General features: G+C 60.4%; 53 protein-coding genes, 2 pseudogenes and 1 riboswitch (2 of these 56 only partly in view). Of the genes and pseudogenes, 30 read left to right on the top strand and 25 right to left on the bottom strand.

Annotated elements, in window-relative coordinates:
• Positions 1–9, top strand: partial view of an LLM class flavin-dependent oxidoreductase gene (locus tag FHX08_RS18710; protein WP_132654940.1) — the final stretch only. Its footprint begins 1353 nt before the window's first position; only the last 9 of its 1362 coding nucleotides appear in the window; its start codon lies off the left edge, out of view; the stop codon is at positions 7–9.
• On the opposite strand, the gene FHX08_RS18705 is transcribed toward FHX08_RS18710, so the two are convergent.
• The 5 genes and pseudogenes from FHX08_RS18705 to FHX08_RS18685 form a co-directional block, all read right to left on the bottom strand.
• Positions 6–659: a methionine ABC transporter permease gene (locus FHX08_RS18705; protein ID WP_132654938.1), complete on the bottom strand. Its 654-nt coding sequence runs from the start codon at positions 657–659 to the stop codon at positions 6–8. The two genes, FHX08_RS18710 and FHX08_RS18705, sit on opposite strands and share 4 nt — an antisense overlap.
• Positions 640–1721: pseudogene (locus FHX08_RS18700) on the bottom strand (methionine ABC transporter ATP-binding protein). Before FHX08_RS18700 ends, FHX08_RS18705 begins: the two are co-directional and overlap by 20 nt.
• Before the next feature lie 83 nt (positions 1722–1804).
• Positions 1805–2641, bottom strand: coding sequence for a MetQ/NlpA family lipoprotein (locus FHX08_RS18695; protein ID WP_132654934.1), 837 nt, complete (start codon positions 2639–2641; stop codon positions 1805–1807).
• A gap of 238 nt (positions 2642–2879) precedes the next feature.
• Positions 2880–3440 (bottom strand): FMN reductase, encoded by a 561-nt coding sequence (gene msuE / locus FHX08_RS18690; RefSeq protein WP_132654932.1) that lies wholly within the window; start codon positions 3438–3440, stop codon positions 2880–2882.
• Between the two features lie 204 nt (positions 3441–3644).
• The gene (locus tag FHX08_RS18685) at positions 3645–4847 is read right to left on the bottom strand and encodes an MFS transporter (RefSeq protein ID WP_184327547.1); all 1203 of its coding nucleotides are present in this window, start codon (positions 4845–4847) and stop codon (positions 3645–3647) included.
• Between the two features lie 369 nt (positions 4848–5216).
• Between FHX08_RS18685 and FHX08_RS18680 the strand changes: the two genes are divergently transcribed.
• Positions 5217–5675, top strand: a complete 459-nt coding sequence (locus FHX08_RS18680) for a helix-turn-helix domain-containing protein (protein ID WP_132654928.1) — start codon at positions 5217–5219, stop codon at positions 5673–5675.
• Between the two features lie 94 nt (positions 5676–5769).
• Here the strand turns inward: FHX08_RS18680 and FHX08_RS18675 are convergent, their stop codons facing one another.
• From FHX08_RS18675 to FHX08_RS18650, 6 genes are read right to left on the bottom strand one after another with little or no spacing between them, the layout of a single operon-like run.
• Positions 5770–6777, bottom strand: a complete 1008-nt coding sequence (locus tag FHX08_RS18675; RefSeq protein WP_132654926.1) for an ABC transporter ATP-binding protein — start codon at positions 6775–6777, stop codon at positions 5770–5772.
• On the bottom strand, positions 6774–7766 hold the full coding sequence (locus FHX08_RS18670; protein WP_132654924.1) for an ABC transporter ATP-binding protein: 993 nt from the start codon (positions 7764–7766) through the stop codon (positions 6774–6776). The genes FHX08_RS18675 and FHX08_RS18670 overlap by 4 nt, the downstream gene beginning before the upstream one ends.
• Positions 7763–8671 carry an ABC transporter permease gene (locus tag FHX08_RS18665; RefSeq protein WP_132654922.1) on the bottom strand — a complete coding sequence of 303 codons (909 nt, stop codon included), beginning with the start codon at positions 8669–8671 and terminating at the stop codon, positions 7763–7765. The genes FHX08_RS18670 and FHX08_RS18665 overlap by 4 nt, the downstream gene beginning before the upstream one ends.
• Positions 8671–9606, bottom strand: a complete 936-nt coding sequence (locus tag FHX08_RS18660; RefSeq protein WP_132654920.1) for an ABC transporter permease — start codon at positions 9604–9606, stop codon at positions 8671–8673. Before FHX08_RS18660 ends, FHX08_RS18665 begins: the two co-directional genes overlap by 1 nt.
• 32 nt (positions 9607–9638) lie before the next feature.
• Positions 9639–11237, bottom strand: a complete 1599-nt coding sequence (locus FHX08_RS18655; protein ID WP_132654918.1) for an ABC transporter substrate-binding protein — start codon at positions 11235–11237, stop codon at positions 9639–9641.
• Between the two features lie 26 nt (positions 11238–11263).
• Positions 11264–12370: a mandelate racemase/muconate lactonizing enzyme family protein gene (locus FHX08_RS18650; protein ID WP_165911922.1), complete on the bottom strand. Its 1107-nt coding sequence runs from the start codon at positions 12368–12370 to the stop codon at positions 11264–11266.
• A 330-nt stretch (positions 12371–12700) separates the two neighbouring features.
• On the opposite strand from FHX08_RS18650, the gene FHX08_RS18645 reads away from it, so the two are divergent.
• Complete coding sequence (locus tag FHX08_RS18645; RefSeq protein WP_165911921.1) at positions 12701–13768, top strand: LacI family DNA-binding transcriptional regulator; 1068 nt, start codon at positions 12701–12703, stop codon at positions 13766–13768.
• Positions 13769–13786: 18 nt separating this feature from the next.
• On the opposite strand, the gene lpdA is transcribed toward FHX08_RS18645, so the two are convergent.
• The 7 genes from lpdA to FHX08_RS18610 are packed head-to-tail and all read right to left on the bottom strand — an operon-like array spanning position 13787 to position 21849.
• Positions 13787–15184: a dihydrolipoyl dehydrogenase gene (gene lpdA, locus FHX08_RS18640; protein ID WP_132654912.1), complete on the bottom strand. Its 1398-nt coding sequence runs from the start codon at positions 15182–15184 to the stop codon at positions 13787–13789.
• Between the two features lie 3 nt (positions 15185–15187).
• Complete coding sequence (locus tag FHX08_RS18635) at positions 15188–16414, bottom strand: dihydrolipoamide acetyltransferase family protein (RefSeq protein WP_132654910.1); 1227 nt, start codon at positions 16412–16414, stop codon at positions 15188–15190.
• Between the two features lie 3 nt (positions 16415–16417).
• A complete protein-coding gene (locus FHX08_RS18630; RefSeq protein WP_132654908.1) occupies positions 16418–17431 on the bottom strand; it encodes an alpha-ketoacid dehydrogenase subunit beta in 1014 nt (337 codons plus the stop codon).
• Between the two features lies 1 nt (position 17432).
• The gene (locus tag FHX08_RS18625) at positions 17433–18665 is read right to left on the bottom strand and encodes a 3-methyl-2-oxobutanoate dehydrogenase (2-methylpropanoyl-transferring) subunit alpha (protein ID WP_184327545.1); all 1233 of its coding nucleotides are present in this window, start codon (positions 18663–18665) and stop codon (positions 17433–17435) included.
• Positions 18666–18725: 60 nt separating this feature from the next.
• Complete coding sequence (locus tag FHX08_RS18620) at positions 18726–19853, bottom strand: acyl-CoA dehydrogenase family protein (protein WP_132654904.1); 1128 nt, start codon at positions 19851–19853, stop codon at positions 18726–18728.
• 17 nt (positions 19854–19870) lie between these two features.
• Positions 19871–21058, bottom strand: a complete 1188-nt coding sequence (locus FHX08_RS18615) for an acetyl-CoA C-acyltransferase (protein ID WP_132654902.1) — start codon at positions 21056–21058, stop codon at positions 19871–19873.
• A gap of 23 nt (positions 21059–21081) precedes the next feature.
• Positions 21082–21849, bottom strand: coding sequence for a 3-hydroxyacyl-CoA dehydrogenase (locus FHX08_RS18610; RefSeq protein WP_132654900.1), 768 nt, complete (start codon positions 21847–21849; stop codon positions 21082–21084).
• Positions 21850–21931: 82 nt separating this feature from the next.
• Here FHX08_RS18610 and FHX08_RS18605 point away from each other — a divergent pair, with 82 nt between their 5' ends.
• The 12 genes from FHX08_RS18605 to FHX08_RS18550 all read left to right on the top strand — a co-directional run bounded on the left by FHX08_RS18605 (position 21932) and on the right by FHX08_RS18550 (position 35790).
• Entirely contained in the window at positions 21932–23011 is a 1080-nt protein-coding gene (locus FHX08_RS18605) for an AraC family transcriptional regulator (RefSeq protein ID WP_132655437.1), read from the top strand.
• Between the two features lie 65 nt (positions 23012–23076).
• On the top strand, positions 23077–24222 hold the full coding sequence (locus FHX08_RS18600) for an isovaleryl-CoA dehydrogenase (RefSeq protein ID WP_132654898.1): 1146 nt from the start codon (positions 23077–23079) through the stop codon (positions 24220–24222).
• Positions 24219–25829 (top strand): carboxyl transferase domain-containing protein, encoded by a 1611-nt coding sequence (locus tag FHX08_RS18595; protein ID WP_132654896.1) that lies wholly within the window; start codon positions 24219–24221, stop codon positions 25827–25829. Before FHX08_RS18600 ends, FHX08_RS18595 begins: the two co-directional genes overlap by 4 nt.
• Before the next feature lie 9 nt (positions 25830–25838).
• The gene (locus FHX08_RS18590; RefSeq protein WP_132654894.1) at positions 25839–27704 is read left to right on the top strand and encodes a biotin carboxylase N-terminal domain-containing protein; all 1866 of its coding nucleotides are present in this window, start codon (positions 25839–25841) and stop codon (positions 27702–27704) included.
• Positions 27704–28156, top strand: a complete 453-nt coding sequence (locus tag FHX08_RS18585; RefSeq protein ID WP_132655435.1) for a MaoC family dehydratase — start codon at positions 27704–27706, stop codon at positions 28154–28156. The genes FHX08_RS18590 and FHX08_RS18585 overlap by 1 nt, the downstream gene beginning before the upstream one ends.
• The gene (locus tag FHX08_RS18580) at positions 28153–29001 is read left to right on the top strand and encodes an HpcH/HpaI aldolase/citrate lyase family protein (protein ID WP_132654892.1); all 849 of its coding nucleotides are present in this window, start codon (positions 28153–28155) and stop codon (positions 28999–29001) included. The genes FHX08_RS18585 and FHX08_RS18580 overlap by 4 nt, the downstream gene beginning before the upstream one ends.
• A gap of 531 nt (positions 29002–29532) precedes the next feature.
• A complete protein-coding gene (locus tag FHX08_RS18575; RefSeq protein WP_132654890.1) occupies positions 29533–30891 on the top strand; it encodes an extracellular solute-binding protein in 1359 nt (452 codons plus the stop codon).
• A 127-nt stretch (positions 30892–31018) separates the two neighbouring features.
• On the top strand, positions 31019–31903 hold the full coding sequence (locus FHX08_RS18570) for a carbohydrate ABC transporter permease (RefSeq protein WP_184327543.1): 885 nt from the start codon (positions 31019–31021) through the stop codon (positions 31901–31903).
• Positions 31904–31913: 10 nt separating this feature from the next.
• Positions 31914–32828 carry an ABC transporter permease subunit gene (locus FHX08_RS18565; protein WP_184327541.1) on the top strand — a complete coding sequence of 305 codons (915 nt, stop codon included), beginning with the start codon at positions 31914–31916 and terminating at the stop codon, positions 32826–32828.
• Positions 32829–32841: 13 nt separating this feature from the next.
• Positions 32842–33951 carry a sn-glycerol-3-phosphate ABC transporter ATP-binding protein UgpC gene (gene ugpC, locus FHX08_RS18560; RefSeq protein ID WP_184327539.1) on the top strand — a complete coding sequence of 370 codons (1110 nt, stop codon included), beginning with the start codon at positions 32842–32844 and terminating at the stop codon, positions 33949–33951.
• A gap of 11 nt (positions 33952–33962) precedes the next feature.
• Positions 33963–35000: an endonuclease/exonuclease/phosphatase family protein gene (locus FHX08_RS18555; protein ID WP_184327537.1), complete on the top strand. Its 1038-nt coding sequence runs from the start codon at positions 33963–33965 to the stop codon at positions 34998–35000.
• 337 nt (positions 35001–35337) lie between these two features.
• Entirely contained in the window at positions 35338–35790 is a 453-nt protein-coding gene (locus tag FHX08_RS18550; RefSeq protein WP_184327535.1) for a hypothetical protein, read from the top strand.
• Positions 35791–35911: 121 nt separating this feature from the next.
• On the opposite strand, the pseudogene FHX08_RS31505 reads toward FHX08_RS18550, so the two are convergent.
• Together FHX08_RS31505 and FHX08_RS18545 are read right to left on the bottom strand one after the other, a co-directional pair.
• Positions 35912–36031, bottom strand: a pseudogene (locus FHX08_RS31505) (ribonuclease); the annotation flags it as partial.
• Positions 36016–36228, bottom strand: a complete 213-nt coding sequence (locus FHX08_RS18545) for a hypothetical protein (RefSeq protein WP_184327533.1) — start codon at positions 36226–36228, stop codon at positions 36016–36018. The gene FHX08_RS18545 and the pseudogene FHX08_RS31505, both read right to left, overlap by 16 nt.
• Between FHX08_RS18545 and FHX08_RS18540 the strand changes: the two genes are divergently transcribed.
• The 13 genes from FHX08_RS18540 to FHX08_RS18480 all read left to right on the top strand — a co-directional run bounded on the left by FHX08_RS18540 (position 36227) and on the right by FHX08_RS18480 (position 49403).
• A complete protein-coding gene (locus FHX08_RS18540) occupies positions 36227–37750 on the top strand; it encodes an aldehyde dehydrogenase (NADP(+)) (protein ID WP_184327531.1) in 1524 nt (507 codons plus the stop codon). The two genes, FHX08_RS18545 and FHX08_RS18540, sit on opposite strands and share 2 nt — an antisense overlap.
• Before the next feature lie 151 nt (positions 37751–37901).
• Positions 37902–38001, top strand: a riboswitch (TPP riboswitch).
• A 50-nt stretch (positions 38002–38051) separates the two neighbouring features.
• Positions 38052–38852: a hydroxyethylthiazole kinase gene (gene thiM, locus FHX08_RS18535; protein ID WP_132654874.1), complete on the top strand. Its 801-nt coding sequence runs from the start codon at positions 38052–38054 to the stop codon at positions 38850–38852.
• On the top strand, positions 38849–39484 hold the full coding sequence (gene thiE, locus FHX08_RS18530) for a thiamine phosphate synthase (protein ID WP_132654872.1): 636 nt from the start codon (positions 38849–38851) through the stop codon (positions 39482–39484). The genes thiM and thiE overlap by 4 nt, the downstream gene beginning before the upstream one ends.
• Positions 39481–40293, top strand: coding sequence for a bifunctional hydroxymethylpyrimidine kinase/phosphomethylpyrimidine kinase (thiD, locus tag FHX08_RS18525; protein ID WP_184327529.1), 813 nt, complete (start codon positions 39481–39483; stop codon positions 40291–40293). The genes thiE and thiD overlap by 4 nt, the downstream gene beginning before the upstream one ends.
• A 184-nt stretch (positions 40294–40477) precedes the next feature.
• Entirely contained in the window at positions 40478–40957 is a 480-nt protein-coding gene (locus tag FHX08_RS18520) for a GNAT family N-acetyltransferase (RefSeq protein WP_132654868.1), read from the top strand.
• A gap of 25 nt (positions 40958–40982) precedes the next feature.
• Positions 40983–42005, top strand: a complete 1023-nt coding sequence (locus tag FHX08_RS18515; protein WP_184327527.1) for a glycoside hydrolase family 3 protein — start codon at positions 40983–40985, stop codon at positions 42003–42005.
• 43 nt (positions 42006–42048) lie between these two features.
• The gene (locus tag FHX08_RS18510; protein ID WP_132654864.1) at positions 42049–43695 is read left to right on the top strand and encodes an ABC transporter substrate-binding protein; all 1647 of its coding nucleotides are present in this window, start codon (positions 42049–42051) and stop codon (positions 43693–43695) included.
• Positions 43696–43757: 62 nt separating this feature from the next.
• Positions 43758–44735, top strand: a complete 978-nt coding sequence (locus FHX08_RS18505; RefSeq protein WP_184327526.1) for an ABC transporter permease — start codon at positions 43758–43760, stop codon at positions 44733–44735.
• 1 nt (position 44736) lies between these two features.
• Entirely contained in the window at positions 44737–45615 is an 879-nt protein-coding gene (locus FHX08_RS18500; RefSeq protein WP_132654860.1) for an ABC transporter permease, read from the top strand.
• Complete coding sequence (locus FHX08_RS18495; protein ID WP_132654858.1) at positions 45612–46415, top strand: ABC transporter ATP-binding protein; 804 nt, start codon at positions 45612–45614, stop codon at positions 46413–46415. Before FHX08_RS18500 ends, FHX08_RS18495 begins: the two co-directional genes overlap by 4 nt.
• The gene (locus FHX08_RS18490; RefSeq protein WP_132654856.1) at positions 46412–47311 is read left to right on the top strand and encodes an ABC transporter ATP-binding protein; all 900 of its coding nucleotides are present in this window, start codon (positions 46412–46414) and stop codon (positions 47309–47311) included. Before FHX08_RS18495 ends, FHX08_RS18490 begins: the two co-directional genes overlap by 4 nt.
• A gap of 69 nt (positions 47312–47380) precedes the next feature.
• Positions 47381–48061, top strand: a complete 681-nt coding sequence (locus tag FHX08_RS18485) for a spermidine synthase (protein WP_132654854.1) — start codon at positions 47381–47383, stop codon at positions 48059–48061.
• A 190-nt stretch (positions 48062–48251) separates the two neighbouring features.
• On the top strand, positions 48252–49403 hold the full coding sequence (locus tag FHX08_RS18480) for an alpha-hydroxy acid oxidase (protein WP_132654852.1): 1152 nt from the start codon (positions 48252–48254) through the stop codon (positions 49401–49403).
• 54 nt (positions 49404–49457) lie between these two features.
• Here FHX08_RS18480 and FHX08_RS18475 read toward each other — a convergent pair whose 3' ends face one another.
• The 5 genes from FHX08_RS18475 to FHX08_RS18455 form a co-directional block, all read right to left on the bottom strand.
• A complete protein-coding gene (locus FHX08_RS18475) occupies positions 49458–50336 on the bottom strand; it encodes an ABC transporter ATP-binding protein (protein ID WP_132654850.1) in 879 nt (292 codons plus the stop codon).
• Positions 50333–51367 carry an ABC transporter ATP-binding protein gene (locus FHX08_RS18470; protein ID WP_184327524.1) on the bottom strand — a complete coding sequence of 345 codons (1035 nt, stop codon included), beginning with the start codon at positions 51365–51367 and terminating at the stop codon, positions 50333–50335. The genes FHX08_RS18475 and FHX08_RS18470 overlap by 4 nt, the downstream gene beginning before the upstream one ends.
• Before the next feature lie 4 nt (positions 51368–51371).
• The gene (locus FHX08_RS18465) at positions 51372–52229 is read right to left on the bottom strand and encodes an ABC transporter permease (RefSeq protein WP_132654846.1); all 858 of its coding nucleotides are present in this window, start codon (positions 52227–52229) and stop codon (positions 51372–51374) included.
• 5 nt (positions 52230–52234) lie between these two features.
• Positions 52235–53239: an ABC transporter permease gene (locus FHX08_RS18460; protein ID WP_184327522.1), complete on the bottom strand. Its 1005-nt coding sequence runs from the start codon at positions 53237–53239 to the stop codon at positions 52235–52237.
• A 67-nt stretch (positions 53240–53306) separates the two neighbouring features.
• Positions 53307–55208 (bottom strand): ABC transporter substrate-binding protein, encoded by a 1902-nt coding sequence (locus FHX08_RS18455; RefSeq protein ID WP_184327520.1) that lies wholly within the window; start codon positions 55206–55208, stop codon positions 53307–53309.
• A 353-nt stretch (positions 55209–55561) separates the two neighbouring features.
• Here FHX08_RS18455 and FHX08_RS18450 point away from each other — a divergent pair, with 353 nt between their 5' ends.
• Positions 55562–57190: a GH39 family glycosyl hydrolase gene (locus tag FHX08_RS18450; protein ID WP_184327518.1), complete on the top strand. Its 1629-nt coding sequence runs from the start codon at positions 55562–55564 to the stop codon at positions 57188–57190.
• Positions 57191–57524: 334 nt separating this feature from the next.
• Positions 57525–57671, top strand: partial view of a dihydrodipicolinate synthase family protein gene (locus FHX08_RS18445; RefSeq protein WP_184327516.1) — the beginning only. The gene runs 738 nt beyond the window's last position; the window shows 147 of its 885 coding nt (coding positions 1–147); it begins with the start codon at positions 57525–57527; its stop codon lies beyond the right edge, outside the window.

Raw genomic sequence — 57671 nt, 5'->3', positions numbered from 1 at the left:
AGTTTTTAGCGATGATCGAGGCGGGCGACCAGTCGGTCGCCCAGCCACTGGATGCCGCAGACGAGCACAATGAGCACGACGACGACCGCAATCATCACGTTGGTTTCGAAACGCTGGTAGCCGTAGCGGATAGCAAGATCACCGAGACCGCCGGCACCGATGGCACCGGCCATGGCCGATGCGCCGATCAACGTCACCAGCGTCACCGTGAAGCCCGCGACAATGCCGGGCAGCGCTTCTGGCACTAAAACTTCGCGAATGATCGTCCAACGATTGCCGCCCATGGCGCGCACCGCATCGATCAACCCACGGTCCACCTCGCGCAACGACACCTCGGCGATGCGGGCATAATAGGGCGTGGCGGCGATAGCGAGTGGAACGATAGCAGCCCAGGTGCCGATCGCAGTTCCGACGATCAATCGCGTCATCGGAATCAGTGCCACCAGCAGGATAATGAACGGCACCGAGCGGAAGCCGTTAATGACGGCGCCGAGGATACGATTGATCCAGAGATTTTCGGCAATGCCGCCGCGGTTCGTCAACACTAGCGCCAGACCCAGCGGCAGGCCGGCGACCAGCGAGATCACGCCGGAGCCCGCCGTCATCAGCACTGTCTCCCAGAGGGAACGCAACAGCAGATCAATCATGATCGGTGTCATAACCAAGCACCTCCACCCGGGCGGACCGGGCCTTCAGAAATTGTTCGACCTTTCCGGCAAGCGCTGGATCGCGCGCCGGTACAGCAATGAAGAACCGCGCCACGGGTTGGTTCTGAATATGGTCGATACCGCCATGCACGAGGCGGAAGGAATGCGGCATCGCTGCCGACAGATCGGCGAAGAGCGCGCCTTGCGCTTCTGGCCCGGCAAGATCAACGCTCATGATGGCTTCCGTGCCACCCGCCTGTGACAGGCGCGCGGCGATGTGTTCGGGAAGTTGCGGGCGGATGCCGCCGAGCAGGCTTCTGGTAATTGCCGTCTGCGGGTCGCCGAAGATCGACCAGACTGCCCCTCTTCCACGATACGGCCGGTATCGATGACAGCAACACGATCGGCAATACCGCGTACCACTTCCATCTCATGGGTGATCAGCAGTATCGTAAGCCCGAGCTTACGATTAATGTCTTTCAGGAGAGTGAGGATCGAGCGCGTCGTCTCTGGATCGAGCGCCGAGGTCGCCTCGTCTGACAGCAGCAGGGCCGGACGAGCGGCAAGAGCGCGAGCGATGCCGACACGCTGCTTCTGGCCGCCTGACAGCGAAGACGGATAGGCGCTGGCCTTGTCGGAAAGGCCGACCAGTTCCAGCAGTTCGTGCGCCCGCTTCGACCGCTCGGCCTTGACAACACCCTCGATCTTCAACGGCAATACAACATTCTCCTCGACCGTCTTGGCTGACAAGAGATTGAAGTGCTGGAAGATCATGCCGATGCGGCGTCGCAACGGCTGCAGTTCCTGTTCGCCAAGGCCAGTAATGTTGCGGCCTTCAATGACGATCTCGCCACTATCGGCGCGCTCCAGACCATTGAGGCAACGGATCAGCGTCGACTTTCCGGCACCGCTGCGGCCAATGATGCCGAGGATTTCGCCCTTCTTCACACTCAACGAAATACCGTCGAGCGCCGGTGTCGTGCCGAATCTGCGCCGGACATCTGTCAGGCGAACGACCTCTTCTGCGTCGTCGGGCCGCGTCTCGATCCTTGACGCGGAGACAATAGAATTCATGCTCGTTCCTTCGCAAACGGTGAAGGCGGCCCCGGCAAAGACCCGAGCCGCCTCAATTTTGCCGCCCTCAGGAGGGCGGCTCATCAGTAGGCGCTGAGACCCGTGCCCTTGTAGACCTTGTCGAACTCTGCCTTCACCGTATTGTTCTGATAAGAGGAGACGAGGGCCTTCACCCAATCGGCACCCTTGTTCTCTTCCTTCACCGCGATGAAGTTACGATAAGGATTGTCAGCGATCGGCTCCTGCGCGATGCGCTCTTTCGGCGAGAGACCGCTCTTCAGCGCCCAGTCGGTGTTGACGACGCCGCCGTCTAGGTCGTCGATCGAACGGCCGACGATGCCGGCATCCAGTTCCTTGATCTCGATATTCTTCGGGTTTTCGGCGACGTCGGCGATCGTGGCGAGAATGCCCGTTCCATCCTTGAGCTTGATCAGACCTTGGTTCTGCAGGACGCGCAGTGCCCGGCCTTCGTTGGACGGATCGTTCGGAATGCCGATCACGGCGCCCGCGGGCAGTTCAGCGACCGACTTGTGCTTCTTGCTGTAGAGGCCGATCGGCCAGACACCGGTATAACCAACACGGACGATATGATAGCCGTTCTGCTTGATCTGATTATCCAGATAAGGCTGATGCTGGAACGCATTGGCGTCGATTTCGCCGCGCTCCAGCGCTTCGTTCGGCTGAGTATAATCGTTGAAGGTGATCGTCTCGATCTTGAGACCCTTCTTGGCAGCCTCGCTGGCAACAACGCGCCAGACGTCCTCATCCTCGCCGCTCATGATGCCAACCTTGATCGCTTTGTCTGCTGCAAAAGAAGGAGCCGGCGCTGCAAAGGCAATAAGTGCAGCCGCAGAGGCGGCGACAGTGAGAGCCGCGCGGCGCGAAAGCGAAATGGCGCCGAAATTCTTGTTCTTGGTCATTTTATATCCCGTCTGACTTGATGAGGCCGAGCCCCGAGCAGGCGGATCATTGCAAATGCGCCGATTGCGGGCGAAGCACGAACATCCGATGTCTTCTAACCGGAGGAAAAACTCTTGCCCCGCCCTCGATAGGGACAGGATAATATTCTGCTAAATTCATCGATTAAATTGGGAACTTGGCGTGTCTAACGAAAAAGGCGCCCAGCGGGCGCCACTAAAATCAGTCTCGGGATGGCACTCATTCCGCTGCAATAAGCGTGGAACTTCTGCCCGGAAAGAAAGCGGCAAGCTCCCCGATAACCTCGCCGATCCGCTTGGAAAGCTGTTCGGAGGAGACGCGATAGTCGGCGAAATCGCGATCTGAAGCATAGATGGCCGTTGGCAAAGTATGGGCCATGAAGAAGCCAAAGAGCGGACGAAGCTGATGCTCGACCATGAGCGCATGGCGATCACCCCCACCGGTTGCTGTGATGACAATCGGCTTGGCGCGCAGCTCATGCGGATCGATGAGATCGATCAGGTGCTTGAAGAGGCCCGGATAGCTGCCCTTGAAGGTCGGCGCTCCGATGACGAGAGCATCTGCAGCGACGATGTCTGCGATGATTTCCTTGGCACGATTATCTAGATCATCTCGACGCAGCGCCTGACCGAGCGACGTGCCGACATCGGTTAGATCATAGATCGTGTTATTGAAGCCGTATTTTTCCGCGGCAAGGCCGGCGATATTTTCTACCAGCGCAAAGGTCTTCGAGGGACGGTTGAAGCTGCCGGCAAGACCGACCAGTTTGGGTGCAGACATGTCATTTCCTTCCACTATCGCGCCGTCGATGGCTGCATCATGGAATAGATATTATCTATCAAAATAGTGTATTAAAGGAATGACGATCCGTCTTCACTTGAGGCCGGGGAAAATATGTTCGCTTAAGCGCGCTCACGACTTGCTCGCAACCAAAAGGCACCGGAAGATCTTCCAGCGCCTTTGTCACTTCGCTCAATGCGATGTTTAGGCAGCGCGGTGTTTCGGGATACGCGGCAGGAAAATAGTGAATAGGCCGAGCAACGGCAGGTAAGAGCAGATGCGGTAGACAAATGCGATGCCGTGCGTATCGGCAAATTCGCCAAGGAAGGCTGCGCCGAGGCCGCCGGCGCCGAAGGCGAAGCCGAAAAAGACCCCGGCAATCAGACCGACACGACCGGGCACCAGTTCCTGCGCGAAAACGACGATCGCCGAAAAGGCGGAGGCGAAGACCAGGCCGATGATGACACTGAGCACGCCGGTCCAGAAGAGGTTCGCATAGGGCAGCAGCAGTGCGAAGGGGATGACGCCCAGGATCGAGAACCAGATGACGAAGCGGGCGCCGAAACGGTCGCCAATCGGTCCGCCGAGGAAGGTGCCGGCGGCAACAGAGCCCAGGAACAGGAAGAGCATGAGCTGCGCCTGCTGTACATCGAGCTGAAAGCGATCGATGACGTAGAAGGTGAAGTAACTCGACACACTTGCCATATAGACGTTTTTCGTCGCCGTCAGCAGCACGAGAATGAGCAGCGCCCAGACGACCTTGTTCTGCGGCAGCGGCAGCGTGCGACTCGGTGCTGGCTTGCTGGCGTTCTGGCGACGGTGGCTCATATACCAGGTGCCGACCCAGCTCAGCACCAGCATGCCGATCATCGCGATGCCGGACAGCCAGGAAACGCTGTGCTGGCCATTCGGCAGCACGATGAAAGCCGCAAGCAGCGGCCCGATTGCCTGCCCTGCATTGCCGCCCACCTGGAAGAAGGACTGTGCAAAACCATGGCGGCCGCCGGAGGCGAGGCGCGCGACACGCGAGGATTCCGGGTGAAAGACGGCCGAGCCGAAGCCGATGAGGCTTGCGGCGACCAGGAGCAGCTCGAAGCTGCCGGCATTGCCGAGGAGAATCAGGCCGCAGAAGGTGCTCGCCATGCCGACTGGCAGTGAATAGGGCATCGGCCAGCGATCAGTGACGATGCCGACGAGCGGCTGAAGCAGCGAGGCGGTGACCTGGAAGGTCATAGTCAGAAGGCCGATCTGCACGAAATCGAGGTCGTAATTGGCCTTGAAGAGCGGGTAAAGCGAGGCAAGCAGCGACTGCATGATGTCGTTGAGCATGTGACAGAAGCTGACTGCCACCAGGATGGACATTGCGGTCTTTTCAAAGCGAGGGGCGCTCTCGGCAACAGACGCCATGGGTCTTCCTCCTGCGCGGCCGGAAACATGCCGGGCCATCGTCGGTTTCGTGCGGGCTGTTATTAGGGCGATCGGGGCTTGGGAAGTGAATTGTCAGCGGCGGTCGCTGAAAGTGCATTTATCGTATGAAGAGAAACCATTACAGCCCAGTTTCGCGCAGATTGGTACGCAGCCAGGCAATTTTTGCTTCGGCTCTGCCATTTTGGCCACGTCACACGCCGCTCGCGCCCGATGATCCTTCCGAGCTATGCCACGGTATGGAGTAAATGCCGAATTTCTAATATAATATCAAAAACAAATCGTAGAAAAGCGGTGCGATGCCGTCTACAAGGCAATGAACTGAAATGCGAAAGAGACAGAAGGTAGGCCATGAACGTCAAAACACCGAACGCGATTGATACCTATGTCGGCATGCGCATGCGCAAGCGCAGGCAGCTTCTCGGCATGAGTCAGGAGCGACTTGCCGAACAGATCGGCGTCACCTTTCAGCAGGTGCAGAAATACGAAAAGGGTATCAACCGCATCGGCGCGAGCCGTCTGCAGAAGATCGCCGAAGTGTTGCGCATCTCGCCAGCCTTCTTTTTCGAACAGGATGATTCGGAAGTGCCGAGCTTCGCCGGCCTCGATCTTTCCGCTCCGGTTGATCCTGTCGCAGAATTTCTGCGATCGAAGGAGGGCCTCGTCCTCAACAGAGCCTTCGCGAAGATCGAGGACCGGCGCATCCGTGAGACGATCATCTCCCTCGTGAAGGCGATGGCACAGACCGACAGCAACGACATCCCGCTTGACGCTCTAAGGGTGAACGAGCCGGAATCCCGCAGAGATTAAAAACGTAAGATACCAGTCCTTTGGCCTTTGCCCTGTAGTCGCGGTCGAAGCCGACGATACAAGCGCCCTAAGGGCCGAGAGAGATTCAGCCTGCTTATTTCAACGGATTAGGCGCGGCGAAATGGCAGGCCGATAACTGGTTTGGGACGACTTCACGAAGCGCCGGCCGCTCAATCTTGCAAATGTCCTTCGCAATCGGACAGCGGGTGTGGAAGCTGCACCCAGGCGGGACGCGAGACGGGCTCGGAACGTCGCCCTGCAACACGATGCGGCTTGCCTTGCGATCCGGATCGGGCTCGGGTGCTGCCGATAGCAGCGCCTGCGTATAGGGATGCTGCGGCATGGAGTAGACGGATTTTTTCGGTCCGATCTCGACGATCCTGCCGAGGTACATCACTGCCACGCGGTCTGCGATATGGCGGACGACTGCAAGATCATGGGCGATGAAGAGATAGGAAAATTTCCGCTCAGACTGCAGATCCTGCAGCAGGTTTACGATCTGCGCCTGCACGGAAACATCGAGCGCTGAGACCGGCTCGTCAGCGACGATGAATTGTGGGTTGACCGATATCGCGCGGGCAATGCCGATGCGCTGCCGCTGACCGCCCGAGAACTGGCGCGGGTAACGATCCATGAAACTTGGAGAGAGGCCGACCTGTGTCAGCAGTTCCGCCACGCGATCGCGACGCTGCCTTGCCGATTTCGCCATTGCGAAGACTTCGAGCGGTTCGGAGATGATCTGTGCGATCGAACGACGCGGGCTCAGCGAGCCGTAGGGGTCCTGAAAGACCATCTGCATCTTGGCGCGCATAATGCGCATTTCGGCAGCGCTGAGAGAGGTGATATCGCGTCCCTCGAATAGTACCTCACCATCGGTCGGCTGGATCAGCCGCAACAGAAGACGGCCGAGTGTGGACTTGCCACAGCCGGATTCACCGACAAGCGCCAGCGTCTCGCCCGGTTTGACGGAAAAAGACGCGCCATCCACCGCGCGCACGCCGCCGGACGACTGGCCTCCGAACGACAGTCCGCCCGCGTCGGAAAAAGTCTTGCCGAGGTTTCTGACGGTCAACAAGTCGTCGACGCTGCTTGTTTCTGTCATGCTGTTGCTCCGGCGGTGACCCAGCAGGCCGCCTTGTGTCTTGGACCAAAGGAAAACATCGGCGGCATCTCGCTGCGGCACCTGTCGATGTGCAGCGGACAACGTGCGTAAAACGGACAGCCCTGCTTCACCGAACCTGCCGTCGGTACCGAGCCGGGGATCTGGTAGAGCCGCTTCTGATCGTCGTCCAGACGCGGAATGGATTTGAGCAGACCCTGCGTATACGGATGGCTCGGATTGGCGAAAATAGAGCGGACATCGGCATCCTCGACGACGCGGCCGGCATACATGACGATCACCCGGTCGCAGACCTCGGCGATCACACCGAGATCGTGCGAGATCAGCAGAACGGCCGTGTTCAGCGTCTTTCGCACCCTCGCCATCAGGTCGAGGACCTGCGCCTGGATGGTGACGTCGAGCGCCGTCGTCGGTTCGTCGGCGATCAAAAGTTTCGGGTTGCAGGCGACTGCCATGGCGATCATCACGCGCTGGCGCATACCGCCGGAGAACTGATGCGGATAGGCGTCGAGACGACCCTCGGGATTCGGGATGCCCACGAGTTTCAGGAGTTCGATGATGCGCGCGCGCCGCTGCTCGCGGCTCATCTTCTCATGCAGTTTGATCGCTTCGCCGATTTGGTCACCGATGGTCATGACCGGGTTCAGAGAACTCATCGGTTCCTGGAAGATCATCGCGATATCGCGGCCGCGGATCTCGGGCAGCTTCGTCTTGGGCAGATCAAGCAGGTTGACGCCTTCGAGTTCGATACGCCCCTGCGCGATGCGGCCGGGTGGATTGGGGATAAGACCCATGATCGCCAGCGAGGTGATCGACTTGCCCGAACCGGACTCGCCGACAATACCGACAGAACCACCCGCTTCGATCTCGAACGAGACGCCGTTCACGACGCGGATTGGAGAATCTTTCGGGCCGAATTCGACTGCGAGATCTTCGACCTTGAGCAATGGTGTCAGTGATATGGACGTCATTGGCTCGTCTCCGGATCCAGCATATCGCGTGCAGCATCACCGATCAGGTTGAAGGACAGGACCACACAAGTGATGGCGAAACCGGCGGCAATGATGGGCCAGGGCGATCCGAAGAGATTGTTGAGGCCGTCGCGGATGATATTGCCCCAGCTCGGGTTGGGGGCGCGGGTGCCGATGCCGAGGAAGCTGAGCGAGGCCTCAAGGCGGATGGCGGAGGCCACCCACAGCGTCATCAACACAACGATGGGGGCTGCAATATTCGGGATGATGTGCCGGAAGATGATGACGGGCGTACGGACACCGACCGCAATCGCCGCCTCCACGTAAGGCTCCTGCTTGACGGAAAGGGTCGAAGCACGGGCCACGCGAGCAAAGCCAGGAATGAAGGCGACGGTGATCACGGCGATAATATTCCAGAAGCCGCCGCCGAGCACGGCTGCGATGATGATCGCCAGCAGCAGTTCCGGAAAGGCAAGCAACAGATCGATGAGACGGCTGATGATGCGGTCGACCAATCCGCCGAAATAGCCAGCGGTCACGCCGAGCGCTGTGCCGAACAGCGCTGCAAGCGCAGGCGAAATCAGGCCAAAGAGCAGCGAATTGCGCGAACCATGGATCATACGCGAGAGCACATCGCGCCCGAATTGATCGGTGCCGAGCCAATGGGCAGTCGATGGCGGCTTGTTGATCGACAGGATGCTCTGCGCCAACGGATCATAGGGAGAAAGCACCGGCGCGAAGATCGCGACCAGAAGGAAGACGAGCGCGATCGCCACCGCGAAGAGGGTCGAGGGCCGCCGCAGCAGCGTTCTGGACAGAAGCGACAGCAGGCCGGGCGCAGGCGCCAGCAGGGGTTGCTCGGAAGCCTGCAAGGGAGACCCCGGCGTTTGAGTGATGATGCTCATTATTTCACCCGGATGCGAGGATCGATGACGATGTAGAGAAGATCCATCACCAGATTGATGAGAAGGACGAGGAGCGCGAAAACAACGACGCCACCCTGGATGATGCCGTAGTCACGCTCGTTGATCGCCTGAATGAGCAAGCGTCCGAGACCGGGCCTGTTGAACACCAGCTCGACGGCGACCGAACCCGACAGCGTGGCAAGCAGGCTGAGCCCCATGCCGGTCGAGAGCGGCAGCAGCGCATTGCGCAACCCGTGACGATAGATGACACGCGGTTCACGGGCACCCTTGGCGCGAGCAGTGCGGACATAGTCCTTGCCGAGCGTTTCCAGAAGTGCCGTCCGCGACAGCCGGCCGATGAAGGCGGCCTTGACGAGGGCGAGTGTGAGGGCCGGCAGCACGATATGATACATGCGGTCCATGAAGCCATCGCCGCCGCCATTGATCGGGAACCAGCCGAGGTTCAGCGCGAAGCCGATCAAAAGCAGTGCTCCGAGGTAGAAGTCTGGGATGGCATAGCCGACAAGGGCGAAGACACGCATACCGGAATCCGGCAGCCGGTCGCGATGGGTTGCCGCAAGCACGCCGAAGGGCACGCCGGCGCCGACGCCGATGATCATCGCCACAACGGTGAGCTCGATCGTATAGGGCAGATTGGCGGCGATCAGCTTCAGCACTGGCTCGCCGTTCATGTAGGACTGTCCGAAATCGAGGCTGAGCACGCCGATAAGGAAGTTGATATATTGCTGCCACAGCGGCACATCGAGCCCCATCTGGTGGCGAAAGGTTGCAAGCTGCTCAGGGAGAGCCATATCTCCCAGGGCTGCAATCGCCGGATCGCCCGGCAGGATCCGCATCGCGATGAACACGAGCGTGAGCACCAGCCAGATTGTCGGAATGGCATCCGCCAGCCGGAGGAGAAAATATCTAGCCATGTTCATTCACTCGCATTCATCGCGACCTGTGATCAGGCCTTCTTGGTGGCGCGATGGAAGCGCCAGCGCGCATAGCCGCTCTGCACCTTATAGCCGAGGTCGAGACGTGCATTGCGGGCGACCGTGAAGGAGAGCGTCGACATGCCGATCAGCGGCAGGTCGCGCAAGACCTGAAGTTCGATCTGCTGGCAGTAGTCGACATAGGCCTTGTAGTCGGTCGCCTGCAGCGCCTTGGAGAGCAGGTCGTCAATGCCTGGCATAACCACGCCGTAGTGGCTGTAGTTGATACCGCCAGTTCCGTCCGGCTTGACCTCCGCCTTCGTCGAAAGCTGCTGGACGTAGAGCTGCGTCGGGATCGGCGGATAGCTGGACGAATGCAGGGCCAGCGTATTTTTGTCGTGCTGGTTGTCTGCATGATAGGCGGTGTGATCACCGATATGCAGGTTCATGCGCATCCCGACAGCGCGCAGCTGCTCCTGCACGATCAGCATGATCGAGGCATAATCCTCGCGCTGGCTGACATTGCTTTCGAAGTCGAAACCGTTGGGGAAGCCGGCTTCGGCCAAAAGCGCCTTCGCCTTGTCAGGATCGTAATTGTACTGGAGCTCCGGCGGCAGGTCTTCGGTCTTGAAACCACCCGGGAAATTCTCGGGCTGCAGGTCGGCCGTAAAGCCGCCCATCGGTTTCATCGCATTGGCAACAGCATGCCGATCGACGGCGTACATGATCGCCTGACGCACCTTGATATTGTCGAAGGGCTTGCGCTTCAGATTGACATGCAGCGTGTTGAATGAGCCAGGCGACGTCATATCGAACTGAAGCGTGGAATCGCGCTGCAGCATGGAATCGACCCAGCCCGGCGCGCGGACGGCCTCGATCATGTCGACATCACCTGACAGAAGCGCAAGCGTGCGCGCCGTCGTATCGGCAATGTAGACGGATTCGACCTTGGCAACCCTGGCCTTTTCGCCCCAATAGCCTTCGTGGCGCTTCAGCGCCGTGCCCCATTGATTGTCGAAACGGGTGAGCTCGTAAGGACCGGTGCCAACAGCGTCCGTCTTGAACTTATCCGCACCCATCTGATCGACAGCCTTCTTCGAGACGATCGAGGTGTTGTTGAGGAAGATCGACGTGCCCAGCAGGTTCACGTCCGAATTCTTCAGCGTGATGACGACTTCATAGGGGCCGTTGGCGACGACATCGGCGATATTCGACAGGATCGGCTTATTGGTGCCGTCGGCCATCGCGCGCTTGAAGGAGAAGACGACGTCTTCCGACGTCATTTCGCCAAAACCCTTATGAAACTGCACCCCCTGGCGGAGCTTGAATGTCCAGGTCCTGGCATCGGCCGAAGCTGACCATTCGGTGGCAAGCGTCGGGCGGTACTGATCCGGCGTCGTGGCGAAAGTGCCGTCGTCGGGGCGCACCAGCTGTTCGTACATCTGCTCGGTCGCCCAGTTGTCGCCGCCCTGCGTCGTGTAATTCGGATCGCTGGTGCGCGGTCCGTTGGCGGCAATGCCGATGCGGATCGTATCGGGATCGCTTGCCGCACGGGCGAGAGCAGGTCCAACCATGCTCATTGCAGCCGTGGCAGCGCTCAATTCCAGAAACTGACGTCTTCTCAAGTTCATGTCATTCCCTCCCTTTGTCAGAATATTCAGCTTCGCCGCTTGTCGAGCTCGGCGTCGTTGACGAGCAGGCCGATACCAGGGCCGGACGGCACTTTGAACTTGCCGTCTTCGGGGATCGGTGGGTTCGTGAAGCCGACATGCATGCGCGTCGACGGATCGGAGAATTCGGCGGGCTTGGTGTTGTGCATGAGCGTTGCCAGCACGTGCAGATTTGCTGCATGGGCAATGGTCGGCTGCGTCTGGTGCGGAACGAGCTCGACGCCGTGGGCAAAGCAGATCGCGGCACACTGCATGAGGCCGGTGATGCCACCCATCTTGACGATGTCGGGCTGTACCATGCGGACGCCGGCATTGATCATGTCGACAACGGCCTGAGTCGTATAAGACTGTTCGGCAGCCGAAACCGTGATGTCGAGGCGCTGGGCCACCTCCCCCATGGCGCGAACATTGTAGTGCTGGACCGGCTCTTCGAACCAGATATAGCCGAGTTCTTCGAGCGCCCGGCCGACCCGGATGGCGCCGCCGACGGAATATTGGTTGTTGGCATCGAAGGCGAGCGGGAAGTCGTCGCCCACCAGCTTGCGCACGGCCTTGGCCTTGGCGATGTCACCGGGGATATCATAGTCCTGGCGCGTGCGGTCGCCGTCCCAACGGATCTTAATTGCCGCCGGCTTTTCGGCCTTCCAGCGCTGCTCGACTACACGAACTGTTTCATCGACGGTGCGGCCCGCATTGTTGCCGACCGATGAATAGAAGGGCAGGTCGGTGCGCCAGGCACCGCCGAGCAGCTTGTAAACCGGCAGGCCGAAATACTTGCCCTTGATGTCCCAGAGGGCGATATCGAGCGCGGCCAGCGCACCTGTAACAGCGCCTTCCGGACCGAGCTTCACATATTTATGCAGGAGGCGGTCGTAGAGGACTGCCTGATCAAGTGCATCGGCGCCAACGAGCGAGGCTGCGAAGTCTCGGACAACGCCGAGCGAATGTTCGCCGCCCATCATCGGCGAGGCTTCGCCGTGCCCGACGATGCCGTCTTCCGTCGTCACGCGCACGAAAGCCGTGCGACGGCTCGGCGGCTCATTGGGCTCCCATTTCACCTGAAAAGCTTCGACGGACTTGATGATCGTACCCACTGACATTTCCTCGGAGAACGGGCCTTTTGCAGCGCCGCTGTTGTCGTCAACAGGAGCATCTTTCAATTTGCATCCGTATGCAACAGGTCGATTGAATTGAAATTGGAACAGGTTTTATGTCAGAATCTGCAAAGATGCCGACGCGCGGAACTGATATATAAGCAGATAATAGAATTGCTTATTTCACCGGCAATATGAATGCTAAGGCGCACATATTGTCCTCTCTGTGAGAAATTGAAAGCAGTGAGATAAAAAATCATGGAAGCAATTGAATCTGCTGCATCCGAATGCAAGAAGAGTGAGATAGAAGTGGCAAACGGGGAAAGAACCATGCGCAAACAGGGATCGCCATCCTTGCAGGGGGAGCCGCCCGGTGAAGCGTTAAGCCGCAAACCGATTACAGCGCGTGAATTGGCACGCATGCTCGGCGTCAGCCAGTCAGCCGTCTCACGCGCCTTCACCCCGGGGGCAAGCATCGCGGCGGATCTGCGCAAACGGATCCTGAAATATGCGGCCGAGGTAGACTATCAGCCGAACGCAATCGCCAGCATGCTGTCAAAGAGCCGTACGAACATCATCGGGATCGTCGTCTCCGATATGCAGAATCCCTTCTATCCGGGCCTGATCGAGAAACTCTCTCGATCGCTGCAGCGCATCGGCCTGCAGAGCCTTCTCTTCAACATCACCAAGGGCTCCAACCTCGAGGAGCAGCTTTCAGCGCTGCGGCGATACAATGTGGATGCCGTCATCGTCATTTCAGCGACGATCCTCTCCGGTTCTACACTGAGCTGGGCGACGGAAGGTCGACCGGCCATCCTGATCAACCGCGTCATTGAAGACACGAACCTCAGTTGCGTCGCCTGCAACAATGTCGAGGGTGCTCGCGCGCTCGCCGATCATTTCTACCAGCAGGGAGCCCGCAGGGTCGCCTATGTCGCCGGCCTCAGCCATACGACCACCAACCGCGAGCGCCAGAACGGTTTCGTCACACGGATTGCCGAGCTCGGCATGACGCTGAGCGCCCAGATAGAGGGACGGGAATACAGCTATTATGCCGGCCGTAAGGCCGCCCTCGAAATCGCTGCCAGGAAGAGCACCGACGCGATCTTCTTTGCCAACGACATTCTGGCGATCGGCGGCATCGATGCGCTAAGGGAAGAAGCTGGCTGCCGCGTTCCCGACGATATCTTCGTTGCCGGTTTCGATGATATCCCGATGGCCGGCTGGCCTCATTACAGCCTCACCACCTTTCGTCAGCCGGTCGACGAGATCGTCCGGGTCGTCGTCGAAATGATCGAGGGTGATACGTCGGCGCTGTTGCGGGCAGCGACAGTCATCCGCCTGTCGGGAGACCTCATCGAAAGGCGCTCGACCGGCGTCGAGCCCAAGGCGCGATGAGACAGCTTGCGTACACGTTCACATATGCAATGCGTTCCCCAGAGCTTTGAGTGCCGCTTCCATCACTGCCTCGCTGCGGGTTGGATGAGCATGGATCGTGCCGGCAATATCTTCCAGCCGGGCACCCATTTCGATGGCGAGCGCAAAGGCAGCCGAAAGCTCGGAGACTCCGGCGCCCACCGCCTGCAGGCCGAGAACCAGATTAGTGTCGGTGCGCGCCACCACCCGCACGAACCCCTCCTCCGAGAGCATGGTCATCGCCCTTCCGTTGGCGCTGAAGGGGAACTGACCGGTCCTGATGTCATAGCCCTGCGCACGTGCTTCCGCCGGTGAGAGGCCCGCACTGACGATCTCCGGATCGGTAAAGCAGATCGCCGGAACGCAGCGCTTGTCCCAGGCGCGTTTCCTGCCCGCAACGATTTCAGCGACCATCTCCCCTTGCGCCATGGCTCTATGCGCCAGCATCGGCTCGCCGGTGACATCGCCGATCGCGTAAATGCCGCGCATGGACGTGCGGCAACGATCGTCGATCCTTAGATAGGGGCCGGCGCGATCGAGGTCGAGTTCTTCGAGACCTGAGCCCGCTGTTCTCGGACGACGGCCGACCGTCACGAGAATAAGGTCCGCGGCAAGCGTCTGTTGCTGCCCGTCAGAGGTTTCGACGACAAGTCCTTCGCCGGTATCGGATAGGCCGATTGCCTTTGCACCGGTCAGCACGCGAATGCCGCGCTCGGCCATCTTGCGCAAGACGGGCCGCACGAGTTCGGCGTCGTATTGCGGCAGCACCTGCTGCGTCGCCTCTACGACCATTACCTGCGACCCCATCTTTGCGAAGGCTGTCCCGAGCTCAAGTCCGATATAACCGCCGCCAACCACGACCAGATTTTTCGGCACCTCGCCCAATGACAGCGCCTCGGTCGAGGAGATGACGCGGCCGCCGAAAGGTAGGTTCGGAAGCTCCACGGGATCGGAACCTGTCGCAATCACCACGGTCTCGGCGCGAATGATCTGTTGGCCAGTCTCCGTTTCCACCTCGACCGTCTTGCCGTCCCGGAAGTGGGCGCGACCGTGCACGATCTTGACCCGTGCCCTCTGTAACAGGCCGGAGACACCGCTGGTCAGCCGGCCGACAATGCCATCCTTCCAGGCGATTGTCCGGGCGAGGTCGATGGAGGCGCCCTCAACACGGATACCCATCGGGTTCTTGCCCGCCAGCATCCTTTGCGTGGCATCGAATTCCTCTGCCGCATGGATAAGTGCCTTGGAAGGAATGCAGCCGACCGTCAGGCACGTGCCACCGGGTTTGCCGGCCTCGACGATGACGGTATCGATACCGAGCTGGCCGGCACGGATGGCGCAGACATAACCACCGGGACCGGCGCCGATGACGAGGAGCTTGCAGACAATCTCTTTCATAGCTCAGCCTTCGATGAAAATGAGCGCCGGCGTTTCGAGCAACGTGCGAATACGCCGTACGAAGGTCGCCGCATCCCAGCCGTCGATAATGCGGTGATCGAAGCTGGAGGAGAGGTTCATCATCTTGCGTGGCACGAATTGCGTCCCGTCCCACACTGGACGCGTCGCGATCTTGTTGACGCCGACGATCGCAACTTCCGGATGATTGATGACAGGCGTGGAGACGATGCCGCCAAGCGCGCCGAGCGAGCTGATGGTAATGGTCGAGCCTGACAATTCATCACGTGTCGCCGTGCCGGAGCGTGCCGCCTCTGCCAGCCGATTCATTTCGACAGCGCAATCGAAGATGCCGCGGGCTTCGGCATGGCGCACCACGGGCACGATCAGGCCCGCAGGCGTCTGCGTGGCGATACCGATATGCACGGCGCTATGGCGCGTGATGATGCCGGCGTCGTCGTCAAAGGTGGCGTTGACATCGGGCTGCTCGGAGATCGCCTTGACCAGAGCTCGCATGAGGAAGGGCAGTATCGTCAGTTTGGGATGCTCGGCCTTGCGGTCGGCATTCATGGTGACGCGCAGTTCCTCGAGCGCCGTCATATCCACCTCCTCCACATAGGTGATATGAGGAATACGCGAGGTGGAGAGTACCATCTTCTCAGCGATGCGGCGGCGAAGGCCGGTCAGCTTGATCTCCTCGGTCGCTGTCTTCTTCGCCAGACCAGCCCGCGCCAGGATGGGCGTCGCCCCCTGGCTCAGGAATTGCTCGACATCCTCGCGCAGAATGCGGCCAGCCGGCCCGGTGCCTTGCACCTGCCGCAGATCCACACCGCGCTCGCGCGCGAAGAGTCGTACGGATGGCGCAGCAAGCGGCTTTTCTGCAAGTGCGGTCGTGGCTGGGGGTGCGGATACCGGCGCCTTCGGAGCGGTTTTGGGCGCCTCGACTTTCACCGGCTCAGCAAGCGCAGCAGGCTCGGTTGCGCCGACCTCCCCCAATGTCTCGATGCGCACAAGCGGCGCCCTGACTGCGATGCGGTCACCGATCTCGCCGGCAAGCCAGGTCACGGTGCCATTGACGGGAGACGGGATTTCCACCGTGGCCTTGTCGGTCATGACGGCGGCGATCACCATGTCCTCGCGCACCGGATCGCCTGTCTTCACATGCCATTCCACGAGCTCGGCCTCGGCAACACCTTCGCCGACATCAGGCATCTTGATGGTGAATTCGCCCATGGCTCAGGCCTCCATGACTTCGGCGAGCGCCCGTCCGACGCGGCCGGGTCCGGGAAAATAATCCCACTCCTGCGCATGCGGATAGGGTGTGTCCCAGCCGGCGACGCGCACGACGGGAGCTTCGAGCTGATAGAAGCAATGTTCCTGCACCAGCGACACGACTTCGGCGCCGAAACCCGAGGTCAGAGTGGCTTCGTGGACGACGACGCAGCGTCCAGTTTTGGTGACAGATTTGACGATCGTATCGAGATCAAGCGGCAGGAGGCTTCTGAGATCGATCACCTCGGCATCGATACCGGCATCCTCGGCGGCGGCAAGCGCCACATGCACCATCGTGCCATAGGCGACGACAGTCACGGCCGAGCCCGCACGCCGCACTTCGGCCTTGCCGATCGGGATCGTATAGTACCCCTCCGGCACTTCGCCGAGATCGTGTTTCGACCACGGTGTCACCGGTCGTTCGTGGTGACCGTCGAAGGGTCCGTTATAGAGCCGCTTCGGCTCCAGGAACATGACGGGATCGGGATCCTCGATCGCAGCGATCAGCAGGCCCTTGGCGTCATAGGGGTTGGAGGGTACGACCACTTTCAGACCGCAGACATGGGTGAAAAGCGCCTCCGGACTCTGGCTGTGTGTCTGGCCGCCGAAGATGCCGCCGCCAGTCGGCATGCGTACGACGATCGGGCAAGTGAAATCGCCATTCGAGCGATAACGGATACGCGCCGCCTCCTGCGTCAGCTGATCGTAAGCCGGATACATGTAATCGGCAAACTGGATTTCGACGCAGGGCTTCAGTCCATAGGCCGCCATGCCGATCGCCGTGCCGACAATGCCGGATTCGCTTATCGGCGTGTCGAAACAACGGGTCTTGCCGTATTTTGCCTGCAGGCCCTGCGTACAGCGGAAAACGCCGCCGAAATAGCCGACATCCTCGCCGAAAACCACGACGTTGTCGTCGCGCGCCATCGAGACGTCCATGGCGCTACGCACCGCCTCGATCATCGTCATCCGGGTCATATCAGTACCCCGCCTTCTGCCGCTGACGACGAATGTGCGGCGGCATTTCGGCATAGACGCCTTCGAAAAGGTCGCGCACTGAAGGCTTGCCGCCATCATGCAGCGTGCCATGCGCCTCGGCCTGGCGCTGGGCCTCGATCACCTCGTCCATGATCTCGGCCTCGGCCTGGGTATGGCGCTCCTCCGACCATACGCCCCTGACGATCAGGTGCTTCTTCAGCCGCAGAACAGGATCGCCGAGCGGCCAGGCTTCGGATTCCGTTTTCGGGCGATAGGCGCTCGGATCATCCGAGGTCGAGTGGGCGCCAACGCGATAGGTGACATATTCGATCAGAGTCGGACCGAGATTGCGTCGCGCCCGCTCCGCAGCCCAGCGGGCGACAGCATGAACGGCGAGATAGTCGTTTCCATCGACGCGCAAGGCCGGAATGCCGAAACCGAGACCCCGGGCGGCAAACGTGCCGGAGCCACCGCGGGCAATGCCCTGGAAGGTGGAGATCGCCCATTGATTGTTGACGATGTTGAGGATGACCGGCGCCTTGTAGGTAGAGGCGAAGACTAACGCCGAATGGAAATCCGATTCCGCCGTCGAGCCGTCACCGATCCAGCCGGCTGCAATGCGGCTGTCGTTCTTGATCGCCGAGGCCATGGCCCAGCCGACTGCTTGCACATATTGCGTGGCGAGATTGCCCGAGATCGTGAAGAAGCCGTGTTCCTTGGAGGAATACATGATGGGCAATTGCCGCCCGTGCAGCGGATCGCTCTCGTTCGAGTAGATCTGGTTCATCATCTCGACCATCGGATAGTCGTCAGCGATGAGCAGGCCGGCCTGCCGATAGGTCGGGAAGTTCATGTCTCCTTTCCGCAATGCCTTACGAAAGCCGCAGCTGACGGCCTCCTCGCCGAGATGCTGCATGTAGAAAGAGGTCTTGCCCTGCCGCTGCGCCATCAGCATGCGGGCATCGAAGGCGCGCAGCTTCATCATGTTGCGAAGCCCTATCAGCAGTTCCTCATCGCTCAGCGATCCCGCCCAAGGGCCAACGGCCTCGCCGTCGCGATTGAGCACACGGATGATCGAATAGGCGAGGTCGCGGATATCTTCGGAAGCGACATCCACCTCCGGCCGTGGCACCGCCCCTGCCTTTGCAATCTTGACGTTGGAAAAATCGGGTTGGCCGCCCGGACGGACAGCAGGTTCTGGGACATGCAGGCTCAAACGAGCAGATTCCACCATGTGGTCTTTTTCCTCCCTTTATCGGCCCAGCCCCTCTCCTCCAGAAGCAGGGCCTCGTTCTTATAAGTTGCGGGCAATCACCATGCGCTGCACGTCACTTGTTCCCTCATAGATCTGGCAGATGCGCACGTCGCGGTAGATGCGCTCCACAGGATAATCCGCCATATAACCGTAACCTCCATGGATCTGGATCGCGTCGGAGCAGACACGTTCGGCCATTTCAGAGGCAAAGAGCTTGGCCATCGAAGCTTCCGATAGACATGGCAATCCTGCCTCCCGGAGCGAGGCAGCATGGAAGACGAGTTGTCGGGCAGCCTCAATGCGCGTTGCCATATCGGAAAGCCGAAAGGCGACGGCCTGATGTTCAACAATCGGCTTGCCGAAGGAACTGCGTTCCCGGGCATAGCCAAGCGCCGCCTCGAAAGCAGCCCGCGCCATGCCGACAGCCTGCGCCGCAATGCCGATACGCCCGCCCTCCAGATTGGCAAGCGCGATCCGGTAGCCCTCACCTTCCTCACCGAGCCTAAGTTCTATCGGAATATGCATGCCGTTGAAGGCGATCTGGCAGGTATCGGACGAGTGTAGCCCGAGCTTTTCCTCGACACGGATCACCTCGTAACCGGGCGTATCGGTCGGCACGATGAAGGCGGTAATGCCTTTCTTTCCGGCATTCGGATCGGTAACGGCAAAGACAATGATGATCTGTCCGTTCTTACCGGAGGTGATGAACTGCTTGGCGCCATCGAGTACATAATGATCGCCGTCGCGGCGCGCCCGTGTCTTGAGGTTCGAAGCATCGGAGCCGGCCTGTGGCTCCGTCAGTGCAAAACCACCGATCCAGTCCCCGCTGGCGAGCTTCGGCAGGAAGCGCTTGCGCTGCTCTTCAGTACCGAATTTCAAGATCGGCACGCAGCCGACCGAACTGTGCACGCTCATGATGGTGGAGCAGGGCCCGTCGCCGGCTGCGATCTCCTCCAGCGCTGCAGCATAGGCGATGATGCCAGTATCCGATCCGCCATAGGCCTCAGGCACCAGCATGCCGAGAAGCCCGAGCTCGCCCATATCCTTCAATTCTTCTCGCGGGAAGAGCGATTCCCGGTCACGTTTTGCCGCTCCCGGCGCCAGGCGTTCCCGAGCGAAATCACGGGCCAGATCCCGGATTTGCTGCTGAAGTTCGGAAAGGATCATTCGGCCCTCCTCCTCCCTTAGTGCCGCTCGATCGCAACGGCAGTCGCCTCGCCGCCGCCGATGCAGAGCGCCGCCATGCCGTGCTTCAGGTCGTAACGCTCCAGCGCCGCCAATAGCGTCACCAGAATACGGGCGCCCGAGGCGCCAATTGGATGGCCGAGCGCACAGGCGCCTCCATGCACATTTACCTTCTCATGCGGCAGATGCAGGTCGCGCATCGCCGCCATGGCGACGACTGCGAACGCCTCGTTGATCTCAAAGAGATCAACGTCAGACAACGGCAGGCCTGTGCGGTCCGACAGCTTCTGCAAAGCGCCGATCGGAGCGGTGGCGAAAAGATTGGGTTCCTGCGAATGTGTGGCATGGCCGAGAATGGTGGCAAGCGGCTTTAGCCCGCGATGGTCCGCCTCCGAACGGCGCACCAGCACGAGCGCGGCGGCTCCATCGGAGATGGAGCTGGAATTGGCAGCCGTCACTGTACCTCCCTCTCGGAAGGCTGGCTTCAGCGTCGGGATCTTGTCAAGCTTTGCCTTGCCCGGCTGCTCATCACGGCTTACCACCAGTTCCACCTTGCCAGACCTCACCAGGACAGGCACGATTTCACGGTTGAAGCTGCCTTCCGCGATCGCCTTCTGCGCCCGCGTCAGCGACGTCACGGCATAGGCGTCCTGCGCCTCGCGCGTGAACTGATAGGCTTCGGCGCAATCCTCGGCGAAACTGCCCATCAAGCGCCCCTTGTCATAAGCGTCCTCCAGCCCGTCGAGGAACATGTGATCCACGACCCGCCCATGGCCGAGCCTGTAACCCGCACGGGCACGATCAAGGAGATAGGGCGCATTCGTCATGCTTTCCATGCCGCCGGCAACAGCTATCGAGCCGCTGCCAGCTGCGATCAGGTCATGCGCCATCATGACCGCCTTCATCCCGGAGCCGCACATCTTGTTGACGGTGCTGGCCCCTGTCGCAAAAGGCAGCCCGGCATGGATCGCCGCCTGGCGCGCCGGTGCCTGCCCCTGGCCGGCCGGCAATACACAGCCGAAAATGACTTCCTCGATTGCGCCGGCCGCAATGCCGCTGCGCTCAAGCGCGGCGCGGATCGCTGCCGCGCCAAGTTCTGGCGCTGCCACATCTTTGAGTTCTCCCTGAAAGCTGCCGATTGGCGTGCGGGCGACGCCGACGATGACGATTGGATCTTGCAGAGCCATGTTCTCTCCTTCGGGGCGACCGTTCAGCGCACGCCCATGCGCAACGCACCGTCGAGTCTGATGACCTCGCCGTTCAGCATGCTGTTTTCCAGGATATGGCGCACCAGAGCAGCAAACTCCGTGGGATGACCAAGACGCGGCGGGAAAGGCACGCTCTTGCCAAGTGCTTCCCGCACCTCCGTCGGCATGCCGGCCATCATCGGCGTTTCGAAAATGCCCGGCGCAATCGACACGGTACGAATGCCGTGACGCGCAAGCTCGCGGGCGATCGGCAGCGTCATTGCCGCGACACCGCCTTTGGAAGCGGCATAGGCCGCCTGACCGATCTGCCCATCGAAAGCAGCGGCCGAAGCCGTATTGATGATCACGCCGCGCTCGCCTTCCGCATCCGGTCCGGCATTCTGGATGGCGGCGGCGGCAAGCCGGATCATATTGAAAGTGCCAATGAGATTGATGCTGATTGTTCGCGCAAAGCTCTCCAGCCGATGCGGGCCGTCACGACCAACCACCTTTTCGGCCGGCGCCACCCCGGCGCAATTGACGAGCCCTCGAAGCGGGCCGAAGGCCTCCACGGCAGCAGCGATTAGCGCCGCGCCGTCTTCTGCGTTGGTCACGTCAGCCCTGACGAAGCGCGCATACCGCCCCAGATCGCGGGCCGCCGATTCACCTGCATCCACGTTGAGATCGGCGATCGTCACCCGTCCGCCAGCTTCGACAAGCATGCGAGCCGTTGCTGCTCCGAGCCCGGAGCCGCCCCCGGTTACGATGAAACTTGCGCCGCTGATCTGCACGGATCGTTCCTCCCTACCCGGCAGTCACCTCCTCCAAGAGCTGCCTGAAATGAGATTCTATTCCTTCCGCCTATTGCAAGCGATGACAGAACTGCTCCATTATTTCGGCCAGTTTTGCCATTCCCCATTTTACCAGGATAGAGCGGCGATGACCGAAATCGAACGCCGCATGATTGCACCGGGCTTCGTCGAGGAAGCTCTCGACAGCCTGCGTCGGCTCGGCAAACCGGTGGCGCCTGTTCTGGCCGAGCTCGGCCTGCCGCTGGCGATTGATCAACCGATCTCGGCCGAAACCTATGGTGCTCTATGGTTGGCAATTGCCGCCGAGCTCGACGATGAATTCTTCGGCATGGGTGCCCGGCCGATGCGCCGTGGCAGCTTCACTCTGCTCTGCCATTGCGTGCTGCACGCTCCGACGCTCGGCCATGCTTTGCGACGGGCCTTGCGCTTCCTCGATGTCGTTCTGGACGATCCGCGCGGCACGCTCGTCATCCGGGACGGGCTCGCCCAGATTGAGCTTCGGGACGCCGGCGAGCCGCGCTCGGCCTTTGCCTATCGCACCTACTGGATCATCCTCCATGGCATTATCTGCTGGCTGGTCGGCCGTCGCATTCCGATCCGCCTCGTCGATTTCCGTTGCGCTGAACCAAGCCAGGGCGCTGATTACCGGCTTTTCTTTGGCGCACCGGTGCGCTTCGCGCAGCCGATCAGCCGGCTTGGCTTCGACAGCTCTCTTCTCGATCTGCCGATTTCGCGCAGCGAGCAGGCCCTGAAGCAATTCCTGCGGGGGGCTCCTGCCAATATTCTCGTGCGTTACCGCTACGATGCCGGCATCGCCGCTGCTGTTCGCCGTCGTCTCTCTCAGACGCCGCCAGCCGCCTGGTCGAGCTTCCAGATACTCGCTGCCGACATGCGCATGCCGCCCTCGACGCTGCGGCACCGTCTGCATGACGAGGGCCAGAGCTATGCCGGCATCAAAGACGATATCCGCCGCGATCTCGCCGTTGATATGCTGATGAACACATCGAAGACCATCGGCGAGATAGCCGTGCAACTCGGCTATTCCGAACCCAGCGCCTTCTTCCGCGCCTTCCGGAAATGGATGGACAGGAGTCCCGAGGCTTTTCGGCGCGAAGAGACAAAATCGGCCCAATGGGAATAGGCTTCGATCAAGGGAGCTTTGAACCGGCCGCAACCCGCGCTACATGTTTTAGCGGGAGGAGTGCCATGTTTGATTTTTCGCTCGGCGAAACCGCGGATGCGATCCGCGAAGCGACGGCACGATTTGCCGCCGACAACATTGCTCCGCTGGCAGCGGAGATCGACGAAAGCAACACGTTTCCACGCCAGCTTTGGCCACAGATGGGGGCGCTCGGCCTACATGGCATTACCGTCGAGGAAGAATTCGGCGGTGCAGGCCTCGGCTATCTCGAACATGTCGTCGCCATGGAAGAGATCTCTCGGGCATCGGCTTCCGTTGGCTTAAGCTATGGCGCCCACTCCAATCTCTGCGTCAACCAAATCCGCCGATGGGCTACGCCAGAGCAGAAGCAGCGCTATCTTCCGAAGCTGATTTCCGGCGAGCATGTCGGTTCGCTTGCGATGTCGGAAGCAGGCTCCGGCTCGGATGTCGTTTCCATGCGACTCAAGGCCGAGCGCAAGGGTGATCGCTATGTTCTCAATGGCACGAAATTCTGGATCACCAATGCGCCGCATGCCGATGTGCTCGTCGTCTATGCCAAGACTGATCCGACGGCCGGGCCGAAGGGTATTTCGGCCTTCATCATCGAAAAGGGCATGTCCGGCTTCAGCGTTTCGAAGAAGCTCTCTAAGCTCGGCATGCGCGGCAGCGATACGGCCGAGCTGGTTTTCCAAGATTGCGAGGTGCCGGCGGAAGCGCTGATGGGCCGGGAAGGCCAGGGTGTGAAGATCCTGATGTCGGGCCTTGACTACGAACGCGCCGTGCTGGCTGCCGGTCCGCTCGGCATCATGCAGGCCTCTCTCGACGTGGTGCTGCCCTATGTGCGGGAGCGCAAACAGTTCGGCAAGGCGATCGGCGACTTCCAGCTGATGCAGGGCAAGATCGCCGACATGTATGTCGCGCTGAATTCGTCGCGCGCCTATGTCTATTCCGTGGCGCGGGCCTGCGATGCCGGCCGCACGACCCGCTCGGATGCGGCAGCTGCCATCCTCTTTGCCAGCGAGAATGCCGTGAAGGTGTCGCTGGAAGCGATCCAGGCGCTCGGCGGCGCGGGATATACCAGGGAATGGCCGGTCGAGCGGTTCCTACGCGACGCCAAGCTCTACGATATCGGCGCCGGCACCAATGAGATCCGCCGCTATCTGATTGGCCGGGAGCTCATCGCATCATGACGGTGATTTCCTCTGCCATCGATCGCGACAGCGAAACCTTCAGGGCCAATGCAAGCAAGAACGGAAGCCTGATCGCAGAACTCTATGCGCGATCGGCGAAAACCCGCGAGGGTGGTTCGCAGGCCGCGCGTGAGCGCCATACCGGCAAGGGCAAGCTCCTGCCGCGCGACCGCATCCAGCTGCTGCTCGACGCCGGTAGCCCGTTTCTGGAAATCGGCACGCTGGCGGCAAACGGTATGTATGGCGATGAGGCCCCGGGGGCGGGTATCATCACTGGCATCGGCCGCGTTTGCGGTCGCGAGGTAATGATCGTTGCCAATGACGCCACGGTCAAAGGGGGCGCCTATTTTCCCCTTACGGTGAAGAAGCACCTGCGGGCGCAAGAGATTGCCATGCAGAACCGGCTACCCTGCATCTATCTCGTCGATAGCGGCGGCGCTAATCTTCCGCATCAGGCTGAGGTCTTTCCCGATCGCGATCATTTCGGGGCGATCTTCTACAATCAGGCGCAGATGTCGGCCGAAGGCATTCCGCAGATCGCCTGCGTCATGGGAAGCTGCACGGCGGGCGGTGCCTATGTACCCGCCATGTCCGACGAGACGATCATCGTGCGCAATCAAGGCACGATCTTCCTTGCCGGCCCGCCACTGGTGAAGGCTGCGACCGGCGAAATCATTTCGGCCGAAGAACTCGGCGGCGCCGAGACCCATGGCCGCCGCTCTGGTGTGGTCGATCACGTGGCGGAAAATGACGAACATGCGCTGCTTCTCGTGCGCGATATCGTGGCGAGCCTCAACAGCGTGAAATCGGTCTATATCGACATTCAGGCGCCTCGCCCGCCGAAACTCGACCCCGAAGATCTTGGTGGCATCATCCCTGAGGACGTCCGTTCGCCCTATGACGTGCGCGAGGTCATCGGCCGCATCGTCGATGGCTCCGAGCTGCATGAGTTCAAGCCGCTCTATGGCGCGACCCTGGTCTGCGGTTTTGCGCGTATATGGGGCATGCCGGTCGCCATTATCGCCAATAATGGCGTGCTGTTTTCCGAGAGCGCGCTGAAGGGCGCACATTTCATCGAGCTTGCCTGCCAGCGGCGTGTGCCACTGCTGTTTCTGCAGAACATATCGGGCTTCATGGTCGGCGGCCGTTACGAAGCAGGCGGCATCGCCAAGGATGGCGCTAAACTTGTCACCGCCGTCGCCACCGCCACCGTGCCGAAGATCACCGTCATCATCGGCGGCAGTTTCGGCGCTGGCAATTACGGCATGTGCGGACGTGCCTACCGCCCGCGTTTCCTCTTCACCTGGCCGAACAGCCGCATCAGCGTCATGGGCGGCGAGCAGGCGGCTTCCGTGCTTGCCACCATTCGCCGCGATGCGATGGAGGCGCGCGGCGAAAGCTGGTCGGTCGAAGATGAAGATGCCTTCAAGACGCCGATCCGCGCCGGCTACGAGGCCGAAGGCAATCCCTACTACGCCACCGCGCGTCTCTGGGACGACGGCATCATCGATCCGCGCCAGACGCGCGACGTGCTGGGCCTTGCCTTCTCCGCCTGCCTGAATGCGCCAATTCCCAAAGGGCCGCGCTTCGGCGTCTTCCGGATGTGAGGTGGCGCGATGATGGAAAGCCTGCTCATAGCCAACAGGGGCGAGATCGCCGGCCGGATCATCCGCACGGCGAAAGCCCTCGGCATCCGCACCATTGCCGTTTATTCAGAGGCCGATGCGAGCCTGCCCTTTGTAGCGGAGGCGGACGAAGCTCTTGCCATCGGCCCAGCGCCTGCTCGCGAGAGTTATCTTTCGCAGGAGCGCATTTTGGAGGCTGCCCGCAGAACAGGTGCGGCCGCAATCCATCCCGGCTACGGCTTCCTGTCGGAAAACGCCGAATTTGCCGAAGCCGTCGAGAATGCCGGCATTATCTGGGTCGGCGCCCCGCCTGCGGCCATCCGAGCCATGGGACTGAAGGATGCTGCCAAGCAACTGATGCAGGCCGCCGGCGTGCCGGTTACGCCGGGCTACATGGGAGGGGATCAGAGCGAAAAACGGCTTGCTGGCGAAGCGGATGCGATCGGCTATCCCGTACTCATCAAGGCGGTTGCCGGCGGTGGTGGCAAGGGCATGCGCCGCGTCGATCGACGCGAAGATTTTGCAGAACTCCTCGCCTCCTGCCGCCGCGAGGCAGCCTCCTCCTTCGGCGACGATCGTGTCCTGATCGAACGTTACATCACCAATCCGCGCCATATCGAGGTCCAGGTCTTCGCCGATCGCTTCGGCAATTGCGTCCACCTCTTCGAGCGCGACTGCTCCCTGCAACGCCGGCACCAGAAGGTGATCGAAGAAGCGCCGGCTCCCGGTCTCGATACCGCTACCCGTACGGCAATCTGCGAGGCCGCCGTCAAGGCGGCCAAGGCAGTAGACTATGTCGGGGCCGGCACGATCGAATTCATCGCCGACGCCTCGGAGGGACTGCGACCGGATCGCATCTGGTTCATGGAGATGAACACCCGGCTGCAGGTGGAGCATCCTGTGACTGAGGCCATTACTGGTGAAGACCTGGTACTATGGCAATTGAAGGTCGCCGCAGGTCAGCCGCTGCCGAAGCGGCAAGAAGACATCACGATGAAGGGCTGGGCCTTCGAAGCTCGCCTCTATGCCGAAAATCCCTCCTCCGGCTATCTGCCCTCGATCGGCCGGCTCGACCATTTGCGTTTGCCGCAATATGTGCGGATCGACAGCGGCGTCGAGGAAGGCAACCAGATCACCGCCTTCTACGATCCGATGATCGCCAAGATCATCGCTCATGGTCCGAACCGTGAGGCCGCCCTCTCCAAACTCGCCAAAGCCTGCGAAAATATCGAGGTCTGGCCTGTCAAATCCAATGCCGGCCTTCTCGCGCGCGTCGCCGCCGATGCAGATTTCCACGCGGCAAAGGTCGATACCGGTTTCCTCGATCGCCACGGCGAGACCCTCCTGTCAAAAGAGCCCAGCGATATGACAATCGACAAAGCAGCTACGGCGCTGACAGCAAAAGGCGCGACCGATCCGTGGTCCGCGCTTGCCGGTCTACGCATATCGGCCGCAAGCGATAGCCGCACACGCGTCCGCGTTGGCGATCGTCTCTATTGGGGTCATGTCCGGCCCGGTCTCGAAGCCAATGTCGTCACGTTCGACGAAACCATGGTCCTTTTCGATGCCGGCAATGCCTGGCCGATCGGCCTGCCTGTCGCAAGCGAAGTCGAGGCGCACCAGGGCGCCGGCGATGGTGCGATTCTCTCGCCCATGCCGGGCCTTGTCATCTCGGTCGATGTTGCGGAAGGCGACCACGTCGCCAAGGGCGATCGGCTGCTGACAGTGGAAGCGATGAAGATGGAACATACGCTGCGCGCGCCTTTCGACGGCATCGTCGGCAAATTGCCTGTCTCTGCAGGCGCCAGGGTCTCCGAGAATCAGCTGGTCGCCAGCATCATGAAGGGAGAGAAATGATGGCCGGCCGTTATTTCGACGAATGGACGGTCGGCGATCGCATTGTCCACGAGATCCGCCGCACGGTCACGGAAACCGACAACCTGCTCTTCACGACACTTTCTCATAACCCGCAGCCGCTGCATCTCGATGCCGATTATGCGGCGGGTACGGAATTCGGCCGCATCGTCGTCAATGGCACGTTCACCTTCGCGCTCACTGTCGGCATCTCGGTCGGCGATACGACACTCGGAACGCTGGTCGCCAATCTCGGCTACGACAAGGTGACGATGCCGAAACCGGTCTTCATCGGCGATACGCTGCGGGTGGAAACCGAGGTGATGGAACTGCGCCGCTCCAACTCCCGGCCCGATGCCGGGATCGTCACGTTCCGGCATGTCACGCTGAACCAGCGAAACGAGACCGTCTGCCAGTGTCTGCGCACCGCCATGCTGCAGGTGAAACCGTCATGAGGTTGCGCTCGCTGCTCTTCGTGCCCGGCGATCGGCCGGAGCGCTTCGACAAGGCACTCGCCTCGGGCGCCGATGCTGTCATCCTCGATCTGGAAGACTCCGTATCCGTGCAGAACAAGCCGAAGGCACGGGATGCCGTGCACGACTTCACCATGCGCCGCGCGGCCGATACGGCTCTTGTCATCCGGATCAATCCCCTCGCCTCGCCCGCCTTCGAGGACGATCTTGCTGCACTCAGCGATCTTAATCCCTTCGCGATCATGCTGCCGAAGGCGGAAGGTTCGGCATCCGTGCGCCAGCTCACAAGCCGCCTCTCATCCACCGTTCCCATCCTGCCGATCGCCACTGAAACGCCGGCCGCTATCTTCGAGATCGGCAGCTACCGGGATGTCGCGTCTCATCTTTGCGGACTGACCTGGGGCGCGGAAGATCTGCCTGCCGCAATCGGCGCGACAACCGCCCGCGAGGCCGATGGACGCTATACCGCGCCTTACGAGCTCGCCCGCTCCCTCGTTCTCTTTGGCGCTCACGCCGCCGCCGTTCCCGCCATCGAAACAGTCTATCCCGATTTCCGCGATCACGATGGCCTCAAAGCTTATGTGGCGCGCGCCAGACGCGACGGTTTCTCGGGCATGATGGCGATCCACCCGAGCCAGGTCGAACCGATCAATCGTGCCTTCACGCCCGATGCGGCGGAGATCGCCTGGGCCGAAAGGGTTGTGGCCGCATTCGCCGGCTCGCCCGAAATTGGCGTTGTCCAACTCGAGGGACGCATGCTCGACCTACCGCATCTCAAACTCGCGAAACGCATTCTGGAGGCGGAAAAAACATCGAGCGATGGGTGACTCTGGCTGCTTTGCTCGCTGGCTCCTCGCGTGACAGTAAAAAACGGCTGGCTGTAAGGCCGTGAATAGGTCGATTCATGAACACCAAAGACGCCCCAATAACAGGCAAATAGACAAGATGTCGTAAATAGAATATCAGATGCCGCGTTCCGGAAGCTCAACGCACAGCTGTACAAAGCTATTTCCGATGTCGAAATCGACCGATGGCATGTTGTTCTTGATCGAGACTTATGCGATTTACGAAATACTCGCAATAAGAAAATCTATTAATGGATTTGAATAGGCGCGCCCACTTTTACGAAAGCCAGCTAAATTCATATATAAACAGAATGTAGGCGACCGCAACGACTAAAACTTCGAACTCAATGTATTGAATATCCCCAAAGTCTCAGAAAATTGGCATATGAATATTTTATGACAGAAAGTTTCTACTCTATTCATGTCATGGAAACTTCATTGGTTACCGCAAATTGAACCAGTTAATAGGGCGTGCGCTCAAGAGGGGGCGCGTCCTATTTTTCGAGGGTTCTCATGCAAGCCAAGCTTCTCGGCGCCGTAGGCGCCCTTCTCGCTTCAGCTTTCGTTGCTGCTGGTCCCGCCGCTGCTGCCGAAAAGACCAAGATTGACTTCTGGTTCGGCAACTCAGGCGATATCGCTACGCGCGTTCAGGAACAGTGCGACCGCTTCAACAAGTCGCAGAACGACTTCGAAGTCGTCTGCACCAGCCAGGGCTCCTACGATGCCTCGCTGCAGAACACGATCGCCGCTTTCCGCGCCGGCAAGCAGCCGACCATCGCTCAGGTCTCTGACGCTGGAACGCTCGACATCATGCTTTCGGGCGCTTACTACCCGGCCAACAAGCTCATGACGGACATGGGCTACAATGTTGACTGGAACGACTACTTCTCCGGTATCGCCGGCTACTACGCCACTTCCAAGGGCGACATGTACTCCTTCCCCTTCAACTCCTCCACGGCTCTGCTGTACTGGAACAAGGACGCCTTTGCCAAGATCGGCAAGGACCATGCTCCGGCGACCTGGAAGGAAGCTGGCGAAGACTTCAAGGCTCTGAAGGACGCAGGTTATGCTTGCCCGCTCGGCTTCGACATCTCCAACAACGAAGTCTGGCAGTTCATCGAGCAGTTTGAAGCCGTCAACGGCGAACCGATCGCTACCAAGAAGAACGGCTTTGAAGGCCTCGACGCCGAGCTGGTGTTCAATAAGAACCCGATGCTCGTCAACTTCGTCAAGGATCTGAAGGGCTGGTATGACGCCAAGGAAGCCGTCATCAAGAACAAGGCTGTTGGCCAGACCTTCGTTGAAGCCTTCGCTGCCGGCGATTGCCAGGTCATCCTGACCTCCGTTGGCGACCATGGCAACATCGGCCGCACTGCCAAGCAGGGGATGAACTGGGGCGTCGCCATGCTCCCGACCTACGGCGATGCTACCCGTCACAGTTCCTACGTTGGCGGCGCTTCGCTCTGGGTTCTGAAGGGTCATTCGGACGCCGAATACAAGGCTGCTGCTGCCTTCTTCAACTTCATCGCAAAGCCGGAAGAAGCTCTCACCTGGTCGACCGTTACCGGCTACATCCCGGTTCGTAACTCGGGCTTCGAATACCTGAAGAAGCAGGGCTTCTACGACAAGGCTCCTTACGCCGGTCGCGAACTCGCCATTCAGAGCCTGACCGCTTCCCCGGCTGGCGACACGTCTGCCAAGGGCATTCGTCTCGGCGGTCTCCTCCAGATTCGTACCGAAATCGCGAACGGCCTACAGGCAATCTTCGTCAATAATGCCGACGTACAGGCTTCGCTCGACTCTGCTGCCGACCGCGGCAACCAGCTCCTGCGTCGCTTCCAGCAGACCTACAAGGGCGTTCAGCTGCCCTAATCGACTGGTATGAGCCGCACCCAGCCCGCTTCCGGCGCGCCGGGTGCGTCTTCGTACATCCCCTACCGGCTGCGGCAGCGATATCGCCGCCCGCACCAGAACCCAACCAGGGCGAAAACGACCACTCATGGAAAAGCGCGTCACTTTCTCCTCGACCACGATCGGCCTTCTCTTCGCATTTCCGATGCTGCTGCTGATCTTCGTCTTTTTCTACTGGCCGAGCGCGCAGGCGCTGTATTGGGCGTTCACGCTCGAACAGCCATGGGGCGGCGGCAATGCCTGGGTCGGTTTTGACAATTTCAAGCAGCTGCTTTCGGACCCGATCTATTGGGACTCCATCACCCGCAGCATGATCGTCGGCTTCGCCTCGACCGCGATCGCCATGGGGCTGGCGCTCATCCTGGCGCTTCTGACCGATCGTGAACTTCGCGGCCACAAGATTTATCGCTCGGTTTTCATCTGGCCCTATGCGATTGCCGCTCCTGCCCTCGGCCTTGCTTTCCGCTTCATCCTGGCGCCGGAAGCCGGTCTTCTATCGGTCATCAACCACGTCTGGCCCGGCCTCTGGAATCCGGCATTCGATGGCAAGGATGCGATGATCGCCGTCATCATCGCCTTTTCCTGGAAATATATCGGCTATAATTTCATCTTCTTCCTGTCGGCCCTGCAGGGCATTCCGCGCTCGCTGATCGAAGCGGCCGCGATGGACGGCTCCGGACCGATGCGCCGCATGTGGGACATCCAGCTGCCGCTGCTGACCCCGACGCTGTTCTTCCTGCTCGTCATCAACATCACCGAAAGCTTCCAGGATTCTTTCGGTATCGTTGATGTCATGACCCAGGGCGGTCCGGCGCGCGCAACCGAACTCATGGTCTACAAGATCTATTTCGACGGTTTCAAAGGCCTCGATTATTCGGGTGCGGCAGCCCAATCCATGATCCTGATGGGCCTCGTCATCCTGCTCACCATCTTCCAGTTCCGCTTCATCGAGCGGCGCGTGCACTATAAGTGAGGTTGCGGACATGATCGAACGCACGCCAATCTTCAATTTCGTCTGCTACACGCTGCTGGCTCTCGGCCTGGTGATCGCACTCCTGCCATTCGTCATCGTCATCATCGCATCGACACTCGATCTCGAGACCGTCAACCGTGTGCCGCTGCCGCTTATTCCAAGCGGCCATTTCTGGGAGAATGTGCAGATCGCCTGGGTTCGCGCCGATCTCGGCAACAAGCTGTTCCACAGCATCATCTTCGCTGCCACGGTCGGCGCCGGCAAGGTCATCCTTTCCGCGATGGCGGCTTTCTCGATCGTCTATTTCCGCTTCCGCGGCCGCTATCTGATCTTCTGGATCATCTTCATCACGCTGATGCTGCCGCTCGAAGTTCGCATCGTGCCGACCTATTCGATCGCTGCTAACGCGCTTCAGCCCTTCCAGGCGATCCTCGATGTCAGCGGGATCAGCTGGCTGATCGCACAGGTCACCGGCATCCAGGTCAAGCTCGAATGGGGTCTCTTGAACTCCTATCCCGGCCTCGTTCTGCCGATGGTGGCGACGGCGACCGGCACCTTCCTCTACCGCCAGTTCTACCTGACGGTTCCGGACGAACTCGCCGAAGCATCGAAGATGGATGGTTCAGGCGCGGTCCGCTTCTTCTGGGACGTGCTTTTGCCGCTGTCCCGCCCGAACATGATCGCGCTCTTCACCATCATGTTCGTTTGGGCCTGGAACCAGTATCTTTGGCCGCTGCTCATCACGACTGACCCAAAATTCGGCATCGCCGTTACTCAGCTCAAGACACTTATTCCCTCCGAATTCGGGCTGCCCGACTGGAACGTCGCGATGGCCGGAACATTGATCATCATGTCCCCGCCGCTGATCCTCGTCATCCTGATGCAGCGTTGGTTCGTGCGCGGCCTTATCTCCACCGAGAAGTGAAAGGAACAGACCCTTGGCACCGATCTCCATCCGTGGCGTGAAGAAAAGCTATGGCAAGAACGCCGTCGTTCACGGCGTCGATCTCGAAATTCAGTCCGGCGAGTTCATCGTCATCCTCGGCCCGTCCGGTTGCGGCAAGTCCACCCTGCTGCGCATGGTCGCTGGCCTGGAGGAAATTACCGGCGGCGAAATTGCCATCGACGGCCGCGTCGTCAACCAGCTGGAGCCGCGTGAACGTGGCTGCGCCATGGTGTTCCAGAATTACGCGCTCTATCCGCACATGAGCGTCGCCGAGAATATCGGTTATGCACTCAAGGTCGCCGGCGTGCCAAAGGCTGAGCGTGACCGCCGCATCGCCGATGTCGCGAAGGCGCTAAGCCTGGAGCCCTTCCTCGAACGTCGCCCGGCAGCCCTCTCGGGCGGCCAGCGCCAGCGCGTCGCCATGGGCCGCGCCATGATCCGCGAGCCGAAGGTCTTCCTCTTCGACGAGCCGCTTTCTAACCTCGATGCCAAACTGCGTATCGCTATGCGCGCCGAAATCCGCCGCCTGCATCGCCGCCTCGGTGCGACCTCGATCTTTGTCACCCACGACCAAAACGAGGCCATGACACTTGCCGACCGCATCATCGTCATGAACGCCGGCAATGTCGAACAGATCGGCACGCCGGAAGAGGTTTACCACTATCCCGCAAGTCGTTTCGTTGCCGGCTTCGTCGGTACGCCGGCGATGAATCTTCTGGAAGGCCGCGTCAACGAAAACGGCGTCTTCATCTATGATGAAGGCCGCACCGTCACGCTTCCGGCGGAGCGCGGCAAGCAACTCGCCGGCCAGCGCGTCGTTCTTGGCGTGCGCGCTGAAGCGGCTCGTCTCGTCGCCCCGGATGCCCCGGGTGCGCTTGTCGCTACTGCCGACTTCATCGAAGAACTCGGTGCGAGCCGCGTCGTGCATGCTGATTTTGATGGCTTGCCCTTCGCCGTCGCCATGACGGGGTCGGTCGCGCTGAAAACCGGCGATCGGATCGGCATTGCGATCGATCAGGATTCGATGCATCTCTATTCGGCAGAAACTGGCGCCGTACTCGTCGCGCCGGCACGGAGCCGCGCTACCCCTGTCAACGCCTGAGCCAGATACCGATGAAAAGCTTTCTGGATCTCGCCAACGACGACCGCAACCTTGTTGTGGCCGCCGTGGAGACGCTTGCCGTACCGTCTGCCGCCTTCTTCGATGAGGCGCGTGCCGCCGAACTGACACAAGCCGAACATGATCGCTTGACCGCGACTCTGCCCGCGCTCTCGACGATCGAAGTGGTAAGGACAGCCAACAATACCACGACAACCAACGGTCTTGTCGTCGCCGCATGGAATGCGGAACGCTTGAAGTATCATGCTCCTTCCGTGGAACTCGTTGGTCAGAGTGGCGCGGATATCCTGCTGCTGACCGAGGCCGATCTCGGCACAGCGCGTGCCGGCAACCGCCACACCGTCGCCGATCTCGCCCACGCCCTCGGCATGTCCTATGTTTTTGGCGTGGAGTTCGTGGAACTTGGCCTGGGAGATTCCCGCGAGCGCGAATGGCATAAGGGTCAGACGAATTCCGTCGGCTTCCATGGCAATGCGCTGCTCTCCCGCCTGCCAATACTGGACGCAGCACTGATTCATCTCGATGATGGCGGAACCTGGTGGACGGATGCAAAGGACGGCCAGGGCCGGATCGGTGGGCGTATGGCGATCGCGGCAAAGATCGATACCGCATTCGGGCCGATCCTCGCCGTCAGCGTGCATCTGGAAAGTAAGACCGATATTGAGGATCGAGCCCTTCAGACAAAAAGGCTGATTGCTGCTGTCGATACGCTTGCCGATGGTTTACCTGTGGTGATGGGCGGCGACTTCAACACCAACATCCTTCCTGCGGGATCGCGCGAGCCGGAAGCATATGAACCGCTCTTCAACCTTCTTGCGGACGCTGGATATGATTGGAAAACGGCCAATGACTTCGCGCTCACGCAACGGACCCGCCCGGACGGGACGCCCGAACCGCCCTTTGCCCGCCTTGACTGGCTCTTCGCTCGCGGGCTTGCAGCGCACCAGGCCGTGACTGTTGCCGCCGTCGATGTCAACGGCGCAGCAATTTCTGATCACGAACTGATCAAGGCGTGTTTCTCCGTCTCCTGATCGGCCACACTGACCCATTGCCTCACAATGGGTTGGCTTTTCGGCTCCCAACCTTTCATATAGTGTTGCATCCGCGCACTAGCGGGAATGCTTTAGATCTTGCTAACGTTTTCGACGATTGGCGGGGGCCGGTTGCAAGCGTTCGACGAGGGGGCGCTTGCTTAAAATGGGATGGCTGCGCATTGCTATCAGCGGCCATCCCATTTTTTTATTCGAACCGAGAGCCTCATATGCGGCTTGAAAGCCCTAGAAAACAGCCGACGCTAACCCGGGAATAAACGCCAAACGGAACAGTCGGCGCGCACTATCGTTATGTTCGCAAAGAATGGAGGACGGCATGTCTAACGTCTCACGAACGGGAAACGACGAGATCAACAATGCGACAAATCCGAACACCTTCGGGCGTTCGGTCGAGAGCAAGGCGCAAATGGAAGACATGGCTGCGGAGACTGCAGCGCGTCCCGCAGGAGAGCCTCTTGGCGTTTATCGACTTGAACCGATCGCAGCACCAGATGATCCTAGATGGGCGAATTCGCCGAACCATGGCGTTGTGGTGGTCGCAGCAAGAACGGCAGGCGACGCCCGGATTGTCGCGGCCGGGCGCGAACTTGACTTCATGGAGGTCGATGCAGCACCTGCCGAGGATGTGACCACGACAAATGCGAGTTCATTTCGCGACGACAAGCTTTACACGGTGGTCGAGATCGATCGGAATCGCACCGATCTCGTGCGAGGCGTTCTTGAGGGCGAGGTCTCAGTGAATACGATCCGGCCCGTACAGCCCGATTGATTAAAGCAGATGGAGAAATTTTCCGGCAGCCACTCCCCTTCCAGAAGCTCCTGATCAATCCGCTGTTTCACCCCAGAGTATCGCCGACATAAGCGCCGCGCGTTCCCACGGGCTTGAGCTATCCTGTTGTCGTATCTTTCGCGGTCGGATGTTCGAGCTCGGCATTCAGCTCGGGCCCCACAATCGTGAAAGTGAGCGAAAGCCATGTTCACACGAGAAAGCCGATCAACGCGCCAAGCGTCCATGGCCTTTCTGCCCTTGGTTCGGCATACGATGAATAGGTGGTGCAAATCCGCGATTGGATTGTTGATGGCGCGGGTCGAGCATCTGTGGAATTTCGATCAGCGCCGATTGATAGGACTTCGGGAAGGATGTCGTGAAATTGAGAGCGCGAACGCCTATATAAGTGCCGAATCTTTTTGAAAGGAAATCCGTCATGAATATCAATGGAAGCCTGCTCGTTGCGGGATCGGAAAAGCGCGGCACGCGCGGCGAGCTTTTCGGCGTCGAGGCGGCCACTGGAGCGGCGTTGCCCGTTTCTTTCGGTGGCGCCTCCGCGGAAGACGTCGAAGAGGCGACCAAGCTTGCGTGGGAAGCCTTCGCCTCCTACCGGGAAACTGACCTCGAAACGCGGGCGGCCTTTCTGGAGACCATTGCCGGTGAGATCGAAGCGATCGGCGATGATCTGATCGTCCGCGGTATGGCGGAAACCGGTCTTGCGCGTGGACGGTTGGAAGGCGAGCGCGCCCGCACGACCGGACAGCTTCGGCTGTTTGCGAAAGAAGTTCGTGAGGGTCGGTTCCAGGAGCTCCGTTTCGACGGCGCGGATCCTTCCCGCAAGCCTGTTCCGAAGCCTGACCTGCGCCTGCGCAACATTGCTCTCGGTCCTGTCGCGGTTTTCGGCGCATCGAACTTCCCGCTTGCCTTCTCCGTCGCCGGCGGCGACACGGCATCGGCGCTCGCTGCCGGATGCCCTGTCGTCGTCAAGGCGCACTCCGCCCATCCGGGGACTTCGGAACTGGTAGGCCGCGCCGTTCAGCGCGCTGTCGCCAAGGCCGGCCTGCATGTCGGCACATTCGCGCTTCTCTTCGACACCGGCTTCGAGGTCGGGCAGAAGCTCGTGGCGGACGCCAGAATTCGCGCCGTCGGTTTTACCGGATCGCGCCGCGGCGGCACCGCGCTGATGAAGATCGCTTCCGAGCGCAAGCAGCCGATCCCCGTCTATGCCGAAATGAGCAGCGTCAACCCGGTTATCCTCTTCCCCAATGCTCTGAAAAGCCGCGCCGCAGAGATCGCCACTGGTTTCGTAAGTTCGCTGGTTGTGGGCGCCGGACAATTCTGCACCAATCCGGGCCTCATTCTTGCCGTTGAGGGCGAGGGCCTCGATGCCTTCATCACCAAGACGCAGGAATTGTTGCCGGAGGTTAGCGCGCAGACCATGCTTACCGGATCGATCGCCAAGGCCTTCTGCGAAGGCGTCGGTCGTCTGGAGAAACATCCCGAAGTCCGCCTCGTCGCCAACGGCAAGCCGGGCAACGAATTTGAAGGCACTGCTGCCCTTTTCGAGACGACGGCCGCAGCATTCCTCGCACATCACGAGCTTCAGGACGAGGTCTTCGGAGCAGCCGGTCTCCTCGTACGCTGCCGGAATCTCGCCGAACTCGAGCACGTCCTTGACGGGCTGGAAGGACAGCTGACCGTTGCCCTCCACATCGCCAGCGACGACGAGCCGGAAGCAAAGCGCCTCGTACCTAAGCTGGAGATGCTTGCCGGACGCCTGCTGGTGAACGGCTTCGGAACCGGCGTCGAAGTATCGCCCGCAATGGTGCATGGCGGCCCCTACCCGGCAACCGCTGACGGCAGATCGACCTCGGTCGGGACGCTGGCGATCTACAGGTTCCTGCGTCCGGTTTCCTATCAGGACTTCACGACGAACCTGCTTCCAGCTCCGCTGCGTTGATCGTTCGGAGCTTGCCAGCTCAACGCAAGGCCTTTGCGGAGGTCATGGAGGGAATTGGCAAGCTCCAACCGGTGGCAGCGGGAGAATCCTCATTCGTAAAACCGTCATTTTTGCCCGTGACAGCGGCGCCATTCTCTGCGAGAAAGGTGGCGTTGAGAGACAGGGGCGCCGGTTCTTGAAGAACAGGCTGAGAAGCACCCTTCGAACCTGAACCGGATAATGCCGGCGGAGGGAGTCGCTCGGGTCGCAGTCATGCTCTGGCATGGTCTTTCCCGCGCCTACCCCGCCTGAAAGGGGTACTATGGAGAACAAGACGCCCGGAGCACTATTGACGGCCATGCGCGCCAGACCGCCGCTCGTCCAGTGCATCACCAACTATGTGGCTATGAACATCGCCGCCAATGTCGTGCTTGCGGCGGGCGCCTCGCCCGCCATGGTCCATGCGGCCGAAGAGGCAGGAGAATTTGCGGCGATCGCCGGCGCATTGACCGTCAATATCGGTACGCTCTCTACACAATGGATCGATGGCATGCATGCGGCGGCGACGTCCGCAAACGCGGGCGGCAAGCCCTGGGTCCTTGATCCAGTCGCCCATTACGCCACCGCCTTCCGCCGCAAGGCCGTTACTGACCTCCTGGCGCTTCGCCCAACCATCATTCGAGGCAATGCATCCGAAATCATTGCGCTTGCCGGCGGCGAAAGCCGCGGCCAGGGTGTCGATAGTCGCGATCCGGTCGAACAGGCCGAGGCTTCCGCGCGGTTGCTTGCCGAGCGGCATGGCGCAGTCGTCGCCGTCACCGGCGTGGTGGATTTCGTCACTGACGGTGCGCAGGCGCTGCGCATCGAAGGTGGTTCGCCGCTGATGCCACAGGTTACCGCCCTCGGCTGCTCGCTCACCTGCCTGACTGGCGCCTTCGCTGCCACCATTCCCGCAGATCCTTTCGCAGCAGCTGTTGCAGCGCTCGCCACTTTCGCGGTCGCGGGCGAAGAGGCCGCAAAAGATGCGGGCGGCCCTGGCTCCTTCTCCTGGCGGTTCCTCGATGCGCTTTCCGCGCTCGATGGCTCAAAACTCGATGCGAAAGTCAGGATCAACGCAGTATGAAACGCTTCGATCTTTCCCTCTATCTGGTTCTCGACCCCGATCTCTGTGCCGGCATAGGCATGGTCGAAACGACGCGACTTGCCGTTGCAGGTGGCGCGACCATGGTGCAGCTTCGCGACAAACGGGGTGGAACTGCCAGGATGGTGGAAACAGGTCTTGCCCTGAAAGAAGTTTTGAAGGGCAGTGACGCTTTGCTGATCGTCAATGACGATGTGGAGGCGGCGATCGCGATCGGCGCCGATGGATTGCACATCGGCCAGGACGATATTGGGCCTGCCGCCGCCCGCGTAATGATCGGTCCGGACATGATCCTCGGACTGTCGGTGGAGACCGAAGCTCTGGCAGCGGCCGTCGATCCCGCGGTCGTCGATTATGCCGGTATTGGGCCGGTCTTCGCGACGCCCACCAAGACCGACCACAAGCAGCCGATCGGTTTCGATGGGCTGGCGAAGCTTGTTGAAGCGGCACCCGTTCCAACGGTTGCGATCGGCGGCCTGAAGAGCGAGCATGTCTCCTTCGTCCTTGCAGCGGGCGCCGATGGGCTTGCCGTCGTCTCGGCGATCTGCGGCACGCCTGATCCGAAGGCCGCGACGCTTCGCATTGCCGAGGAAATCCGAAAGGTTCGCCGATGATCCACAACGTCTTATCCATCGCCGGCTCCGATCCATCTGGCGGGGCCGGCATCCAGGCCGATCTCAAGGCCTTCTCCGCCCGCGGCGTCTACGGCATGGCGGCGCTGACGGCACTGACGGCGCAAAACACGCAGGGGGTGACCGGCGTGCATCTCGTGCCGCCGCACTTCGTTGCCCAGCAGATCAAGTCCGTCTTCGCTGACGTGCGCGTCGATGCCGTCAAGATCGGCATGATCGCCAATGCCGGCATTGTCGAAGCGGTCGCCGAGGCGCTGGCGCCGCATCGCGGTATCCCCATCGTCGTTGATCCGGTCATGATCGCCAAGGGCGGCGCAGCGCTCCTCGACCCGCAAGCCATCGATGCACTAACACAGCACCTTTTGCCGCTTGCCACATTGCTTACTCCCAATCTGCCGGAGGCAGCCGCGCTGCTGCACGAACAGGTTGCCGAAAACCGCGAGCAGATGGGGGCGCAGGCCGAACGTTTGCGTGCGCTCGGCCCCAATATGGTGCTGGTCAAGGGCGGCCATCTCGAAAGCGATGAGAGCCCCGACGTGTTGTCCATCGCATCCGGTCTTCACTGGTTCGAAGCCAAGCGCGTACCGACGAAAAACACGCATGGCACGGGCTGCACCCTCTCAAGCGCCCTTGCAGCCGAGCTCGCCAAGGGCGCTTCGCCTCAGATGGCCGTCGCGGCAGCCAAGGCCTATCTGGCGCAAGCGGTTGCCGCCGCGGGCGAATTGACGGTCGGCTCCGGACATGGACCCGTCCATCATTTCCATGCCCTGTGGAAAGACGCGGACCGCTGAGCCGGGGCACAATTCAAGGATTACCAGGCGGCCCGGTCAAACCGGGCCGCTTTCTTTCTGGCTACCCTCAGTTGAACTGAGGCCAGCCGGCAAAAGCCTGTTGACAACGCCGCCCAGATATCCAAAGCTATGACATTAAAAGGGGATACATTCCGTAATAACGGAATATCTGGAGGAAAAACGGGTGTCCGACCTGCTTGTGAGCTTATATTCCACGAAGCTCGCCGAACTGAAAGCAAAAGCCGACTCCGTCGGTATTGCGATCCGTCCGGCCCTGCCGCCGGAACTTTATATCGTGGTGAGCTGGGTGCGGGAGCATTTCAGCGAAAACTGGGCAAGTGAAGTCACCGTCGCCTTTTCCCGCCAGCCCGTTGCCTGCCTGATCGCCGTCGAGGACGGAAAGCTGCTTGGCTTTGCCTGCTATGACACGACTGCCCGCGGCTTCTTCGGTCCGACCGGCGTCGATCCTGCCGCACGTGGTAAGGGTTTCGGCCTCGCCCTCTTTTCCGGCTGCCTGCAGACCATGAAGACGCTGGGTCATGCCTATGCCTTCATCGGCGATGCCGGCCCTGTCGATTTCTACGTCAAGACCGCCGGCGCGGTCGAAATTCCTGCCCCCGACAAGGGCATTTACGAAGGCATGCTGCGAAGCCAGCCGAAATGACCATCTGATACCGGAGTTTGAAATAGTGTCCTCGACCCCGCTCGCTCTCTTCGTCGGCCTCCCCATTCCGACGCTGTCAGACGATGAATTTGCCCTCTTCCGCGAGACCAATCCGCTCGGCCTCTTCGTCGGCCGCCGCAACCTGCGCAATCCGGAGCAGGCAAAGATCCTGATCGAGCGTTTCCGCGAGGCCGTCGGCCGCGACGACGCGCCCGTCTTCACCGACCAGGAAGGCGGCCGCGTGCAGCATCTCGATGCCGGCCCCTGGCCGATCTTCCGCAGCTTCGGCCAGTTTGCCGAGCTTGCCCACCGCGATCTCGACCTCGGAAAGAAGGCACTGCGTCTTTCCTCCCAGGCCATGGGCGCGATGATGAGCGAACTCGGCCTTTCGAGCGGCTGCTCGCCCGTTCTCGACCTCGTCTTCGAAACGACGAGCGCGGTCATCGGCGCCCGCTCATTCGGCCCTGATCCGGATTTTATCGCCGCTCTTGGCCGTGAAGTGGTCGACGGCCTCCTGGAAACCGGCAACATGCCGGTCATGAAACACATTCCAGGCCACGGCCGAGCGACACTCGATTCTCACAAGGAGCGCCCGGTCGTCGACGCTTCGCGCGAGACGCTCATCGCCACCGACTTCAAGCCCTTCGTCGCCCTAAAGGACGCGCCCTGGGCCATGGTCGCTCACGTCGTCTACTCCGCCTATGATGCGGAACTGCCGGCGTCGATCTCGCCGCTCATGCATGACGTGATCCGCAACGAGATGGGCTATGACGGCGTGCTGATCTCCGATTGCATCTTCATGGAATCGCTGCGGGGCACCCTGCCGGAACGCGTCGCCCAGGTCCTTGATGCTGGCTTCGATATCGCACTTCACAGCCACGGCGATCTCAAGGAAAGCGAGGCCGCCGCCAAGGCTGCTCGCCCACTCACCGAGGACGCGCAGAAGCGTATCGCCGCCGGCAAGGCCCGCCTCGGCAATCTCAAGATCGACTACCGTGCCGCCCATGCGAAAGTCGAAGCCATGTTTGCGAGCGCGCTGGTCTCCTGACCGCGCGGCTATTCTTCACCGCATAAGAAAAGGGGAATTTGACATGAAGAAATATATCCTGGCGGCTGCGGCCCTGACCATGTTGTCAGGCTCAGCCACAGCGCAGACCATCCTGACGGCCAATATCGAGCCGGCGACGACCTGGGTGCGCAACTTCAACCCGTTCAACCAGACCTCGTCGCGCCAGTCGACGCTTGACTTCATCTATGAGCCGCTGGTCATCTTCAACCGCTTCGACAGCAACAAGCCGGTCTATCGCCTGGCCGAAAGCTTCAAGCTCTCCGACGACCTGAAGAGCATCGATTTCAAGCTGCGTCCAAACCTGAAATGGTCCGACGGGCAGCCGCTGACGTCCGCCGACGTCAAGTTCACCTATGACTATCTGAAGAAGTTCCCGGCGCTCGACTTCGTCAGCATCTGGACGTTCATCACCGACGTTCAGGCCGTCGATGCTCAGACGGTTCGCTTCACGCTCGCCAATCCGAGTTCGCTGGCGGCCGAGCAACTCTCGCAGCTGCCGATCGTGCCCGAGCATGTCTGGAAGGACGTTGCCGACCCCGTTACCTACGCCAACGAAAATCCTGTCGGCAGCGGCCCGCTGACGGAAGTGCCGCGCTTTACCGGCCAGACCTATGACCAGTGCCGCAACCCGAATTACTGGGATGCCGAGCACCTGAAGATCGACTGCATGCGCTTTCCGCAGCTTGCCGACAACAACCAGATCCTGACGGCGACGGCCGACGGCACACTCGACTGGGGCGTCTCCTTCATTCCCGATATCGACAATGTCTATGTTTCGAAGGATCCGGACCACTATCATTACTGGTATTCGCCGAGCAGCATGGTCGCCTTCCTGTTCAACCTGGAGACCTCCAACGAGGACAACAAGAAGGCCTTCAACGACGTGAAGTTCCGCCGCGCGGTCTCCATGGCGCTTGACCGCAAGACGATGATCGACGTTGCCGGCTACGGCTACCCGACGCTGAACGAAGATCCGGGCCTGATGGGCGAGCTCTACAAGAGCTGGGCGGACCCGTCCGTCAAGGCCGACTTCGGCAAGTTCGGCGCCTATGACGCCGATGCGGCCAAGGCGCTGCTCGACGAAGCCGGTTATGTCGACAAGGACGGCGACGGCCTGCGCGACAATCCTGATGGTTCGAAGATCTCCTTCTCGATCATCGTTCCGAACGCCTGGACAGACTGGATCGACACGGTCAACATCGCCATCGAAGGCATGCAGGCCGTCGGCATCGACGCCAAGATCGAGACGCCGGAAGAAGCCGTCTGGACCTCCGACCTCATCGACGGCAAGTTCGATGCGGCGATCAACAGCCTGCCGGCCTCGGCCTCGCCCTACTACCCCTACAAGCGCGCCTTCAGCGCTTCGGACAAGGGCAAGACCCGCTTCACCGCCCAGCGCTGGTTCAGCCCGGAAGTGGAAGACCTGGTGACCCAGTTCACCCACACTGCCGATCTCGACAAGCAGAAGGACGCGATGAACAAGGCTCAGCGCATCGTTGCCGAAAACATGCCTGTCATCCCGGTCTTCAACAATCCCAACTGGTATCAGTACAATACCAAGCGCTTCACCGGCTGGTCTACGAAGGAAAACCCCTTCGTCAATCCGTCCATTTCGCGCACAAACCCGGCACGTCTTCTGAACCTGCTGGCGCTTGAGCCGGTCAAGTAAGCCACGATTACAAACGGCGGAAGCGGCGCGACAAGCGCCGCTTCCGTTTTGACGGAGTCCCCATGGCCTTTCTGCTTCGCCGCCTCGTCTTCTACCTAGCAGCCTTCATCGCGGCAGCGACGATTAACTTCTTCCTGCCCCGGTTGATGCCGGGCGATCCTGTGCGCATCATGTTTTCGAGCGCGGGCGCCGAACTGCCGCCGGAAAGCCTGCAGGCCCTGAAGCTCACCTTCGGCTTCGTTGACGGACCACTCTGGCAGCAATATCTCACTTACCTCGGCAGCATCTTCACCGGTGATCTCGGTCGCTCGATCAAGTATTTCCCGCTGCCGGTCACATCTGTGCTTGGCCATGCGCTGGTCTGGACTGTCGGCCTCATGGGCACGGCGACGATCGTCAGCTTCGCGCTCGGCACCTTCCTCGGCATCGTCGCCGCCTGGCGGCGCGGCAGCAAGTTCGACGTCATCGTCTCAATCGGCGCGATCTTCGCGACATCGGTACCAGCCGTCGTCACCTCGCTGATCGTGCTTTTCATCTTTGGTTTCACGCTCGGCTGGTTTCCGAATGGCTACGCGGCCGATCCCTCGCTCGATCCGGCCTTCAGCTTCCAGTATATCGGCAGTGTGGCCTATCACGGCATCCTGCCGATGATCACGCTCTGCACCGTGCTGGTCGGCGGCTTTACCGTGACCATGCGCAACAACATGATCAACCTGCTCGGCGAGGACTATATCGTCATGGCCCGCGCCAAGGGCCTGTCGGACCGGCATGTGATGCTTTGGTATGCGGCCCGCAACGCTCTGCTGCCAACCGTATCGAGCCTCGCAATCGCCATCGGCACCATTCTCGGCGGCTCGCTGGTGACGGAGGTTATCTATAATTATCCCGGTCTCGGCAACATCCTCTACCAGGCGATCCTCGCCCGCGATTACCCCGTCATCCAGGGCCAGCTTCTGATCATGACCGCGACCATGCTGATCGCCAATTTTATCGTCGATGTCAGCTATGTGCTGCTCGATCCGCGACTGAAGGGAGCGTGAGATGAAAAGCCTGCTCCGCAATCGCAAGGCGCTGATCGGCCTCGCCATCATCGCCTTCATCGTCATCGTGGCGATCGCAGCACCGCTGCTGACGCATTACGATCCCGCCGCCCGCACCGGTCGCCCGCACCAGCCGCCGTCGGCGGAGCATATTCTCGGCACGACCCGCATCGGCCAGGATGTCTTTGCCCGGATGATCTATGGCGCGCGCACCTCGCTTGCCGTCGGTTTCGGCGCCGGTCTCCTGATCACCGCCGTCGGTACCGCGCTCGGCATCATCTCCGGCTATCGCGGCGGCAAGACCGACGAGGTCATCAGCTTCTTTACGAACATGGTGCTCGTCGTGCCGAACCTGCCGTTGCTGCTCGTCCTCGCAGCCTTCATCGGCCAGGCGAGCCCGCTTGTCATCGCGCTCATCCTTGGCGGCACGTCCTGGGCCTGGGGTGCGCGCGTCACCCGCGCCGAAACGCTCTCTGTCAAGCAGAAGGACTATGTCAAATCGGCTGAGATGATGGGCGAGCCGCAATGGCGCATTATGACATTCGAGATCTTCCCCAACGTGATTTCCATCGTCGGCATCAACTTCATCGGCAGCGTCATCTTCGCGATCATCACCGAAGCAACGCTGGAATTCCTCGGTCTCGGCGACCCGCGCGTCGTGTCCTGGGGCACCATGCTCTATAATGCGCAAAAGGCATCCGCGCTTTCGGTCGGCGCCTGGTGGGATATCCTCACACCCTGCTTTGCGTTGGCCTTCCTCGGCATCGGCATGTCGCTGCTGAACTTCGCCGTCGACGAAATCGCCAATCCGCGCCTGCGCACCGGCAACCAGCTCGGCCGCTGGACCGCTCTCATCCGCTCCGGGGAGGGTCGCCTGTGACGCAACCCTTGCTTTCCGTAAAAAACCTCACGATCGATTACATCGGCGAGGAAAAGGACTTTCGCGCCGTCGATAATGTGAGTTTTGATGTCGCCCCGGGCGAAGTCTTCGGCCTGGCCGGCGAATCTGGTTGCGGTAAGAGCACGATCGCCTTTTCCATCAGCCGGCTGCACAAGCCACCGGCGCTGATCCGCAAGGAGAGCCAGATTCTGCTTGCCGGCCGCGATGTACTGGATCTCGATCCAAAGGCGCTTGCCGCCTTCCGCTGGCGCGAAGTCGCCATGGTCTTCCAGAGCGCCATGAATTCGCTGAACCCGGTGCTGCGCATCGAGGACCAGTTCTACGACGTGTTGCGTACCCACAAGGGCATGACAAAGGCTGAGGCGCGCGAGCGTACGGCCGAGATGCTGCGGCTCGTCGATATCGCGCCGGATCGCATGCGCAACTATCCGCACCAGTTTTCCGGTGGCATGCGCCAGCGCATCGTCATCGCCATCTGCATGGCGCTCGATCCGAAGCTCGTCGTCATGGACGAGCCGACGACAGCGCTCGACGTGGTCGTGCAGCGCGAAATCCTGCAGCGCATCAATGAACTCAGGAAGCAATTCGGCTTCTCGGTGCTCTTCATCACCCATGACCTCGGGCTGATGGTGCAGTTCTGCGACCGCATCGGCATCATGCTCCAGGGCAAGCTCGTCGAGCAGAATGGTGCCGAGGCAATCTACAAGACGCCGCAGCATGACTATACCAAGAAACTCTGGGCCTCCTTCCCCTCGCTTCGCGGAGGTGTACTGCTATGAGCGATGCCATCCTCGCCCTCGATCGGGTGACTAAGACCTTCGGTCACGGTGCTTCCGCGGTTCACGCCGCCCGCGCCATTTCCTTCTCCCTCCGTGCCGGCCGCGCTTTGGCGCTCGTCGGCGAATCCGGCAGCGGCAAGACGACCTGCGCGCGCATGGCGATGCGCGAATATCAGCCAACGGCTGGTCAGATCCTCTACAAAGGCCGGCCCGTCGAAAGCTCAAGGTCGGACGAGATCGCCCGTTACCGGCGTTCCGTGCAGATGATCTTCCAGGATCCCTTCGCCTCGCTGAACCCGGCCCACACGATCGCCCACCACCTCCAGCGACCGCTGAGGCTGCATCGACCTGACATACGTGGCAAACAGGTTGATGCGACCGCGCGCGAACTGCTTGAGCGCGTGAAGCTTGATCCCGATATTGTCGCGCCGAAATATCCGCACGAACTCTCCGGCGGCCAGCGCCAGCGCGTCAATATCGCCCGCGCCCTCGCCGCCCAGCCGGAAGTGATCGTCGCCGACGAGCCCACCTCGATGCTCGACGTTTCCGTCCGCCTGGGCGTTCTCAATCTCCTGAACGACATGAAGAAGGAGATGAATCTCGGCCTGCTCTACATCACGCATGATATCGCCACCGCTCGTTATGTGGCAGAGGATATCGCCGTCATGTATTCCGGCCAGATCGTCGAATGGGGGAGCACCGCCAAGGTGATCGACAATCCCTCGCATCCCTATACCCGGCTGCTGCTGTCGGCGGTCCCAGACCCGGATGTGCGCTTCGACGATCCGAGAACACGTCTGCAGCCGCAGGAGGTCGAGGATATTCGCCGCCGCTCCGCCGTGCCGCAGGATCAGGTGGTGGAGCATGAAGCCGACCATTTCATCCGAGTTGTCTGAGCAAGGCTTGCTGGCTTCGATCGTCGCCCTATGCTAGGTGACGGTTCCTTTCAGTGAGACAAAACCACCATGCTGCCCTGGATCCAGCTCGATTCCGCGACCATTCCCGGCGACGGTGGAGAGCTGCGGCTAAAGCAGCGCGGCAACGAGTTTTCGATCATGCTCGGCGCCAACGAGCTGATGAACAGCCGCCTCAGCGGCTCCGAGGAGGCGCTGGCCACGCTATCCTTTGAGCGGATCAAATCGCATCCGAAGCCGGAGATCCTGATTGGCGGGCTCGGCATGGGCTTTACGCTAAGGGCCGCACTCGCGGTCGTACCTGAGAATGCAGGTATCGTCGTCGCCGAGCTTGTGCCTGCGGTCGTCGCCTGGGCGCGCGGCCCGATGGCGGAGGTCTTCAAGGGCTGCCTCGACGATCCGCGTGTCTCGATCCATCAGGGCGATGTCGGTGAAGCTATCCGTGCCGGCAAGGCCGGTTACGATGCCATCCTGCTTGATGTCGATAACGGTCCTGACGGCCTGACCCGCAAATCCAATGACCGGCTCTATAACTATGCCGGGCTGAAATCCGCCCACGAAGCGCTTCGCCCTGGCGGCGTTCTCGCCGTCTGGTCCTCCGGACCGGAGCTATCCTTCACCCGCCGGCTGAAGGATAGCGGCTTTGCCGTCGATGCCGTCAATACGCGCGCCAACGGCAAGCGTGGCGGAGCGCGGCACGTCATCTGGCTTGCAGTCAAAAGCGGTCGCTGACGTATCTCCCGCAATAAAATGCGCCTTTATCCGAGAAGGCGACGGAAGCGCACGCAAGAGAGCTTGAGATTGGTGCAACAATAATCGTATCCCATTCACATGGATCGCGAAGACGAGGAGGTCTCGCGGCCGTTCATCGGCTGAGCCGCACGCGGAGGCGTGACGTGCCGGCCCTCGATTGGATACAGGTATGCGCCTTTCAGATTGCCATAATTTCCACGATTTCCGCCGTCTCGCCAAGCAGCGTCTTCCCGGCCCGATTTTCAACTATATCGATGGCGCAGCCGATGACGAGGTGACCTACCGGCGCAACACCTCCTCCTTCGAAACTTGCGATCTTCTGCCAAGCGTGCTGCGTGGCGTCAGCGAGGTCGACATGTCGGTCACCGTCATGGGCCAGAAGCTCGCTATGCCGATCTATTGCTCGCCGACGGCGCTGCAGCGGCTCTTCCACCACGAAGGCGAACGGGCGGTCGCCCATGCCGCCGGTAAATTCGGCACGATGTTCGGCGTCTCCTCGCTCGGCACGATCAGCCTGGAAGAGGCAAGGCAGATCAGCAACGGGCCGCAGGTCTATCAGTTTTATTTCCATCGGGACCGCGGTCTCAACCGTGAAATGATGACGCGGGCGAAACAGGCGGGCGTGCAGGTGATGATGCTGACTGTCGACAGTATTACCGGTGGCAACCGCGAACGCGACAAGCGCACCGGCTTTGCCATTCCCTTCAAGCTCAACCTTGCCGGCATGGCACAGTTTGCAGTCAAGCCCGGCTGGGCGATCAATTATTTCACCCATGAGAAATTCCGCCTGCCGCAGCTCGACAGCCATGTCGATATGGGCAGCGGCACAATGTCGATCAGCCGCTATTTCACCGAGATGCTCGATCCGGCCATGAATTGGAACGATGTCGCCGACATGGTCAAGACCTGGGGCGGGCATTTCTGCCTGAAGGGCATCATGACGGTCGAGGATGCCAAGCGCGCCATCGATATCGGCTGCACCGGCATTGTGCTTTCCAATCACGGCGGGCGTCAGCTCGATGGTTCCCGCAGCGGCTTCGACCAGCTGGCGGAAATCGTCGATGCCGTCGGCGACCGCATTGACGTGATGGTCGATGGCGGCGTCCAGCGCGGCACGCATGTTCTGAAAGCTCTGTCGCTCGGCGCCAAGGCCGTTGGCGTCGGACGCTATTATCTCTTCCCGCTTGCCGCCGCCGGTCAGGCCGGCGTCGAACGCGCCCTTCTGCAAATGCGAACGGAAATCGAGCGCGGCATGAAGCTGATGGGCTGCGCCTCCGTCAGCGAGCTTTCGCCCGGCAATCTGCGTTTCCGCACCTGCTGAAACAAAGCCTGGCCTCCCTCCTTTGGGGCGAGGCCAGGCTTCGACAGGGAATGATCAGGCGCTCACAATCTTGCGAGGCGCAGATGCGCCGGCATCCTGCTGGCGCTCGCGGATGATGGCCGATGCATCATGCGGATCGGGCGGCAGCACCGCATTCTTCAAGGCGATCGAATACTCGTGCTGAGGATTGTCGAGCACTGTGCGCGCGTCACCGCTTTCGACCACCACGCCTTTGCGCATGATGATGACCCGGTCGGCAATGTAGTAGGCGGTCGCAAGATCATGGGTGATATAGATGATCGACACTTTCAGTGTGTCACGCAGCTCGCGGAACAGATTGACGATCGACATGCGCAGCGATGCGTCCACCATGGAAACGGGTTCGTCGGCGACGATCAGCTTCGGTTCGGGAATAAGCGCGCGGGCGATCGCCACACGCTGTAGCTGGCCACCCGACAATTCGTGCGAATAGCGACCGCGGATTTCCGCAAGAGAAAGGCCGACCCGCTGCAGTGCCACATCGGTAAGTGCTTCACGATCAGCGCGGTTCTTCGCACCCTTGAAGCGGTGGGCGGTGGAAAATAGATACTCGTCTATGCGCGTGAGTGGGTTGAAAGCCTCGAACGGGTTCTGGAATACCGGCTGGACCCGGGTCATGAAGGCTTCTCGGGCTCCACGGCTGCGCATACCGGCAACGTCTGCACCATCAAAGCGGATCGTGCCACGGTCGGCCGTCTCGCTGCCCAGGATCATCTTGGCAAGCGTCGACTTGCCGGAGCCCGATTCGCCGACGATCGTGAATATCTCCGGTCGACCAGTTTCCAAGGCGAAGCTGACCTCATTGACTGCTGTCATCCTGGCGCGCGAAAAAAAGCCGCCGATCGGGAAAAACTTGCTGACATTGTCAAGTTCGAGAAGGTTTTCGCCGCTCATTGGATCTTGTACTCCCCTGCCCTGAAACAGGCCACACGCCCGCCAGTCGCACTCGGCAGCATGGCCGGGACTTCCTTCGAGCATCGGTCGATCGCGATCGGGCACCGCGGATGGAAGCGGCATCCCGATGGCGGATTGGAAAGAGCCGGCGGTTTGCCCTGCAGGCTCTTTCTCGTTCTCGTATCGCCGATCCGCGGTAAGCTGCCGATCAGGTGAACCGTATAGGGATGCTGCGGATTGTCGAAGATCGCCTGGGTTGGCCCCTCTTCGGCAAGCCGCCCAGCATACATGATAGCCAACCGATCAGTGATGGCGGCATGCACTGACATGTCATGGGTCACGAAGATGACAGAGGACTGCATACGCGCCTGCACTTCCTTGATCAGCGCCAGAACATCTTGCTGTACGAGCACGTCAAGCGCCGTCGTCGGCTCATCGGCGATGATGAACTCCGGCTCGCAGACGGTCGCAAGCGCAATGGTCAAACGCTGCCGCATCCCGCCGGAGAGCTGATGTGGGAAAGCCTCAAGCACATGCGGATCGAGATGCAGGCGGGCAAGATGGGCCTCGACACGCTGACGGAAGGCCGCCGGATCGAGGTTCATGTGCCGGGAGGCGAAGTCGTTGAAAGCGTGTTTCACGCGCCGAACCGGGTTCAGCACATTCATCGAACCCTGCATTATATAGGAAAGGTGACGCCAGCGGGCGGCACGCATCTTCTGCGGCTCGCCATAGACGTCGATTGGCTTGCCACCGAAATTGAAATTGACCGTGCCGCCAACCACCCGCATCGGCGGGCGGATGGCGCCGGCAAGCGTCTTGATGAGCGACGTCTTGCCGCTCGAGGATTCGCCCGCGATACCGTAGATCTCGTTCTTGCGGACGGTCAGGCTGATATCGTCGACGGCACGGATCTCACGCCGGACCCCGAAATAATCATTGACGTAATAGCATTTCAGTCCGTCGATCGTCAGCGCGTCTCGGGAATTCTCGGCAAGGGTCAAAGGCGCTTTCCTCAAAAGGTTCTGCATCGTCTCACGCTCCCATTCGGGCGAGCCGCGAGCGCGGATCGATATATTCGTTGACCGACATGGCGAGCATGAAGAGGCCGAGGAAGAGGATCACTACGAAGAGCATCGGGAAGGCGACCCACCACCAGACGCCGGCGACCATGGCGGAATGGGCATTTGCCCAATAGATCATGCCACCCACTGTTGGCCGGTTGATGTCGGAGAAGCCCAGGATGGAGAGAGTCACCTCCAGACCGATCGCCCAGATGAGGTTGTTCATCGTCGTGAAGAAGACGATCGGCATGACATAGGGAAGGTGCTCGCGAATGAGGATCTGCGACGTGCGCATGCCGGAAAAGACCGCATGCCGCGTGAATTCGCGATGGCGGAGAGAAAGCGCCACCGAGCGGATCAGCCGGCTGTCATGCGTCCAGCCAAGCAAGGCTGCGACGATCGCCAGCACCGACCACGTCATCTGGTCGCGCAGCACGAAGACCAGCAGAAGCAGGATCGGAATGTTCGGCAGCGCACCGAGCGTATCGTTGATGCCCATGATGATTTGGTCGGTTCGCCCGCCGACGTAACCCGAGACCAGCCCGACAACGAGCGCAATGAGGCGGCTGACGACGGCGACGATGATGCCGAAGAGCAACGTGTTACGCAGCGACGCGCCGATCTGCCAGAAGACATCCTGACCGCGCGACGTCGTACCGAACCAGAACTCGGCCGATGGCGGCATATCGGGGATCACGACATAGATGGCAGTCTCGTCGTAGGGAGAGAAGAAAGAGGAGACGATCAACCCGACAATGATCAAAATCAGGATCGTCCCGAACAGGAACTCCTTGTTGTAGCGGAGCAGGTCTCTGAGGATCTTGAACATCGCACTTATCCCAGTTTCACGCGCGGATCGATCAGCGGATAGATGATGTCGATCACGAAGACGGCAGAGGCGACGGCAATGATCGCGATCGTGGTGACGCCGAGCACCAGGCTGTAATCGCCGGAATAAATGCCCGAGATCAGGAGCTTGCCGATGCCTGGGTAGTTGAAGACGAATTCGACGATGACGGCGCCGCCGAAGACATTGCCGAGGCTGAGCGCCAGGCCCGTGACCTGCGGCAGCATGGCGTTGCGCGCCACATAATGCGAAAAGATGCGGCTTGAGCGCACGCCGCCGAGCTCGGCATAGACGACATGATCGTCGGTGACGATGTTGGAGACGAGCGAGCGCATAGAGATGAACCAGCCGCCGATACCGACGAGTACAAGCGTCAGCGCCGGCAGGATGCCGTGTTCGATCACCGATCTGATGAAGGTCCAGCTGAAAGCAGGCGCGAGATTGACCTGCGCGCCATCACTGATCGGCAGGATCGGCCAGATGAAGCCGAAAAGAATGACGAGGCTGAGACCGATAATGTAAGTCGGGATCGGCTGCAGCGCCATGATGACGATGCCGGCAAGTTTGAGCAAGCGGCTGTTGCGGAAATAGCCGGCAAGCGCGCCAAGCAGATTACCGCTGATCCACGCGATGATGGTCGCGAGCGTCAAGAGCCCGACTGTCCATGGCAAGGCACGGCCGATGACAGTCATGACCGGTGTCGGGAAGGACGATAGCGACGGACCGAAATCACCAGTCAGCACCCGCCCCCAGAAAGTGAAATATTGTTCGAAGAGAGGGCCGCCGGTCCCATAAAGTTCCCGCAGCGACTGGCGCAGGATCTCGACCGCCTGCGGATCGGTCGAGCCGAAGCTGGTCAATAGCGAGACGGTCTGTTCCACCGGGTCGACCGGAGAGAAATGCGCAATCAGGAATGCAAGCGTGATGCCGGTGACGACGACGAAGAGGAACTGCAAGAAACGCTTGCCCACATAGATCAGAAAACCATTCATGGCATTCACCCTCCAATAGCATGAAGGGGAGCGGTCGGCAGCCCGGCCACTCCCCATGTCGAAGCGATCAGTTTTTGGGAGCGTTCGGATTAGCCTTCAGGCCGGTCACCATGTAGCGGATGTTCGACCAGTTCGGACCCGAGGCCGAATAAGGGTTCTCGGCACTCGGATAATTGGTCCAGTAGGTCGTGTCGAACGGCGCGAACTTGTTGTAGGCCATCAGCGGGATCATCGGCATCTCCTCGACGGCCAGCTTCAGGAAGTCCTGGCCGACCTTCGTCACATCAGAGGAATCGAAGGCAATGGATCGATTTTTTGCGATGATCTGGTCGAGGCGCGGATCCTGCCAGCGTTGCAGGTTACGCGGCGGCTGGATCTGGCCGAGCGGCTTGATGAATTCCGAATGGTAGCTGTCCAGGAAGAAGGACAGGTCCGGATGGCCGCCCCACGTTTCGATGCTCCAGTAGATCGCAGCTTCGAAATCGCCGGTACTGAGGCGCTGGCCGTTGGTAGGGCCAGCAACATCCACTTTCGTGGCAATGCCGTTCTGGCTCCATTGCTGGGCAATGACCGTGCCGGCACGTGCGAGCGTCGGAATGGCGTCGCCTTCGACCTGAAGGCGGATCGTGAACGGCGTACCGTCGGGCTTCAGCCATTGATTGCCGCTCTTCTTGAAACCGGCCTTCTGCAGCAGCTCACTCGCGGCTTGCACGTCTTGTTTCCACCAGCCGAAACCGAAGGTGCGCTGAAGCTGCTTCGGATCGGTGGGAATCTGGTCGCCCCACTGACCGCGAACCATGGTGGCGATCTGCGCGGAAATATTGGGGTCATAGGGCTTGATCTTGCGGCTGCCGGTATCGAGCTCGAAATTGGTGAGCCAGTCCTGCATCGGCGCGTAATAATCGTCCGGTGCGGAACCCGTCGGCGGCGTGGCGAGCGCTGCGAGGTTGGCGGCACCGCGATAGGAGCCAAGTGCGACAGCACGGATATCGATCATCAGTGCCAGCGCCCAGCGGACATCCTTGTTATCGAAGGGCGGCTTCTTGGTGTTGAACAACACGGACGGCAGGGTCGGGTCCGGATGGGCGTAGGGGAAGCCCTTAAGCCAGGAAGCGACGCTCTTGCTGTCGCGCATCATGGCGAACATACCTTCGGGCGCCATGTCATTGATGACGTCGAGATTATGGTTGCGCTGCTCGATGACGCGGGCTTCCGGATTACCGGCAGCACGATAGACGACATATTTGACTTGCGGTGGTTCCTTGGCGGCCATGCCGATGGAGGTGCGCTGCCAATCGTCTCGTAGCTTCCAGATGGTCCAGTTGCCGCCCTTGTCATAGCTCTGCAGCACATAGGCGCTGAGAGACACCGGCGGATTGTTCTTGAATGCCAGAGGATCGCCGACTTTCTCGAAGACATGCTTGGGCATGATCCAGGCGGCGTTCCACCGCACTGTAAATAGCGTGTGGAAGCGTGAATTGGGCTTCTTCAGATGGAAGACCACTGTCAGCGGATCAGGGTTTTCTACGCTGGCAACGTTGACGGAAAACGGCGCGCTCCAGGACATGCCGGGATGGTCGATCTGAGTCTTGACCGTATAGACCACGTCATCGCTGGTGAATTCGACACCGTCGCTCCAATAGATGCCCTTGCGCAGCTTCACGGTCATTTGCGTGAAATCGGCATTGTAGGCCGGCGGCTCGGTGGCGAGCGCATTCTGCCAGGCGTCCGGACCGCCCTCTGGATTGATGAACCAGAATGTATCGGTCGTCAGCTGCTGCAGGCCGTTGACATTGGCAGCCCCGCCACCGCCTGGCGCCCAGACATTAAACCAGTCGGCATTCTGCTGCGGTGTGCCCTGGATGATCAGAGTTTCATTGCGCGGAATACCCGCAATGAAATCCTGCGCATAAGCAGGCAGAGCGGCGAGAGACAATAAGGCAATGACTGCAAATCTTGGGAACTTCATCGGACGCTCCTCCTCCTTGGCCCGCAGAGGCGGGCGCTTCCCGTAATCCGTTATCGATCGCGTTCCGGCGAAAGCGTCTTCATAGGGACCTGACAGTCCATATGACTCCTCCAGACGGCAAGCTTCGCCTCAACATTTATCGACAATTTTTCGCAAAACGGCAACAGGAAATTTTCAGAAAGCCAAAAACTCGCGGAATTTCCAGCATTTTTTAATCGCCGTCTAAGCATGAGTTTTTATATTATTGACAAAATGGCTGTTTCGCTTAGCTTTTGCGGCGAGCGCGGCGCCCTCCCAAGACGGCCGCACTTCATCACAAATTGGTCGGTCGGCCTTCGGGAGGAGGCTGAGGCATGACCGTTCAAGAGGAAAAGACGATGACGAGTTCCTATGACGTGACCATCAACGTTCACGCCGGCAGGCCGACTGGGCCCTACAAGCCACTGTGGAACTGGTTCGGTTATGACGAGCCGAACTATACTTACTCCCCACATGGCAAGAAGCTCCTGAAGGAGTTGACCGAGCTCAGCCCCGTCGCGCCACGCATCCGCGCGCATAATCTATTGACAAGCGGAGACGGCAAGCCTGCCCTGAAATGGGGCTCGACCAATGCCTATACGGAGGATGCCGACGGCAACCCTGTTTACGACTGGACGATCATCGATCAGATCTTCGACGCCTACGTGGAAGCGGGCAGCATCCCGCTGATCCAGATCGGCTTCACGCCGGAAGCGCTTTCCGATTTCGACGGCCCCTACAAGCATCATTGGGAGCCCGCCGACAAATATGCGACGATTACCACCGGCTGGACCGCACCGCCGAAAGACTTGAAGAAATGGGGCGACCTGATCGAGGCCTGGGCACGGCATCTGGCCGATCGCTACGGCGAGGACGTCGTCTCCTCCTGGCCATGGGAAGTCTGGAACGAACCCGACGGCCATTACTGGACCGGTACGATCCCGGAATTCTGCGCCATGTATGATGCAAGCGCACGAGCGGTGAAACGCGCCCTGCCGAAGGCCCGCGTCGGCGGCCCGCACACGTGCGGCGCCTTTGCCAACGAGAAGGCCCAGACCTTCCTGCGCGCCTTCCTGCGCCACGTCGTCGAAAACAAGCCTCCGCTGGATTTCATTGCTTTCCACGCCAAGGGAAATCCGGTCATCTTCGACGGCCATGTGCGCATGGGCCTGCACAAGCAGCTACGCGACATCGAAACCAATCTTGCCATCATCAACGAATTCCCGGAACTTCGGCACCTACCCGTCGTCATTGGCGAGTCCGATCCCGAAGGATGCGCCGCCTGCTCCGCGCGCGTCCATCCGCAGAACGGTTATCGCAACGGTCCACTCTACGGCGTCTATGTCGTCGAAAGCATGATCCGCACCTACGAACTGTCACGCCGCGCCAATATCGAGATCGAAGGCGCGGTGACCTGGGCCTTCCTCTTCGACGACCAGCCTTATTTCGACGGCTTCCGCGACCTGGCGACCAATGGAGTCGACAAGGCGGTGCTGAACGGCTTCCGCATGCTCGGCAAGCTCGGCGGCGAATGGCTGGAATCGGAAAGCGACTATCGCCGCGATATCGAGGACATCATGAGCCACGGCGTTCGCGACAAGCCTGACGTCAATGTCGTGGCGACCCGCGACGACAAAGGCGTCTCGGTTCTCGTCTGGCACTATCATGATGACGACGAGACCGGCCCTGCCGCTGAGGTCGATCTTTCGATCGATGGCTGGGGCAATCGCCCGGCTGCGCTCAAGCACTTCCGTATGGACGAGCAGCATTCCAACTCCTTCCGTATCTGGAAGGAAATGGGCAAGCCGCAGGATATTGCAGACGCCGACTACGCCAAGCTCGAAGCCTCCGGCAAGCTTGCTGAGATCGACAACAAGGCTTCAGTTTCGGTCACGGACGGCAAGATCGATCTCAAGTTCTCCCTGCCGCGTCAGGGCGTGTCTCTCCTGCGCCTGGACTGGTGAGACGGCAGGCCACAGGGAGCGCAACTCTCCAAGTTGCGCTCCCTGCCCCCCTGGAGATTCGGTGTGCGATCCTTCCTTTCTCGATCGGGCCATTCACTACGCCCGTCTGCCGGCGAGATATCGGACTGCGCCGAGAGCGGGACGCGTCTTACATACAATGATGCGCACCTCCTGGAACAACCTCCGGCATCGCTGACCGGGTCGCCGCGCCCTGTGCCCTTGCGCCACCTTTAATCCACAGCTTCTCCGCATCACCTGTGACCATTCATCAGAAACAGGTTTACAGCCAACAACTGACATGTTAGCCATTCGACACTGACATGAGGGAGACATATTGGTGACGGGGTTTGGTTTATCGGTCGCGTTGGCGACGCCTTTCAAGAGCAGCGGTGAAATTGCCACTGAGGTCATGCTCGCCCAGGCAAAACGCAGCCTCGAATCGGGTTGCGCCAGCGTCACGCTATTCGGAACGACCGGCGAA

Source organism: Rhizobium sp. BK529 (assembly GCF_014194105.1).
Taxonomy (GTDB): Bacteria; Pseudomonadota; Alphaproteobacteria; order Rhizobiales; family Rhizobiaceae; genus Rhizobium.
The sequence above is the reverse complement of the archived record's forward strand: the minus strand, read 5'-3'. Positions and strand labels throughout refer to the sequence as shown.

What these genes read in the sequence shown, in the direction of transcription:
- FHX08_RS18705 (WP_132654938.1), bottom strand. Translation starts at nt 659, where the DNA reads ATGACACCGATCATGATTGATCTGCTGTTGCGTTCCCTCTGGGAGACA.
- FHX08_RS18695 (WP_132654934.1), bottom strand. Translation starts at nt 2,641, where the DNA reads ATGACCAAGAACAAGAATTTCGGCGCCATTTCGCTTTCGCGCCGCGCG.
- msuE (WP_132654932.1), bottom strand. Translation starts at nt 3,440, where the DNA reads ATGTCTGCACCCAAACTGGTCGGTCTTGCCGGCAGCTTCAACCGTCCC.
- FHX08_RS18685 (WP_184327547.1), bottom strand. Translation starts at nt 4,847, where the DNA reads ATGGCGTCTGTTGCCGAGAGCGCCCCTCGCTTTGAAAAGACCGCAATG.
- FHX08_RS18680 (WP_132654928.1), top strand. Translation starts at nt 5,217, where the DNA reads ATGAACGTCAAAACACCGAACGCGATTGATACCTATGTCGGCATGCGC.
- FHX08_RS18675 (WP_132654926.1), bottom strand. Translation starts at nt 6,777, where the DNA reads ATGACAGAAACAAGCAGCGTCGACGACTTGTTGACCGTCAGAAACCTC.
- FHX08_RS18670 (WP_132654924.1), bottom strand. Translation starts at nt 7,766, where the DNA reads ATGACGTCCATATCACTGACACCATTGCTCAAGGTCGAAGATCTCGCA.
- FHX08_RS18665 (WP_132654922.1), bottom strand. Translation starts at nt 8,671, where the DNA reads ATGAGCATCATCACTCAAACGCCGGGGTCTCCCTTGCAGGCTTCCGAG.
- FHX08_RS18660 (WP_132654920.1), bottom strand. Translation starts at nt 9,606, where the DNA reads ATGGCTAGATATTTTCTCCTCCGGCTGGCGGATGCCATTCCGACAATC.
- FHX08_RS18655 (WP_132654918.1), bottom strand. Translation starts at nt 11,237, where the DNA reads ATGAACTTGAGAAGACGTCAGTTTCTGGAATTGAGCGCTGCCACGGCT.
- FHX08_RS18645 (WP_165911921.1), top strand. Translation starts at nt 12,701, where the DNA reads ATGCGCAAACAGGGATCGCCATCCTTGCAGGGGGAGCCGCCCGGTGAA.
- lpdA (WP_132654912.1), bottom strand. Translation starts at nt 15,184, where the DNA reads ATGAAAGAGATTGTCTGCAAGCTCCTCGTCATCGGCGCCGGTCCCGGT.
- FHX08_RS18635 (WP_132654910.1), bottom strand. Translation starts at nt 16,414, where the DNA reads ATGGGCGAATTCACCATCAAGATGCCTGATGTCGGCGAAGGTGTTGCC.
- FHX08_RS18630 (WP_132654908.1), bottom strand. Translation starts at nt 17,431, where the DNA reads ATGACCCGGATGACGATGATCGAGGCGGTGCGTAGCGCCATGGACGTC.
- FHX08_RS18625 (WP_184327545.1), bottom strand. Translation starts at nt 18,665, where the DNA reads ATGGTGGAATCTGCTCGTTTGAGCCTGCATGTCCCAGAACCTGCTGTC.
- FHX08_RS18620 (WP_132654904.1), bottom strand. Translation starts at nt 19,853, where the DNA reads ATGATCCTTTCCGAACTTCAGCAGCAAATCCGGGATCTGGCCCGTGAT.
- FHX08_RS18615 (WP_132654902.1), bottom strand. Translation starts at nt 21,058, where the DNA reads ATGGCTCTGCAAGATCCAATCGTCATCGTCGGCGTCGCCCGCACGCCA.
- FHX08_RS18605 (WP_132655437.1), top strand. Translation starts at nt 21,932, where the DNA reads ATGACAGAACTGCTCCATTATTTCGGCCAGTTTTGCCATTCCCCATTT.
- FHX08_RS18600 (WP_132654898.1), top strand. Translation starts at nt 23,077, where the DNA reads ATGTTTGATTTTTCGCTCGGCGAAACCGCGGATGCGATCCGCGAAGCG.
- FHX08_RS18595 (WP_132654896.1), top strand. Translation starts at nt 24,219, where the DNA reads ATGACGGTGATTTCCTCTGCCATCGATCGCGACAGCGAAACCTTCAGG.
- FHX08_RS18590 (WP_132654894.1), top strand. Translation starts at nt 25,839, where the DNA reads ATGATGGAAAGCCTGCTCATAGCCAACAGGGGCGAGATCGCCGGCCGG.
- FHX08_RS18585 (WP_132655435.1), top strand. Translation starts at nt 27,704, where the DNA reads ATGGCCGGCCGTTATTTCGACGAATGGACGGTCGGCGATCGCATTGTC.
- FHX08_RS18580 (WP_132654892.1), top strand. Translation starts at nt 28,153, where the DNA reads ATGAGGTTGCGCTCGCTGCTCTTCGTGCCCGGCGATCGGCCGGAGCGC.
- FHX08_RS18575 (WP_132654890.1), top strand. Translation starts at nt 29,533, where the DNA reads ATGCAAGCCAAGCTTCTCGGCGCCGTAGGCGCCCTTCTCGCTTCAGCT.
- FHX08_RS18570 (WP_184327543.1), top strand. Translation starts at nt 31,019, where the DNA reads ATGGAAAAGCGCGTCACTTTCTCCTCGACCACGATCGGCCTTCTCTTC.
- FHX08_RS18565 (WP_184327541.1), top strand. Translation starts at nt 31,914, where the DNA reads ATGATCGAACGCACGCCAATCTTCAATTTCGTCTGCTACACGCTGCTG.
- FHX08_RS18555 (WP_184327537.1), top strand. Translation starts at nt 33,963, where the DNA reads ATGAAAAGCTTTCTGGATCTCGCCAACGACGACCGCAACCTTGTTGTG.
- FHX08_RS18550 (WP_184327535.1), top strand. Translation starts at nt 35,338, where the DNA reads ATGTCTAACGTCTCACGAACGGGAAACGACGAGATCAACAATGCGACA.
- FHX08_RS18540 (WP_184327531.1), top strand. Translation starts at nt 36,227, where the DNA reads ATGAATATCAATGGAAGCCTGCTCGTTGCGGGATCGGAAAAGCGCGGC.
- FHX08_RS18545 (WP_184327533.1), bottom strand. Translation starts at nt 36,228, where the DNA reads ATGACGGATTTCCTTTCAAAAAGATTCGGCACTTATATAGGCGTTCGC.
- thiM (WP_132654874.1), top strand. Translation starts at nt 38,052, where the DNA reads ATGGAGAACAAGACGCCCGGAGCACTATTGACGGCCATGCGCGCCAGA.
- thiE (WP_132654872.1), top strand. Translation starts at nt 38,849, where the DNA reads ATGAAACGCTTCGATCTTTCCCTCTATCTGGTTCTCGACCCCGATCTC.
- thiD (WP_184327529.1), top strand. Translation starts at nt 39,481, where the DNA reads ATGATCCACAACGTCTTATCCATCGCCGGCTCCGATCCATCTGGCGGG.
- FHX08_RS18510 (WP_132654864.1), top strand. Translation starts at nt 42,049, where the DNA reads ATGAAGAAATATATCCTGGCGGCTGCGGCCCTGACCATGTTGTCAGGC.
- FHX08_RS18505 (WP_184327526.1), top strand. Translation starts at nt 43,758, where the DNA reads ATGGCCTTTCTGCTTCGCCGCCTCGTCTTCTACCTAGCAGCCTTCATC.
- FHX08_RS18500 (WP_132654860.1), top strand. Translation starts at nt 44,737, where the DNA reads ATGAAAAGCCTGCTCCGCAATCGCAAGGCGCTGATCGGCCTCGCCATC.
- FHX08_RS18490 (WP_132654856.1), top strand. Translation starts at nt 46,412, where the DNA reads ATGAGCGATGCCATCCTCGCCCTCGATCGGGTGACTAAGACCTTCGGT.
- FHX08_RS18485 (WP_132654854.1), top strand. Translation starts at nt 47,381, where the DNA reads ATGCTGCCCTGGATCCAGCTCGATTCCGCGACCATTCCCGGCGACGGT.
- FHX08_RS18480 (WP_132654852.1), top strand. Translation starts at nt 48,252, where the DNA reads ATGCGCCTTTCAGATTGCCATAATTTCCACGATTTCCGCCGTCTCGCC.
- FHX08_RS18475 (WP_132654850.1), bottom strand. Translation starts at nt 50,336, where the DNA reads ATGAGCGGCGAAAACCTTCTCGAACTTGACAATGTCAGCAAGTTTTTC.
- FHX08_RS18470 (WP_184327524.1), bottom strand. Translation starts at nt 51,367, where the DNA reads ATGCAGAACCTTTTGAGGAAAGCGCCTTTGACCCTTGCCGAGAATTCC.
- FHX08_RS18465 (WP_132654846.1), bottom strand. Translation starts at nt 52,229, where the DNA reads ATGTTCAAGATCCTCAGAGACCTGCTCCGCTACAACAAGGAGTTCCTG.
- FHX08_RS18460 (WP_184327522.1), bottom strand. Translation starts at nt 53,239, where the DNA reads ATGAATGGTTTTCTGATCTATGTGGGCAAGCGTTTCTTGCAGTTCCTC.
- FHX08_RS18455 (WP_184327520.1), bottom strand. Translation starts at nt 55,208, where the DNA reads ATGAAGTTCCCAAGATTTGCAGTCATTGCCTTATTGTCTCTCGCCGCT.
- FHX08_RS18450 (WP_184327518.1), top strand. Translation starts at nt 55,562, where the DNA reads ATGACCGTTCAAGAGGAAAAGACGATGACGAGTTCCTATGACGTGACC.